This is a genomic window from Streptomyces sp. NPDC054961 (assembly GCF_053609145.1).
In genome coordinates this window covers 295,925-350,146 of sequence record NZ_JBSGWY010000002.1, presented here as the reverse complement: position 1 = coordinate 350,146, position 54,222 = coordinate 295,925, and the positions used below count along the sequence as shown (strand labels likewise).

Annotated in this window: 52 protein-coding genes, 1 tRNA gene, 1 pseudogene and 1 riboswitch; of the genes and pseudogenes, 29 read left to right on the top strand and 25 right to left on the bottom strand. The window is 72.6% G+C overall.

From position 1 onward, the window contains the following. Positions 1 to 317: 317 nt before the first annotated feature. Positions 318 to 1,367, bottom strand: coding sequence for an NlpC/P60 family protein (locus ACWF9Z_RS03805; RefSeq protein WP_453597075.1), 1,050 nt, complete (start codon positions 1,365 to 1,367; stop codon positions 318 to 320). 159 nt (positions 1,368 to 1,526) lie between these two features. Beyond that, the gene (locus tag ACWF9Z_RS03800) at positions 1,527 to 2,336 is read right to left on the bottom strand and encodes a class I SAM-dependent methyltransferase (RefSeq protein ID WP_453597073.1); all 810 of its coding nucleotides are present in this window, start codon (positions 2,334 to 2,336) and stop codon (positions 1,527 to 1,529) included. A 164-nt stretch (positions 2,337 to 2,500) separates the two neighbouring features. Here ACWF9Z_RS03800 and mshA point away from each other — a divergent pair, with 164 nt between their 5' ends. After that, positions 2,501 to 3,892 (top strand): D-inositol-3-phosphate glycosyltransferase, encoded by a 1,392-nt coding sequence (gene mshA, locus ACWF9Z_RS03795; RefSeq protein ID WP_453597071.1) that lies wholly within the window; start codon positions 2,501 to 2,503, stop codon positions 3,890 to 3,892. Next, entirely contained in the window at positions 3,885 to 4,394 is a 510-nt protein-coding gene (locus ACWF9Z_RS03790; protein ID WP_356657674.1) for a type III secretion system chaperone family protein, read from the top strand. The genes mshA and ACWF9Z_RS03790 overlap by 8 nt, the downstream gene beginning before the upstream one ends. A 79-nt stretch (positions 4,395 to 4,473) precedes the next feature. Here ACWF9Z_RS03790 and ACWF9Z_RS03785 read toward each other — a convergent pair whose 3' ends face one another. Beyond that, the gene (locus ACWF9Z_RS03785) at positions 4,474 to 5,841 is read right to left on the bottom strand and encodes an MDR family MFS transporter (RefSeq protein WP_453597069.1); all 1,368 of its coding nucleotides are present in this window, start codon (positions 5,839 to 5,841) and stop codon (positions 4,474 to 4,476) included. A 162-nt stretch (positions 5,842 to 6,003) separates the two neighbouring features. Between ACWF9Z_RS03785 and ACWF9Z_RS03780 the strand changes: the two genes are divergently transcribed. Further along, complete coding sequence (locus ACWF9Z_RS03780) at positions 6,004 to 6,762, top strand: phosphoglyceromutase (RefSeq protein WP_453597067.1); 759 nt, start codon at positions 6,004 to 6,006, stop codon at positions 6,760 to 6,762. A gap of 121 nt (positions 6,763 to 6,883) precedes the next feature. On the opposite strand, the gene ACWF9Z_RS03775 is transcribed toward ACWF9Z_RS03780, so the two are convergent. Next, positions 6,884 to 7,099: a hypothetical protein gene (locus ACWF9Z_RS03775; protein ID WP_453597065.1), complete on the bottom strand. Its 216-nt coding sequence runs from the start codon at positions 7,097 to 7,099 to the stop codon at positions 6,884 to 6,886. Between the two features lie 108 nt (positions 7,100 to 7,207). On the opposite strand from ACWF9Z_RS03775, the gene ACWF9Z_RS03770 reads away from it, so the two are divergent. Then, positions 7,208 to 7,678: a hypothetical protein gene (locus ACWF9Z_RS03770; RefSeq protein ID WP_453597063.1), complete on the top strand. Its 471-nt coding sequence runs from the start codon at positions 7,208 to 7,210 to the stop codon at positions 7,676 to 7,678. 179 nt (positions 7,679 to 7,857) lie between these two features. Here the strand turns inward: ACWF9Z_RS03770 and ACWF9Z_RS03765 are convergent, their stop codons facing one another. Both ACWF9Z_RS03765 and phoU read right to left on the bottom strand, forming a co-directional pair. Then, complete coding sequence (locus ACWF9Z_RS03765) at positions 7,858 to 8,004, bottom strand: hypothetical protein (protein ID WP_356657664.1); 147 nt, start codon at positions 8,002 to 8,004, stop codon at positions 7,858 to 7,860. Between the two features lie 124 nt (positions 8,005 to 8,128). After that, the gene (phoU, locus tag ACWF9Z_RS03760) at positions 8,129 to 8,806 is read right to left on the bottom strand and encodes a phosphate signaling complex protein PhoU (RefSeq protein ID WP_112449136.1); all 678 of its coding nucleotides are present in this window, start codon (positions 8,804 to 8,806) and stop codon (positions 8,129 to 8,131) included. A gap of 240 nt (positions 8,807 to 9,046) precedes the next feature. On the opposite strand from phoU, the gene ACWF9Z_RS03755 reads away from it, so the two are divergent. Both ACWF9Z_RS03755 and ACWF9Z_RS03750 read left to right on the top strand, forming a co-directional pair. After that, the gene (locus tag ACWF9Z_RS03755) at positions 9,047 to 10,303 is read left to right on the top strand and encodes a sensor histidine kinase (protein ID WP_453597060.1); all 1,257 of its coding nucleotides are present in this window, start codon (positions 9,047 to 9,049) and stop codon (positions 10,301 to 10,303) included. Further along, positions 10,300 to 10,980 (top strand): response regulator transcription factor, encoded by a 681-nt coding sequence (locus tag ACWF9Z_RS03750; protein WP_030387286.1) that lies wholly within the window; start codon positions 10,300 to 10,302, stop codon positions 10,978 to 10,980. The genes ACWF9Z_RS03755 and ACWF9Z_RS03750 overlap by 4 nt, the downstream gene beginning before the upstream one ends. 269 nt (positions 10,981 to 11,249) lie before the next feature. On the opposite strand, the gene ACWF9Z_RS03745 is transcribed toward ACWF9Z_RS03750, so the two are convergent. Then, positions 11,250 to 11,918: a DUF461 domain-containing protein gene (locus ACWF9Z_RS03745; RefSeq protein WP_453597058.1), complete on the bottom strand. Its 669-nt coding sequence runs from the start codon at positions 11,916 to 11,918 to the stop codon at positions 11,250 to 11,252. Positions 11,919 to 12,516: 598 nt separating this feature from the next. On the opposite strand from ACWF9Z_RS03745, the gene ACWF9Z_RS03740 reads away from it, so the two are divergent. From ACWF9Z_RS03740 to ACWF9Z_RS03715, 6 genes are all read left to right on the top strand, one after another. Beyond that, the gene (locus ACWF9Z_RS03740) at positions 12,517 to 12,999 is read left to right on the top strand and encodes a CarD family transcriptional regulator (protein ID WP_003953493.1); all 483 of its coding nucleotides are present in this window, start codon (positions 12,517 to 12,519) and stop codon (positions 12,997 to 12,999) included. Between the two features lie 321 nt (positions 13,000 to 13,320). Then, positions 13,321 to 14,076 (top strand): 2-C-methyl-D-erythritol 4-phosphate cytidylyltransferase, encoded by a 756-nt coding sequence (gene ispD / locus ACWF9Z_RS03735; protein WP_453597056.1) that lies wholly within the window; start codon positions 13,321 to 13,323, stop codon positions 14,074 to 14,076. Continuing rightward, positions 14,066 to 14,599, top strand: coding sequence for a 2-C-methyl-D-erythritol 2,4-cyclodiphosphate synthase (gene ispF, locus ACWF9Z_RS03730; protein WP_453597054.1), 534 nt, complete (start codon positions 14,066 to 14,068; stop codon positions 14,597 to 14,599). Before ispD ends, ispF begins: the two co-directional genes overlap by 11 nt. Positions 14,600 to 14,703: 104 nt before the next feature. Beyond that, the gene (gene cysS / locus ACWF9Z_RS03725) at positions 14,704 to 16,104 is read left to right on the top strand and encodes a cysteine--tRNA ligase (protein WP_453597052.1); all 1,401 of its coding nucleotides are present in this window, start codon (positions 14,704 to 14,706) and stop codon (positions 16,102 to 16,104) included. Between the two features lie 95 nt (positions 16,105 to 16,199). Next, positions 16,200 to 17,171 carry a 23S rRNA (guanosine(2251)-2'-O)-methyltransferase RlmB gene (rlmB, locus tag ACWF9Z_RS03720; protein ID WP_453597050.1) on the top strand — a complete coding sequence of 324 codons (972 nt, stop codon included), beginning with the start codon at positions 16,200 to 16,202 and terminating at the stop codon, positions 17,169 to 17,171. Between the two features lie 184 nt (positions 17,172 to 17,355). Next, on the top strand, positions 17,356 to 18,915 hold the full coding sequence (locus ACWF9Z_RS03715) for a DoxX family protein (RefSeq protein ID WP_453597048.1): 1,560 nt from the start codon (positions 17,356 to 17,358) through the stop codon (positions 18,913 to 18,915). Positions 18,916 to 19,071: 156 nt separating this feature from the next. Here the strand turns inward: ACWF9Z_RS03715 and ACWF9Z_RS03710 are convergent, their stop codons facing one another. The 3 genes from ACWF9Z_RS03710 to ACWF9Z_RS03700 all read right to left on the bottom strand — a co-directional run bounded on the left by ACWF9Z_RS03710 (position 19,072) and on the right by ACWF9Z_RS03700 (position 21,606). Continuing rightward, entirely contained in the window at positions 19,072 to 19,833 is a 762-nt protein-coding gene (locus ACWF9Z_RS03710; protein WP_453597046.1) for a nucleotidyltransferase family protein, read from the bottom strand. A gap of 53 nt (positions 19,834 to 19,886) precedes the next feature. Then, positions 19,887 to 20,300 carry a hypothetical protein gene (locus ACWF9Z_RS03705; protein WP_453597044.1) on the bottom strand — a complete coding sequence of 138 codons (414 nt, stop codon included), beginning with the start codon at positions 20,298 to 20,300 and terminating at the stop codon, positions 19,887 to 19,889. A 217-nt stretch (positions 20,301 to 20,517) separates the two neighbouring features. Next, positions 20,518 to 21,606: an ABC transporter ATP-binding protein gene (locus ACWF9Z_RS03700; RefSeq protein ID WP_453597042.1), complete on the bottom strand. Its 1,089-nt coding sequence runs from the start codon at positions 21,604 to 21,606 to the stop codon at positions 20,518 to 20,520. Positions 21,607 to 21,884: 278 nt separating this feature from the next. Between ACWF9Z_RS03700 and ACWF9Z_RS03695 the strand changes: the two genes are divergently transcribed. Beyond that, positions 21,885 to 22,553, top strand: coding sequence for a hypothetical protein (locus tag ACWF9Z_RS03695; protein WP_453597040.1), 669 nt, complete (start codon positions 21,885 to 21,887; stop codon positions 22,551 to 22,553). 230 nt (positions 22,554 to 22,783) lie between these two features. Here ACWF9Z_RS03695 and ACWF9Z_RS03690 read toward each other — a convergent pair whose 3' ends face one another. Further along, the gene (locus ACWF9Z_RS03690) at positions 22,784 to 24,169 is read right to left on the bottom strand and encodes an RNA-guided endonuclease InsQ/TnpB family protein (protein WP_453597038.1); all 1,386 of its coding nucleotides are present in this window, start codon (positions 24,167 to 24,169) and stop codon (positions 22,784 to 22,786) included. A gap of 147 nt (positions 24,170 to 24,316) precedes the next feature. Here ACWF9Z_RS03690 and ACWF9Z_RS03685 point away from each other — a divergent pair. Further along, positions 24,317 to 24,390 (top strand) — tRNA-Thr (locus ACWF9Z_RS03685). An 87-nt stretch (positions 24,391 to 24,477) separates the two neighbouring features. On the opposite strand, the gene ACWF9Z_RS03680 is transcribed toward ACWF9Z_RS03685, so the two are convergent. Further along, on the bottom strand, positions 24,478 to 25,860 hold the full coding sequence (locus tag ACWF9Z_RS03680) for an NAD(P)/FAD-dependent oxidoreductase (RefSeq protein ID WP_453597036.1): 1,383 nt from the start codon (positions 25,858 to 25,860) through the stop codon (positions 24,478 to 24,480). A 158-nt stretch (positions 25,861 to 26,018) separates the two neighbouring features. Here ACWF9Z_RS03680 and ACWF9Z_RS03675 point away from each other — a divergent pair, with 158 nt between their 5' ends. Next, a complete protein-coding gene (locus ACWF9Z_RS03675; RefSeq protein WP_453597034.1) occupies positions 26,019 to 26,783 on the top strand; it encodes a DsbA family protein in 765 nt (254 codons plus the stop codon). 192 nt (positions 26,784 to 26,975) lie between these two features. Here ACWF9Z_RS03675 and ACWF9Z_RS03670 read toward each other — a convergent pair whose 3' ends face one another. Next, a complete protein-coding gene (locus ACWF9Z_RS03670) occupies positions 26,976 to 27,968 on the bottom strand; it encodes a zinc-binding dehydrogenase (protein ID WP_453597236.1) in 993 nt (330 codons plus the stop codon). Between the two features lie 200 nt (positions 27,969 to 28,168). On the opposite strand from ACWF9Z_RS03670, the gene ACWF9Z_RS03665 reads away from it, so the two are divergent. After that, positions 28,169 to 28,843, top strand: a complete 675-nt coding sequence (locus ACWF9Z_RS03665; RefSeq protein WP_453597032.1) for a pentapeptide repeat-containing protein — start codon at positions 28,169 to 28,171, stop codon at positions 28,841 to 28,843. A 225-nt stretch (positions 28,844 to 29,068) separates the two neighbouring features. On the opposite strand, the gene ACWF9Z_RS03660 is transcribed toward ACWF9Z_RS03665, so the two are convergent. Next, positions 29,069 to 29,572: a hypothetical protein gene (locus ACWF9Z_RS03660; protein WP_453597031.1), complete on the bottom strand. Its 504-nt coding sequence runs from the start codon at positions 29,570 to 29,572 to the stop codon at positions 29,069 to 29,071. Between the two features lie 458 nt (positions 29,573 to 30,030). Between ACWF9Z_RS03660 and ACWF9Z_RS03655 the strand changes: the two are divergent. The 3 genes and pseudogenes from ACWF9Z_RS03655 to ACWF9Z_RS03645 form a co-directional block, all read left to right on the top strand. Beyond that, positions 30,031 to 30,468: pseudogene (locus tag ACWF9Z_RS03655) on the top strand (histidine kinase dimerization/phosphoacceptor domain-containing protein); the annotation flags it as partial. A gap of 699 nt (positions 30,469 to 31,167) precedes the next feature. After that, the gene (locus ACWF9Z_RS03650; RefSeq protein WP_453597234.1) at positions 31,168 to 31,440 is read left to right on the top strand and encodes a sensor histidine kinase; all 273 of its coding nucleotides are present in this window, start codon (positions 31,168 to 31,170) and stop codon (positions 31,438 to 31,440) included. Then, on the top strand, positions 31,437 to 32,063 hold the full coding sequence (locus tag ACWF9Z_RS03645; RefSeq protein ID WP_453597029.1) for a response regulator: 627 nt from the start codon (positions 31,437 to 31,439) through the stop codon (positions 32,061 to 32,063). Before ACWF9Z_RS03650 ends, ACWF9Z_RS03645 begins: the two co-directional genes overlap by 4 nt. Positions 32,064 to 32,168: 105 nt before the next feature. Here ACWF9Z_RS03645 and ACWF9Z_RS03640 read toward each other — a convergent pair whose 3' ends face one another. From ACWF9Z_RS03640 to ACWF9Z_RS03630, 3 genes are all read right to left on the bottom strand, one after another. After that, on the bottom strand, positions 32,169 to 32,792 hold the full coding sequence (locus ACWF9Z_RS03640) for a nuclear transport factor 2 family protein (protein ID WP_453597027.1): 624 nt from the start codon (positions 32,790 to 32,792) through the stop codon (positions 32,169 to 32,171). Positions 32,793 to 33,086: 294 nt separating this feature from the next. Then, positions 33,087 to 33,707, bottom strand: a complete 621-nt coding sequence (locus ACWF9Z_RS03635) for a response regulator (protein WP_453597025.1) — start codon at positions 33,705 to 33,707, stop codon at positions 33,087 to 33,089. Continuing rightward, on the bottom strand, positions 33,704 to 35,020 hold the full coding sequence (locus ACWF9Z_RS03630) for a sensor histidine kinase (protein ID WP_453597232.1): 1,317 nt from the start codon (positions 35,018 to 35,020) through the stop codon (positions 33,704 to 33,706). Before ACWF9Z_RS03630 ends, ACWF9Z_RS03635 begins: the two co-directional genes overlap by 4 nt. Positions 35,021 to 35,548: 528 nt before the next feature. On the opposite strand from ACWF9Z_RS03630, the gene ACWF9Z_RS03625 reads away from it, so the two are divergent. Together ACWF9Z_RS03625 and ACWF9Z_RS03620 are read left to right on the top strand one after the other, a co-directional pair. Next, entirely contained in the window at positions 35,549 to 36,112 is a 564-nt protein-coding gene (locus ACWF9Z_RS03625) for a GlcG/HbpS family heme-binding protein (protein ID WP_453597023.1), read from the top strand. A 184-nt stretch (positions 36,113 to 36,296) separates the two neighbouring features. Continuing rightward, positions 36,297 to 37,790, top strand: a complete 1,494-nt coding sequence (locus tag ACWF9Z_RS03620; protein ID WP_453597021.1) for a M1 family metallopeptidase — start codon at positions 36,297 to 36,299, stop codon at positions 37,788 to 37,790. A 168-nt stretch (positions 37,791 to 37,958) separates the two neighbouring features. Here the strand turns inward: ACWF9Z_RS03620 and ACWF9Z_RS03615 are convergent, their stop codons facing one another. Both ACWF9Z_RS03615 and ACWF9Z_RS03610 read right to left on the bottom strand, forming a co-directional pair. Beyond that, entirely contained in the window at positions 37,959 to 38,468 is a 510-nt protein-coding gene (locus ACWF9Z_RS03615; protein ID WP_453597230.1) for an N-acetyltransferase family protein, read from the bottom strand. 115 nt (positions 38,469 to 38,583) lie between these two features. Continuing rightward, the gene (locus tag ACWF9Z_RS03610; RefSeq protein ID WP_356656411.1) at positions 38,584 to 39,159 is read right to left on the bottom strand and encodes a TerD family protein; all 576 of its coding nucleotides are present in this window, start codon (positions 39,157 to 39,159) and stop codon (positions 38,584 to 38,586) included. 165 nt (positions 39,160 to 39,324) lie between these two features. Between ACWF9Z_RS03610 and arfB the strand changes: the two genes are divergently transcribed. Further along, positions 39,325 to 39,750, top strand: coding sequence for an alternative ribosome rescue aminoacyl-tRNA hydrolase ArfB (gene arfB / locus ACWF9Z_RS03605; RefSeq protein WP_453597019.1), 426 nt, complete (start codon positions 39,325 to 39,327; stop codon positions 39,748 to 39,750). A 33-nt stretch (positions 39,751 to 39,783) separates the two neighbouring features. On the opposite strand, the gene ACWF9Z_RS03600 is transcribed toward arfB, so the two are convergent. Beyond that, positions 39,784 to 40,269 carry a flavin reductase family protein gene (locus tag ACWF9Z_RS03600; RefSeq protein WP_453597228.1) on the bottom strand — a complete coding sequence of 162 codons (486 nt, stop codon included), beginning with the start codon at positions 40,267 to 40,269 and terminating at the stop codon, positions 39,784 to 39,786. Positions 40,270 to 40,699: 430 nt separating this feature from the next. Between ACWF9Z_RS03600 and cdgB the strand changes: the two genes are divergently transcribed. After that, on the top strand, positions 40,700 to 42,421 hold the full coding sequence (gene cdgB / locus ACWF9Z_RS03595) for a diguanylate cyclase CdgB (RefSeq protein WP_453597017.1): 1,722 nt from the start codon (positions 40,700 to 40,702) through the stop codon (positions 42,419 to 42,421). Positions 42,422 to 42,489: 68 nt separating this feature from the next. Then, a complete protein-coding gene (locus tag ACWF9Z_RS03590; RefSeq protein WP_453597016.1) occupies positions 42,490 to 43,518 on the top strand; it encodes a CBM35 domain-containing protein in 1,029 nt (342 codons plus the stop codon). A 28-nt stretch (positions 43,519 to 43,546) separates the two neighbouring features. Here ACWF9Z_RS03590 and ACWF9Z_RS03585 read toward each other — a convergent pair whose 3' ends face one another. The 3 genes from ACWF9Z_RS03585 to ACWF9Z_RS03575 all read right to left on the bottom strand — a co-directional run bounded on the left by ACWF9Z_RS03585 (position 43,547) and on the right by ACWF9Z_RS03575 (position 46,676). Further along, positions 43,547 to 44,467 (bottom strand): 1-phosphofructokinase family hexose kinase, encoded by a 921-nt coding sequence (locus ACWF9Z_RS03585; RefSeq protein ID WP_453597014.1) that lies wholly within the window; start codon positions 44,465 to 44,467, stop codon positions 43,547 to 43,549. Between the two features lie 107 nt (positions 44,468 to 44,574). Further along, entirely contained in the window at positions 44,575 to 45,744 is a 1,170-nt protein-coding gene (nagA, locus tag ACWF9Z_RS03580) for an N-acetylglucosamine-6-phosphate deacetylase (protein WP_453597012.1), read from the bottom strand. After that, positions 45,744 to 46,676 carry an ROK family protein gene (locus tag ACWF9Z_RS03575; protein ID WP_453597226.1) on the bottom strand — a complete coding sequence of 311 codons (933 nt, stop codon included), beginning with the start codon at positions 46,674 to 46,676 and terminating at the stop codon, positions 45,744 to 45,746. The genes nagA and ACWF9Z_RS03575 overlap by 1 nt, the downstream gene beginning before the upstream one ends. Positions 46,677 to 46,927: 251 nt before the next feature. Here ACWF9Z_RS03575 and ACWF9Z_RS03570 point away from each other — a divergent pair, with 251 nt between their 5' ends. The 3 genes from ACWF9Z_RS03570 (at position 46,928) to otsB (ending at position 49,534) form a co-directional block, all read left to right on the top strand. After that, complete coding sequence (locus ACWF9Z_RS03570) at positions 46,928 to 48,229, top strand: extracellular solute-binding protein (RefSeq protein WP_453597010.1); 1,302 nt, start codon at positions 46,928 to 46,930, stop codon at positions 48,227 to 48,229. Between the two features lie 151 nt (positions 48,230 to 48,380). Continuing rightward, positions 48,381 to 48,629 carry a DUF3263 domain-containing protein gene (locus ACWF9Z_RS03565; RefSeq protein WP_453597008.1) on the top strand — a complete coding sequence of 83 codons (249 nt, stop codon included), beginning with the start codon at positions 48,381 to 48,383 and terminating at the stop codon, positions 48,627 to 48,629. A gap of 53 nt (positions 48,630 to 48,682) precedes the next feature. Next, on the top strand, positions 48,683 to 49,534 hold the full coding sequence (gene otsB, locus ACWF9Z_RS03560) for a trehalose-phosphatase (RefSeq protein ID WP_453597006.1): 852 nt from the start codon (positions 48,683 to 48,685) through the stop codon (positions 49,532 to 49,534). Positions 49,535 to 49,568: 34 nt separating this feature from the next. Here the strand turns inward: otsB and ACWF9Z_RS03555 are convergent, their stop codons facing one another. Further along, positions 49,569 to 50,918 carry an alpha,alpha-trehalose-phosphate synthase (UDP-forming) gene (locus tag ACWF9Z_RS03555; RefSeq protein WP_453597004.1) on the bottom strand — a complete coding sequence of 450 codons (1,350 nt, stop codon included), beginning with the start codon at positions 50,916 to 50,918 and terminating at the stop codon, positions 49,569 to 49,571. A 130-nt stretch (positions 50,919 to 51,048) separates the two neighbouring features. Further along, positions 51,049 to 52,026, bottom strand: a complete 978-nt coding sequence (locus tag ACWF9Z_RS03550; RefSeq protein WP_453597002.1) for a glucosyl-3-phosphoglycerate synthase — start codon at positions 52,024 to 52,026, stop codon at positions 51,049 to 51,051. Positions 52,027 to 52,223: 197 nt separating this feature from the next. Next, positions 52,224 to 52,381: riboswitch (SAM riboswitch) on the top strand. On the opposite strand from ACWF9Z_RS03550, the gene thrC reads away from it, so the two are divergent. Both thrC and ACWF9Z_RS03540 read left to right on the top strand, forming a co-directional pair. Then, on the top strand, positions 52,375 to 53,700 hold the full coding sequence (gene thrC / locus ACWF9Z_RS03545; protein WP_453597224.1) for a threonine synthase: 1,326 nt from the start codon (positions 52,375 to 52,377) through the stop codon (positions 53,698 to 53,700). Its footprint overlaps the riboswitch before it by 7 nt. 35 nt (positions 53,701 to 53,735) lie before the next feature. Beyond that, on the top strand, positions 53,736 to 54,014 hold the full coding sequence (locus tag ACWF9Z_RS03540) for a MoaD/ThiS family protein (protein ID WP_453597000.1): 279 nt from the start codon (positions 53,736 to 53,738) through the stop codon (positions 54,012 to 54,014). Positions 54,015 to 54,222 lie beyond the last annotated feature (208 nt).

Below are 54,222 nucleotides of genomic sequence, written 5' to 3'. Positions count from 1 at the left end.
AGTCCGCGTCGGCGATGACGAACGTCACGGCGGTGCGGCGCGGTGTCCCGCCCCACGAGATGTCGGCCCGGCCGGGCGGGTCCCACGGGCCGCCGGCAGATCCGGAACGAGCAATTCCGCCCGAATCCGGAGCAAATAATTCCGCCCGGAGCCCGGAGCCCGGAGCCCGGAGCCCGGAGCCCGGAGCCCGGAGCCCGGAGCCCGGAGCCCGGAGCCCGGAGCCCGGAGCCCGGAGCCCGGAGCCGGGCCCGCGCCCCGTCCGCCTCCGCCCCAGTCCGCCGCCGCCCGTCCGCCTCCGCCCCGTCCGCCCCCCCCGCCTACGCGTCCGGCCGGACCACGGCCTTGATGGGCATCGAGCCCGCGCCCGCCAGGGTGACGTTGCGGCCTGGACGCGGGGCGTGGACGATCGCGCCGTCCCCGATGTACAGCCCGACGTGACTCGCGTCGTCGAAGTAGATGATCAGGTCGCCCGGACGCATGTCCTTGATCGCGACCTTCGTCAGCCGCAGCTGCTCCTGGGAGGTGCGCGGGATCGTCCTGCCCGCCGCCCGCCAGGCCTGGGAGGTCAGGCCGGAACAGTCGAAGGTGTCCGGTCCCTCCGCGCCCCACACGTACGCCTTGCCGATCTGCGCCGTCGCGAACTGCACGGCCCTCCTGCCGGCCTCCGAGGACGTCGAGCCCGTGGAGTCCTTCAGCGCGCCCGTCGACAGCCACGCCGTCTGCGCCTTGTACTGCGCTTCCTGCTCCAGCTGCAGCAGCTTGGCCTTCTGCTCGGCCTCCAGCTTGCTCTCCAGCTCCTCCGCGGCCTTGATCTTCTCCTCTACCTGCTTCTTCGCGCCCTCCTGCTTGAGCCGGTTGGCCTCCAGCAGCTCCCACTGCGCGCTCGCGTCCTTCGCGTACTGCTGCAAGTCGCTCTGGGTCCGGTTCAGTTCGGAGAGCAGGTCCGAGGTCGCCTTCTCGCCCTGGCGCAGCCGGTCCGCCCCGTCCAGGAACTGCGACGGGTTGTTGCTCATGGCCAGCTGCGTGCCCGGCGGCAGTCCTCCCGACCGGTACTGGGCGCGGGCGGCCGCGCCCGCGCGGCTCTTGAGGCCCGTGATCCGCTCCTTGCCGGCGACGACCTGGTTGGCGATCTGGACGATCTTCGCGGACTGGGTCCTGGTCTCGCTCTCCGCCAGGTTGTACGCGTCCGTGGCGGTCCCGGCCTCGCGGTAGAGGTCCTCTATCTCCTTGCGGACCTGCTCCAGGGACTTGCCCGCCGAGGGCTCGGGCGCCGCGAACGCGGTGCCGGCCCCGAAGCCGGGCGCGCCCAGCAGTGCCATCGCGCACAGCAGTGTCAGGGCGATCGAACCCCGCCGTCGTGTCCCCATGGTTCCCCCAGGCACCAAATGACTATTCGTCAGTAACTTGTCATTGCCTTCGGGATGGTGCCACGAGTAGGCGAATTCCAACACCCTTGTGGATATTGACCCGAACCGTCCCCGCGGCCCCCAAGGCCCCCACCACCACGGGTTTCCCCGCCGGCGCCCTCATCCCACGGGACTCAACGCGTCCCACCGCACCGTCAGTTCCCCCTGGCGCCACCGCACCGGCCCGTCCGCCAGCGGCCAGTGGGCGGCCAGGGCCCGCGCCGTCCGGATCCAGCGCTGCCGCGCCCCGTACGAGGCGTAGGGCGCCGCGGCCGCCCACGCCCGGTCGAAGTCCCGCAGGAACGCGTGCACCGGCTCGCCCGGGACGTTGCGGTGGATCAGGGCCTTCGGCAGCCGCTCCGCCAGGTCCGAGGGGCGTTCCAGGGATCCCAGCCGGGTCGCGAAGGTCACCGTGCGCGCCCCCTCGGGACCCAGCGCGACCCACACGTGCCGCCGCCCGATCTCGTCGCAGGTCCCCTCCACCAGCAGCCCGTCCGGGGACAGCCGGGAGCACAGCCGCTCCCAGACCTCCGCGACCTGCTCCTCGTCGTACTGGCGCAGCACGTTCGCCGCGCGGATCAGCGTCGGCCGGACCCCGCCCTCCAGCGGCACCTCGAAGCCGCCGTGCCGGAAGCTCAGGCCCTCCCGCTCGTAGGGCTTCGCGCCCGCGACCCGCGCCGGTTCGATCTCGATGCCGACCACCCGTACCGCCGGAGCCGCCTCCCGCAGCCGCGCCAGCAGCTCCACCGCCGTCCAGGGCGCCGCTCCGTAGCCGAGGTCCACCGCCACGGGGGCGTCCGCGTGCCGCAGGGCCGCCCCGTGCGTCGCCGCGATCCAGCGGTCCATCCGGCGCAAGCGGTTCGGGTTCGTCGTCCCGCGGGTCACCGTGCCGACGGGGCGACGTGGGGGAGGGGCGGAGCGGGAGGCCATGTGCAGAGAGTAGGCGGAGGACTCTCCCCCGATAAAAATCCGGCAAACAGCGCAGGAAAGCTCCCGCCCCCGGAATGCGGGACGCGGCCATCCGGGTTGCACTCCTAGAAGAGCGCCGACGTCGCTCCCCGAGCCATGCCGTCCGAGCGAGAGGAACTGCTCCCTTGAGCCAGTACGTGTCCCGCCTCGGCGGCAGCATCGGCGGCCGGATCGCCGCGGCCGCGGGCCGCTCCGCCACCCGCTACGACCCGCCGCGCCTGCGCATGCCCGCCGTCGGGGGCCACCGCAAGCCGCGCCGCGTCGCCATGCTCAGTGTCCACACCTCGCCGCTGCACCAGCCCGGCACCGGCGACGCCGGCGGCATGAACGTGTACATCGTCGAACTCGCCAAGCGCCTCGCCGCGATCAACATCGAGGTCGAGATCTTCACCCGGGCCACCACCGGCGGCCTGCCGCCCGTGGTCGAGCTCGCGCCCGGAGTCCTCGTACGGCACGTGGACGCCGGCCCGTACGAGGGCCTCGCCAAGGAGGAGCTGCCGGCCCAGCTGTGCGCCTTCACCCACGGCGTCATGCAGGCCTGGGCCGGCCACCGCCCCGGGTACTACGACCTCGTCCACTCCCACTACTGGCTCTCCGGCCACGTCGGCTGGCTCGCCGCCGAGCGCTGGGGCGTCCCGCTCGTGCACGCCATGCACACCATGGCCAAGGTCAAGAACGCGGCGCTCGCCGAGGGCGACACCCCCGAGCCCGCCGCCCGCGTCATCGGCGAGACGCAGATCGTCGTCGCCGCCGACCGCCTCATCGCGAACACCGCCGAGGAAGCCGACGAGCTCGTCATCCACTACGAGGCCGACCCCGCCAAGGTCGCCGTCGTCCACCCCGGCGTGAACCTCGACCGCTTCGCCGTCGCCGACGGCCGGGCCGCCGCCCGCGCCCGCCTCGGGCTGCCGCAGGACGCCGTCATCCCCCTCTTCGCGGGCCGCATCCAGCCGCTCAAGGCCCCCGACGTCCTGCTGCGGGCCGTCGCGGAGATGGTGGACCGCGATCCCGCGCTGCGCTCCCGGCTGTTCGTACCCGTCGTCGGCGGGCCCAGCGGCAGCGGGCTCGCGAAGCCGGAGGGGCTGCAGAAGCTGGCCGCGACGCTCGGCATCGCCGACCTCGTGCACTTCCACCCGCCGGTGGCGCAGGACGCGCTCGCGGACTGGTTCCGGGCGGCTTCCGTGCTGGTCATGCCCTCGTACAGCGAGTCCTTCGGGCTCGTCGCCATAGAGGCCCAGGCCACCGGCACCCCGGTGCTGGCGGCCGCCGTCGGCGGGCTGCCGGTCGCCGTCAACGACGGGGTGACGGGCCTCCTCGTACCCGGGCACGATCCCGTGGACTACGCCCGCGAGCTACGGCGCTTCGTGGACGACCCGGCCCTCTCGCAGCGGATGGGCGCGGCGGCCGCCCGGCACGCGCAGTTCTTCGGCTGGGACACCGCGGCGAGCGGCACCGCGGACGTGTACACCGCGGCGATGCACGACCACCGCCGTCGCGTACGCTCCCACCATGGCTGACGCCCAGGGCAGGACCGACGCGAGCACCGCCGAGATCATCGAGGCGGTCCTCACCGGCGCGGAGCTGGGCTGGGAGAGCCCGTCGCCGGGCACGTACGTCGTCCAGCTCCCCGGCACCCGCAAGCTGAGCACCACCTGCTCGCTCAAGGCCGGCAAGCACTCCCTGTCGGTCAACGCCTTCGTGATCCGCCACCCCGACGAGAACGAAGCGGCCGTCCACCGCTGGCTGCTGGAGCGCAACCTCAAGCTCTACGGCATGGCCTACGCGGTCGACGCGCTCGGCGACGTCTACCTGACGGCCCGGCTCCCCCTCGCCGTGATCACCCCGGACGACCTGGACCGCCTGCTCGGCACGGTCCTGGAGGCGGCGGACGGCGCGTTCAACACGCTGCTGGAACTGGGCTTCGCGAGCGCGATCCGGCGGGAGTACGAATGGCGGGTCTCGCGCGGCGAGTCCACCCGGAACCTCGACGCGTTCAAGCACCTGACGCAGCCGTCCTGACGCGGCCCCGCTGACACGGCCGTGCCGACCGGGTCCGCGGGGGACCCGGTCGGCACGATGCACTGCGCCTGCACTGCGCCTACACCTCGGCGGCCGCGGTCTTCACCACGGGGACCGGGACCGGCTCCGCCGTCGCCGCCACGGCCGGGGCCACGGCCAGGTCCGCCGTCGCCGCCACGGCGGGCACGACGTCCGGCACCACGACCGGCACCACGTCCGGCACCACGGCCGTGGCCGCGCCGCCCTCGGAGAGCCCCCGCATCAGCAGCCAGTACCCCAGCGCCGCCACCATGCCCAGCGCCGCCATCGAGGTCCACAGCCACCCCGCGCCGTAGTGCTCGATCACGAAGCCCGCCATCAGCGGAGCGACCAGCGAGGCCACCGCCCACGACAGCGTGTACATGCCCTGGTAGCGGCCGCGCCCGTGCAGCGGGGAGAGCCGTGCGACCAGCCCCATCTGGGTCGGCGAGTTGATGATCTCGGCCAGCGTCCACACGCAGACCGTCAGCGCCAGGCTCCACACCGAGCCGCCGAAGGCCGTCAGCGCGAATCCGTACCCGGCCAGCAGCGCCGAGACGACCAGCAGCTTCTGCGGGTCCCGGCGTTCGATGAGGCGCGTGACCGGGATCTGCAGCAGCACGATCAGCAGTCCGTTGACACCGATGACCAGGCCGAAGTCGGCCGTGGAGAACCCGGCCGCGCTCATCGCGAGCGGCAGGCCGAAGGACCCCTGCATGAAGATCAGCGAGATCAGGAACGACAGCCCGACCACACCCATGAACCGGCCGTCCCGCAGCACCGTCCCCAGCCCGGTCTCGGGCTCGGCGGCCGCCTTCTCCGCCTCCGTCCGCACGGGCCGCGACTCCGGCAGCTTGATGTACACGAGCACCGCGCAGGCCAGCGTCAGGGCCGCCTCGCCGAGGAATCCGGCCAGGTAGCTGTACTCCGCGACGAAGCCCGCCACCGTCGAACTGACGGCGAAGCCGAGGTTGATGGCCCAGTAGTTCAGCGCGAAGGCCCGTACCCGGTCCTCGGGGCGGACGATGTCCGCCATCATCGCCTGCACCGCGGGGCGCGAGGCGTTGGAGGTCATGCCGACCAGCATCGCCACCGCCGCGATCGCCGCCGGGTGCTGCATGAAGCCGAGCAGCGCCACCGAGAACGCGGTCGACACCTGCGCCGCGACCAGCGTGGGCCGCCGGCCCAGCCGGTCCGTCAGCACCCCCGCGACCACCGACGAGATCACACCGCCGAGGCCGTGGAGGGCCACCACAAGTCCTACGAACGAGGCCGAATAGCCCCGCTCCAGCGTCAGGTACAAGGTCATGAACGTGGCGACGAAAGCCCCGAGCCGGTTGACCAGCGTGCTCGTCCAGAGCCACCAGAACTCGCGCGGCAGGCCCGACACGCTCTCTCGAGCGGCCCGCCTCAGACTGGCAACGGACATACGGAATCCCCCCGGCGATGTAAGTACCCCTCTTGTGGTTCGCACCCTACGGATAGCAGGCTCGGGGAGCCACTGGATTGACGGCTGCCGTCAATCGGGGGCCGTCCGCACGTCGTACACGACGCGCGCGAGCGCCCGGGCGCGTCCATTAGGCTCGTACGCATGGCCGACGCACCGTACAAGCTGATCCTCCTCCGCCACGGCGAGAGCGAATGGAACGCGAAGAACCTGTTCACCGGCTGGGTGGACGTCAATCTCAACGAGAAGGGCGAGAAGGAGGCGGTCCGCGGCGGTGAGCTGCTCAAGGACGCCGGCCTGCTCCCCGACGTCGTGCACACCTCGCTCCAGAAGCGCGCGATCCGCACCGCGCAGATGGCGCTCGAGGCCGCCGACCGCCACTGGATCCCGGTCCACCGCTCCTGGCGCCTGAACGAGCGCCACTACGGCGCCCTCCAGGGCAAGGACAAGGCCCAGACCCTCGCCGAGTTCGGCGAGGAGCAGTTCATGCTGTGGCGCCGCTCGTACGACACCCCGCCGCCGGCGCTCGAGGACGGTACGGAGTTCTCGCAGTCCGAGGACCCGCGCTACGCCTCGATCCCGCCGGAGCTGCGCCCGCGCACCGAGTGCCTCAAGGACGTCGTCGTCCGCATGCTGCCGTACTGGTACGACGCGATCGTCCCGGACCTGCTGACCGGCCGCACCGTCCTGGTCGCCGCGCACGGCAACTCCCTGCGCGCCCTGGTCAAGCACCTCGACGGCGTCTCCGACGCCGACATCGCGGGCCTGAACATCCCGACCGGCATCCCGCTCTCCTACGAGCTGGACGCCTCCTTCAAGCCCCTCAACCCCGGCGGCACCTACCTCGACCCGGCCGCCGCGGCTGCCGCCATCGAGGCCGTCAAGAACCAGGGCAAGAAGTAGTCCGGACCCACGAAGGAGCCCCTCACCCGCTGGTCCTCGGCGGGTGAGGGGCTCTTCGCGGTTCGGGGGCCGGCCCCGGGCCGTCGGCTCTCGGGCGGATGCCCGGTGCCGGCGTCCCGCCTCAGGAGGAGAAGCCCTCCCAGTACTCTTCGGGCGCCAAAGTGAAGTCCTCGGGCCGTTCGCGCCGCAGCACTTCGTACCGGGCGTGGAACGCGAGGAAGGCAGCTTGCAGCGAGCAGCCGAGGTGCTCCCGCATGATCTTGATTCCGGGCAGGATCCGACGGGTGAGGATCTCCCCGTCGGCGACGGTCACGGGGGCCGGGGCGTTCTCGTCCATGGTGGCAAGATCGCACGGAGCGGTGGCGCGGCGCAGGTGGGATTCCGGGCGGCGGGTTCGTCGGGCCGTGGCCTTGTGGCCGGGCAGGAGGCGTGGTCTCTTGGCGCGGTGGAAGCAATCATCGCCAGTGCGATAGCGGTCCTGGGGACGCTGCTCGGGTCGGGGGTCACCTTCGCGTTCCAGCAGCGGGTCGCCGAGCGGGGCCACGAGTTCACCCGGTCGGAGAAGCTGCGCCAGGAACGGCTCGACGCCTACACCTCGTACGCCGGGGCGCTCGTGAACCTCCGGCGCACCCTCGTCCACCTGTGGTTCTGCACGTACCAGCAGCCGTACGGGCCGTACGAGGACCCGCTCGCGGTCAAGGCGCGCTCCTACGACCTGCGCTCCCACGCCCAGGAAGCCCTGTTCCGGTTGCAGATGCTCACCGGCGACGAGGCGCTGAGCGCGCGGGCGCAGGCGCTGTTCTCCGAGATCGCTGTCGTGCACAAGACGGAGAGCCGGGAGGAGTTCGAGATCCGCCGCGACTCCACCCGCGAGGGCATCCGCGTCCTCGTCACCGCCGCCAAGCACCAGCTCTGAAGCGGTAGCGGTAGCGGCCTCGGCGCCGGTCCTCGGCGGTGGTCATGCGGTCCGCCGCCCGCCCGCCGCGCCCCGACGGGCGGCACGCCCGTCTCCTCCTGGCCGGACCGATGCGAAGGGCCCCGGCCGACGGTGTGCCGGGCGGGGCCCTTCGGGTGCGTCGAGCCGGGCGGAGGCGGTCAGCCGCCGCACTGGCAGGGGGCGCCGGACTGGCAGCCGCAGCCGCAGCCCGAGCCGCAGCCGCAGGCCGCCAGCAGCGGCAGGCGCAGGCCCTCCGGGGGCTGCGCTTCCTGCTCCGGGGTGATCGGGACGGGGGAATCGGGCATGGATCCTCCTCGTAGGCGTTGTGCCTTCGCCTCATTCATGCCCAGCCGGACCGGCGCGTCAACGGCGCATTGGGGGCTCGTTGCCGATCGCGCCCCGTCGCGCCTCAGACGCCCCCGTCGCGCCTCAGACGCCCTCGACCTGCGTCGGCGGCTGGAGCTCGTCCGCGTGCTCGCCCGTCACGAGGTAGACGACGCGCTTGGCGACCGACACCGCGTGGTCCGCGAAGCGCTCGTAGTAGCGGCCCAGCAGCGTCACGTCGACCGCCGTCTCGATGCCGTGCTTCCAGCGGTCGTCCATCAGGTGCTGGAAGAGCGTGCGGTGCAGCTGGTCCATCTCGTCGTCGTCCTGCTCCAGCTGGAGCGCCAGGTCGACGTCCTTCGTGATGATGACCTCGGCGGCCTTCGCCATCAGGCGCTGTGCCAGCTGCCCCATCTCCAGGATCGTGGCGTGCAGGTCGCGCGGGACCGCGGTGTCCGGGAAGCGCAGCCGGGCGAGCTTCGCCACGTGCTGCGCCAGGTCGCCGGAGCGCTCCAGGTCGGCGCTCATGCGCAGCGAGGTGACGACGATGCGCAGGTCGGTGGCGACCGGCTGCTGGCGGGCGAGCAGCGCGATGGCCCGGGCCTCCAGGTCGTGCTGGAGGTCGTCGACCTTCTGGTCGGCGGCGATGACGCTCTCGGCGAGCTTCAGGTCGGCGTCGAGCATCGAGGTCGTGGCCCGCCCGATGGCGGAACCGACCAGCCGGGCCATCTCGACCAGGCCTTCTCCGATCGAGTCCAGTTCCTCGTGGTACGCGTCACGCATGGGTGTCCCTCTCTGCCTACTGCCTACTACTGCTCGCTGGTGCCCGGGGCCGGGCCGGGGCGGGCTGCTCTTCCGGCCGGCCCCGTGCCCCACACGGTGACAGGTTGACCCGCGAACGCGACCTGCTCCGACATCGCAAGTGAATCAACCCCGTCGCCAGGGTGAACTCTGGGCGACGACTGTTCGAGCTGCCACCCGAACGGCTGTGGAAGTGTCGCTCCGCCTGCTTAACCTGGAGTCATGGACGTGAACGCGGCGGTCGCCGCAGCTGCAGCGATCGCCGGTCTTTGCACCGGTGTGATCGCGATGCTGGCGTTCCGCTGGAGCGAGCGCGACCAAGCCCGCCCCACCCGGAGCTCCATGCGCCCCGACATCAACGCGGTGCTCCCACCGGGCGTCGACACCGTGCTCTCCGTGCTCCGCTCCTCCGCAGTCGTCCTCGACGAGGGCGACGCGGTGGTCAAGGCCAGCTCGGCGGCCTACGCCCTCGGCCTGGTCCGCGGCGGCAAGCTGGCCGTGGAACCCATGCTCCACATGGCCCGCGACACCCGCCGCGACGGGGAGATACGCCAGGTCGAGCTCGATCTGCCCCGGCGCGGCACCGGCCGCGGCGAGGCCCTCGCCGTCTCGGCGCGCGTCGCCCCGCTCGGCTCCCGCCTGGTGCTCCTCCTGGTCGAGGACCTCACCGAGGCCCGCCGCATCGAGGCCGTGCGCCGTGACTTCGTCGCGAACGTGTCACACGAGCTCAAGACCCCGGTCGGCGCGATCTCCCTGCTCTCCGAGGCCGTCATGGACGCCTCCGACGACCCCGAGGCGGTCCAGCGCTTCGCCGGCCGCATGCAGATCGAGGCCACCCGCCTGATCAACCTCGTGCAGGAGCTCATCGACCTCTCCCGGGTGCAGAACGACGACCCCCTGGAGGACGCGGAGCCCATGCGCGTCGACACCCTCGTCGCCGAGGCCATCGACCGCTGCCGCCACACCGCGACCGCGAAGCAGATCACCATGGCCGCGGGCGGCACCGCCGACCTGCGGGTATGGGGAAACCGGGGGCAGCTCGCGGCCGCCCTCGGAAACCTGGTCGAGAACGCGGTCAACTACAGCCCCGCCCGGACCCGCGTCGGCATCGCCGCACGCAGGGTCACCGCGCCGGGTGGAGACTTGATCGAGATAGCCGTGACCGACCAGGGCATCGGCATCCCGGAAAAGGACCGCGAGCGCATCTTCGAACGTTTCTACCGCGTGGACCCGGCCCGCTCCCGCGCCACGGGAGGAACCGGCCTCGGCCTCGCGATCGTGAAGCACGTGGCGGCCTCGCACGGCGGGGAGGTGTCGGTATGGAGCTCGGAGGGACAGGGCTCCACCTTCACCCTGCGACTCCCCGAAGCGGCCGCGCCGGCACCGGCGACCGCCCCCGCGACCGCCGCCTCACCCGTCCGCCCCCTGCTCGAACCTCATACCGCACCAGCCATCCCTGCCCCGGAGGTCCTTCCGTGACCCGAGTGCTCGTCGTCGAGGATGAGGAATCCTTCAGCGACGCCCTGTCCTACATGCTCCGCAAGGAGGGCTTCGAAGTGGCGATCGCCGCGACCGGGCCCGACGGGCTCGACGAGTTCGAGCGCAACGGCGCCGACCTCGTCCTCCTCGACCTGATGCTCCCCGGCCTGCCCGGTACGGAGGTCTGCCGCCAGCTGCGCGGCCGCTCCAACGTCCCCGTGATCATGGTGACCGCCAAGGACAGCGAGATCGACAAGGTCGTCGGGCTGGAGATAGGAGCCGACGACTACGTCACGAAGCCCTTCTCCTCGCGGGAGCTGGTCGCCCGCATCCGCGCGGTCCTGCGCCGCCGCGGCGAGCCGGAAGAGGTCACCCCGGCCGCGCTGGAGGCCGGACCCGTACGGATGGACGTCGACCGCCACGTGGTCACCGTCGCGGGCGGGAAGGTGGACCTCCCGCTGAAGGAGTTCGACCTGCTGGAGATGCTGCTGCGCAACGCGGGCCGCGTGCTGACCCGCATGCAGCTCATCGACCGGGTGTGGGGCGCCGACTACGTCGGCGACACCAAGACCCTCGACGTCCACGTCAAGCGCCTGCGCGCCAAGATCGAGCCGGACCCGGGCGCGCCGCGCTACCTGGTCACGGTCCGCGGCCTCGGCTACAAGTTCGAGCCGTAAGCCGCCCGCCCGTGCGGCGAACGCACGGAGTGGAGACGGGGCCGGGCCCCCGCCCCCCAAGCCGGCCGGGGGGGGGGCCCGGGCCAGCGCCCCCCGCCCACGCGCACGCCGCCCCCCGCCCCCCCCGCGGCGGGGGGGCCGTTCCCGTGCAAGGCGCAAGGCGCAAGGCGCAAGGCGCAAGGCGCAAGGCGCAAGGCGCAAGGCGCAAGGCGCGGGCCCGGGGCTCAAGGCCCGGGGCCCGCGAAGTGGTGCGTACGGTGCTCCGCGCCTCAGTGGCCGGCGCTGGGGGACGGCGACCCGGCCACGGCGCCCGCGGGGGAGCCGGACGCGCTGCCCGCGGGGGTGGACGCCGGGCTGCCCGAGGCGGCGGCGGCCGGGGAACCCGAGGCGCTGCCCGACGGGGTGACGCCCGTGGCCGGAGCCGCGGCGGGGGCCGCGGTCGGGCCGAAGCCCGCGTAGTTGCCCGTGGCCGGGAAGACGAAGGCCTCGAGCTCCACGTCGCCCGTGTTGCTCAGCTGGAAGACGACCTTCTGCACGTTGCCGTCCTCGACCCCGCCACCCGCGACGACCGCGGAGGCGTTGCCCTTGCCGCCCAGGACGACGGAGCCGCCGGCCGGCACGATGACCTTGCCCGCGCCGCCGGCGGGCTTGAGGGCGACGGTCGCCTTTCCACCCGGGAGGGTGATGGCGTCGAGGGTCTGGTCCTTGGTACCCGCGTTGAACAGCGTCGCGGAGACGGCGGCCGGGCCCTTCTTGTCCTTCTCCTGGGTGATCACCAGGGCGTTCTGGACCTTGATGTCGCCCTTGGTCACGGCGGCGTTGTCCGGCTTGACCTGGAGAGTCTGCGCGTCGTGGCCCGCACCGCACGCGGCCAGCGAGACGATCGAGAACACGACGGCGGTGGCGGCGAGGGCGCCGCGTCGAAGGCTGCGGCTCACGGCGGAGGCATCTCCTTGGACGTACGAAAACGGAAGGGTGGACGCTCGGAGCGGCCGAGTGAAGCCGCTCTAAGGGTGTGTCAGCGCGCTTAGGTTACCGAGCCGCCGCCCCGCCCCCGCACCCGACCCTCCGCACGGGCGGCGCGGCCCTGTCCGGGCGCCGATCACCGGAACGATCAGGAGGCCGGTGACGCGCCGATCGGCTCGGTGATCTTCCATTCGCAAAAGCGCCGCCACCGGTCCGGTGATCAATTGCGGGATTCCCTCGAAGACCGCTCGGTGATCGAATTGGGGATTGGGCCGGAACCGTACCGGGCGGGCGCCGCCAGTCGTACGGAGTAGTTCGGTTTCAGCCCTTGGAAACCGGCAAAACAGGACGTACATCGCCCCGGCCGGGTCCGCGGGCGGGTGTAACGTAGCCGTTTCGCCCGGTCCGCACAACGCCTCCGACCTGCGAATACCCCCTTCCGCAAGCCTGTCGCAGCACGTTCCTGTCGGTGTTGTCAAGCCCCGAGATGTGCCCTGACCTGCGAAAACGCCATTCATAACGGTCAGTTCTCGTGTTACCCTGGATAGCCACGGAAGGGGTACCTGTCACATGACGTTCAAGGTTGGCGACACCGTGGTCTATCCCCATCACGGGGCCGCGCTGATCGAGGCCATTGAGACTCGTCAGATCAAAGGCGTGGACAAGACCTACTTGGTGCTCAAGGTCGCTCAGGGCGACCTGACGGTACGTGTGCCTGCGGACAATGCGGAGTTCGTCGGTGTTCGCGACGTAGTCGGCCAAGACGGGCTGGACCGGGTCTTCGAGGTGCTTCGCGCACCGTACGCAGAAGAGCCGACGAACTGGTCCCGACGCTACAAGGCAAATCTGGAAAAGCTCGCTTCTGGCGATGTCATCAAGGTCGCCGAAGTTGTGCGTGACCTGTGGCGTCGTGAGCGCGAGCGCGGGCTCTCCGCGGGTGAGAAGCGCATGCTCGCGAAGGCACGTCAGATTCTGGTGAGCGAGCTCGCGCTCGCCGAGAACACCAACGAGGACAAGGCCGAGGCCCTCCTCGACGAGGTGCTCGCGTCCTGACGCGATCATCCGTACGCCTGGTCACGCACAGTCACCTGGTCGTACACAGTTGTGCCGCGGTGCCCGATGACAAGGTGACTTGTTGCCGGGCGCTGCGGCATGTCTGGACCCGTTTTCACGCCTGACGCTCACGCCTCACGCCTGACGCTATACGCCGGGTGCCGCCACCCGCACCCGAAAATTACCGGTGTTCCCCACTGGTGTGCCGGGCCCGGGCAGCCGCTCGACCGGTCGTCACGGAAGGGGCGAGGGCGTCGCACCCGGCACCCTTCAGGCCATACCCATGTCGGCCGAAGTCACAAACCTGGCTCGGAGCTACTGATGTCTGACGAATCGCGCCCCCGCCGCACCGCCGCGGTGATCCCGGCCGCCGGCCGCGGGGTCCGTCTCGGTCCCGGAGCCCCCAAGGCCCTGCGGACCCTGGGCGGCATTCCCATGCTCATCCACGCGGTCCGCGCCATGGCGCGCTCCCGTGCCGTCTCCCTCGTCGTCGTCGTGGCCCCGCCCTCCGACACCGCGGACGTGCGCAGGCTCCTGGACGAGCACGCGCTGCCCGACCGCACCGAGGTCCTCGTCGTCCCCGGCGGCGAGACCCGGCAGGAGTCGGTGCGCGCCGGCCTGGAGGCGCTCCCCGCCGACGTCACCGCCGTCCTCATCCACGACGCGGCCCGCCCGCTCGTGCCCGTGGACACCGTCGACTCCGTCGTCGAGGCCGTCCGCGACGGCGCGCCCGCCGTCGTCCCCGCCCTGCCGCTGGCCGACACCGTCAAGGAGGTCGAACCCGGCAGGCCGGGCGAGCCCGAGCCGGTCGTCGCCACCCCCGTACGGGCCCGGCTGCGCGCCGTGCAGACCCCGCAGGGCTTCGACCTCGCCACCCTCCTGCGCGCGCACGAGAAGCTCGCCGCGGGCACCGCTGACGGCGAGGGCGCCACGGACGACGCCGGGATGGTGGAGCAGCTCGGCGTCACCGTCTTCGCCGTCCCCGGCCACGAAGAGGCCTTCAAGGTCACCCGCCCGCTCGACCTGGTCCTCGCCGAGGCCGTACTCGCCCGCAGGAGGGCCACCGATGCCTACTGATCCCGCCGCTCCCGCCGCCACGGCCGGGGAGCCGCCGCGCCCCCTGCTCCCGCAGGTCGGCATCGGCACCGACGTCCACGCCTTCGAGACCGGCCGCGAGCTGTGGTGCGCCGGCCTGCTCTGGGAGGGCGAGGACGGCCTCGCCGGCCACTCCGACGGGGACGTCGCCGCGCACGCCGCCTGCGACGCGCTCTTCTCCGCCGCCGGCGTCGGGGACCTCGGCGCGCACTTCGGCACCTCCCGCCCCGAGTGGTCGGGCGCCGCCGGCGTCACCCTTCTGGCGGAAGCCGCCCGGATCGTACGGGCCGAGGGCTTCGAGATCGGCAACATCGCCGTCCAGGTGATCGGCGTCCGGCCGAAGATCGGCAAGCGGCGCGAAGAGGCGCAGAAGGCGCTCGCCGCCGCCGCGGGCGCCCCCGTGTCCATTTCGGGCACCACCACCGACGGACTGGGCCTCACCGGCCGCGCCGAAGGCCTCGCCGCCATCGCCACGGCTCTCGTCTACCGGACGAACCGGGCCTAATACCCGTACGGTCACACCGTTCCCGCACTTCTTCGACAACAAAGCGGGCCCCGCGTACCGAAAGGGTCGCGGGGCACTGCTACAGGCGCACTACCCTGGATGCCGTGACTATTCGCCTGTACGACACCAGCGCCCGGCAGATCCGTGACTTCGTCCCGCTCACAGCGGACCGCGTCTCGATCTACCTCTGTGGCGCCACCGTGCAGGCGGCCCCGCACATCGGGCACGTCCGGTCGTACCTGAACTTCGACATCATGCGCCGCTGGTTCACCTACCGCGGCCTCGACGTCACGTTCATCCGCAACGTCACCGACATCGACGACAAGATCATCACGAAGGCCGAGACCGAGGGACGCCCCTGGTGGTCCATCGGTTACGAGAACGAGCGCGCCTTCAACGACGGCTACAACGCGCTGGGCTGCCTCCCGCCCACCTACGAGCCGCGCGCGACCGGCCACGTGCCGGAGATGATCGAGATGATGCGCGTCCTCATCGAGCGCGGCCACGCCTACGAGGCGGACGGCAGCGTCTACTTCGACGTCCGGTCCTTCCCCGGTTACCTCGAGCTCTCCAACCAGGACATCGACGACCTGCGCCAGCCCGCCGAGTCCGGCATCACCGGCAAGCGCGACCCCCGCGACTTCGCCATGTGGAAGGCCTCCAAGCCCGGCGAGCCCGACTGGGAGACCCCGTGGGGCCGCGGCCGCCCCGGCTGGCACCTCGAGTGCTCCGCCATGGCGCACAAGTACCTCGGCAGCGCCTTCGACATCCACGGCGGCGGGATCGACCTGATCTTCCCGCACCACGAGAACGAGATCGTCCAGGCCAAGGCCTTCGGCGACGAGTTCGCGAAGTACTGGGTGCACAACGCCTGGGTGACCCTGTCCGGCGAGAAGATGTCGAAGTCCCTCGGCAACTCCGTCCTCGTCTCCGAGATGCTCAAGGTCTGGCGCCCGATCGTGCTGCGCTACTACCTCGGCACCCCGCACTACCGCTCGATGATCGAGTACAGCGTGGAGTCGCTGCGCGAGGCCGAGTCCGGCTTCGCGCGCATCGAGGGGTTCATCCAGCGCGTCATCGAGAAGGCCGGCAAGACGGTCGAGCCGGCCGCCGAGGTCCCGCCCGCCTTCGCCGAGGCCATGGACGACGACCTGGGCGTCCCGCAGGCGCTCGCGATCATCCACACCACCGTCCGCCAGGGCAACAGCGCGCTCGCCGCCGACGACAAGGACGCGGCCATCGCCCGTCTGTCCGAGGTGCGGGCGATGCTGGGCGTCCTCGGCCTCGACCCCCTCGACCCCCACTGGGCGGGAGAGGCGGACCGGGGCGAAGACCTCCACGGAGCCGTGGACACCCTCGTACGCCTGGTCCTGGAGCAGCGCGAGTCCGCCCGCGCCCGCAAGGACTGGGCCACCGCCGACGCCATCCGCGACCAGCTCCAGCAGTCCGGCCTGGTCATCGAGGACAGCCCCACCGGACCCCGCTGGACGCTCGGCCCCCGCTGAGCCCACCGGAGCGGTCCCGTCGTGCCGCCCGGCGTTCCGGGCGGCACACTCTTCATACGTACATATCGCAGCACCAACGAAATCAGGTAGAGGTCATGGCCGGGAACAGCCAGCGCAGGAACCGCCGCACGTCCAACAAGAAGGGCGCGACGGTCGGCAGCGGTGGCCAGCGGCGCAAGGGCCTCGAAGGCAAGGGCCCCACGCCCAAGGCCGAGGACCGCAAGAAGCACAAGGCCAACCGCATCAGCAACGCCATGGCCCGCCAGGCCGCCAAGCGCCGCCCGGCCCCCCGCCGCGGCGGTCCCAAGGGCACCAGCGAGATGGTCGTCGGCCGCAACCCGGTCTTCGAGGCGCTGCGCGACGGCGTACCGGCCGTCACCCTCTACGTCCAGCAGTTCATCGACAACGACGAGCGCGTCCGCGAGGCCCTCCAGCTCGCGTCCGAGCGCGGCAACATCAACCTGATGGAAGCCCCGCGCCCCGAGCTCGACCGGCTGACCGGCGGGCTCAACCACCAGGGCCTGGTCCTCCAGGTCCCGCCGTACGAGTACGCGCTCCCCGACGAGCTCACCGCCGCCGCGTACGACAACGGCGAGGACCCGCTCATCGTCGCCCTCGACGGCATCACCGACCCGCGCAACCTCGGCGCGATCGTCCGCTCCGTCTCCGCCTTCGGCGGCCACGGCGTGGTCGTCCCCGAGCGCCGCGCCGCCAGCATGACCGCCGGCGCCTGGAAGTCCTCCGCGGGCACCGCCGCCCGTACCCCGGTCTCGCGCGTCACCAACCTGACCCGCGCGATCCAGGACTACAAGAAGGAAGGCATGACCATCGTCGGCCTCGCCGCCGAGGGCACGCACGAGGTCCACGAGCTCGAGGCGCTGGGCGGCCCCGTCGTCATCGTCGTCGGCTCCGAGGGCAAGGGCCTCGGCCGCCTCGTCGGCGAGAACTGCGACTACCTCGTGCGCATCCCGATGCCGGGCGGCGCCGAGTCCCTCAACGCCGGCGTCGCCGCGGGCGTCGTCCTCTACGAGGCGGCCCGCCGCCGCGCCACCCGCGGCCGCGCGTAACCCGTTCTCCCCGGATCGGTTCCGGCCGCGGGTCCCACCCGCCGCCGCTTGATCCAATTGGCTCACCGGGCGTGACCCGTGAGCGTGCCACCCCGCCCCTTCCGGGCGGGGTGGCTTGATTTGACGGGTCTCGGACACATCCCTGATGTCAAGGCAGTGTCCTAAAGACTCGTCACTCGGTTAGATGAGTGTGGACACCAGAACGCCAGGGTTCGATGATCAGCCCGCGCTGAGCATGGTCAAGGTGCCGTGCGACCCCGCGCAGGTCATCGTCAACCACGCCAGCTTCCGCGTGCGGCTCGCACCGAGCCCCAGCGCGCGTCCCCACCCGGCGGGCGCCTCCGGGCTCGTTCCCGCGCTCGGCGGGGCCCTCGCGGCCGCCGGCGCCGGCGCCGCCCGACGCCGCCCCGTCGTCTGGAGCGGCAAGTCCGCCCCCGGCGACGACGCCGCCGGCGCCGCCATGGGAGGACTCCTCCAGGCCGTACGCGAGCACGGGCGCGGCCACGGGGACTACGACGGCGGAGCCACCCAGGTCATCCCGCGCCTCGACCTCGCGCACGACCTCGCCGACGACACCCTCGCCACCCCGACCGTCATCGGGCAGCGCACCTACGGCGACACCGACGACACCCGCGCCCAGCCCGCCGTGCGCGAGCTCTCCCCCGAGGCCTACGAAGCGTACGGAGCCGCCTACGCCGAAAGCTCCGGCGGGGCGACGGACTCCCGCCGGGCGCCGGGCGACGCGCGCGCGCAGGCCTCGTACTACCCCGGCCGCCGGATGAACCTCGGCGTCGTGCTGCTCCCGCTGCGCGTCTTCCTCGGCTTCATCTCCATCTACGCCGGCATGGGCAAGCTGTGCGACCCCGTCTACTTCGACGGCGGCGAGCGCGGCTCCATGGTCACCTGGCTGCACACCCTGCACCCGTGGGCCCTCGCCGAACCGCTCCGCGACTTCGCGCTCGCCCACCCCGTCGGCGCCGGACTCAGCGTCGCCTTCCTCCAGGTCGCCGTCGGCGTACTGACCGTCTTCGGGCTCTGGCAGCGCTTCGCCGCCTGCTTCGGCGCGCTGCTCTCCGCCGCACTGCTGATGACGGTCAGCTGGAAGACCGTCCCCGCCTACGACGCGCCCGACATCATCTACCTCGCCGCCTGGAGCCCGCTGATCATCGCGGGCGCCCCGGTCTACTCGCTGGACGGACGCCTCGCCGGCGAGGCCTGGCGCACGCTGGGACCGCGTACCGAACTGTGGCGGCTGCGGCGGCGCGTGCTGCGGCGCGGAGCCGTGATGGCCGCCGTGGTCTGCGGACTCACCCTCCTCATCGGCTCGCTCCTCGGCGGCGCCGTCCGCTCCACCACCGTCGTCACCGTCCCCGGGCCCGGAGAGGCCCCGAGCAACTACCTTCCCGGCCGCCCGCTGCCGAGCACCCCGCAGCAGCAGCAGCCCACCCGGCCCGCCCCCACGAAGCCCACCGCGCAGCCCTCGGCGGCGGCCTCCTCGCCGGCTCCCAAGTCCGGCCGGAGCGCCACCGGTTCGGCCACCCCGGGCAGCGGCGGCAGCGGCTCCGGAGCGCCCACCGCCACGCGCGGCACCAGCGGCAGCCAGAGCCCCCGCAGCGCGCCGCGCCAGTCCACCCCGCAGAAGCCCCCGGCCTCCTCGTCGGGGACGGGCAGCGGAGGAACCTCGGGCGGGACCGGGGACACGGCGCCGAAGAAGCCCGGCCTGGTCGGCGGACTCCTCGGGTGACGCCCCCGGGCTGAGGCCCACCGGCCGCGAAGGGCCCCACGGGGCCGAGGGCCCGGCACGCGCGAGCGTGCCGGGCCCTTTCGTGTCCCACGGCGGTGGGGCGGAGCGGAGCGGGAGGGGACGGGAGGCGGGAGCGGCAGGGCCCCTCAGGAGGCGCTAGGCGCCGCTCTGCGCGGCCAACTCCCTGGCGGCCTCGGTCAGGTCCTTGGCGGTGTCGATCGCCCGCCAGTAGGCCCCCTGGGGCAGCGGGAAGCCCGCGAGCCGGCGCTCACGGGCCAGGCGCGGGAACGTCGTCCGCTCGTGGTCGCCCAAGTCCGGGAGCAGTTCCGCGAATTCGGGCCCGAAGACGTACACGCCGGCATTGACCGGGTACGGGGACTGCGGCGCCTCGATGAAGTCCAGGACGTGCCCGTACTCGTTGATCTCCACCACCCCCCACGGAATGCGGGGCCGGGCCAGGGCGAGCGTGGCCGTCGCGCCCCGCTCGGTGTGGAAGGCCGCCATCTCCCGCAGCGAGAAGCGGGTCCACACGTCGCCGTTGGTGGCGAACCAGGCCCGGTCGGGGTGCGGGAGGTGCCGGGCGGCGTACTTGAGTCCGCCGCCCCGGCCCAGCGGTTCGTTCTCCACGACGGTGGTCACGCGGAGCGGCAGCGAAGCCTCGGCCAGCCACTTCTGGAGCACCTCGGCGAGGTGCCCGCACGAGACGACGGCGTCCGTCACCCCTTCGGAGGCCAGCCAGGCGAGTTGGTGCCCGATGATCGGCATCCCGGTGCCCGGGATCTCCACCATCGGCTTCGGACGGTCGTCCGTGTACGGCCGCAGCCGCGAACCCTGGCCGCCCGCCAGGACGACGGCCTGGGTCGGGGAAGCCGGGAACGCGGCTGCGTGGGGTCGGGCGGGAAGCCCTGAGTCGGTCATGTCCGGTGGTCCGGGATCCGGGAGCGCGGTGCGGCGGCGGCCGTCGGCTGCCGTCAGCCCATGGAGGCGACGCCGGACGCGTACGCGGTGTCGCACACCGGCCGCGCGAACGACTGGGCCTTCGTGGGCCCGTAGGCGTCCACGGCGGCCCGCCCGAGCGCCCGCGCGATGCCCACGCAGTGCTCGGCGAGCGAGGGCCGCCGGTCAACTTCCCGCTGGAGGTGGGTGAGCACGTCACCCGGCTGCTCACCCTGCTGGATCTCGGTGAGCAGCTTTTCGCGCAGGACGTCCTGAGCGGCACGCGGCTTCGCGGGGACGGAGACGTCCTCGGCGGACGCGGTCAGGATCTGGGAGGGAGTGTTGTCCGCCCAGGGGACCATGGTGACCGCGAGGGTCCCGGACAGGACCAGGACGACGGGCAGGACCAGGGCGAGGGATCGGCCGATACGGCGGGCAGTGTGGGTCACGACGCCGAGAGTAGCGCTCGGTGAAGATATGGCGACATTTAGTCACCCGGTCGGGGGATGGTTCGACGTGGGTTTTCGAATTAAGGGTTGACGGTGGGGGCCGAATGGCCCGATCTGCCGGAACTCGCGCCGAAGGGGCGCCTCTTGACGGAGACGCCCCTTCGGCGGGCAGCGCGGTGGATCCGGTGGATCCGGTGGATCCGGTGGATCCGGTGGATCAGCCGGAGAGGCGGGCCCCGGACGAGGTCGAGAACACGTGGATCTCGCCCGCGCGCGGAATGACGTGCAGCGTCGAGCCCTTCTCGGGCACGTTGCGGCCGCCCACGCGCACCACGATGTCCTGCGAACCCTCGGAGTGCGAGGTCGAGCCGTAGACGTACCCGTCGGCGCCCAGTTCCTCGACGACGTTCACGGTGATCGTCAGACCGCCCGTGTCACCGATGTCGAAGTGCTCCGGACGCACGCCGACCGTGACGGTGCGGTCGCCCGCGTCGGCGGCCGCGGTCAGCGCCTCGCGCGACACCGGGACCACGCTGTCGCCGAACTTCACGCCGCCGTCGGCGATCGGGACCTCGACCAGGTTCATGGCCGGGGAACCGATGAAGCCGGCGACGAAGAGGTTCGCCGGGCGGTCGTACATGTTGCGCGGGGTGTCGACCTGCTGCAGCAGACCGTCCTTGAGGACCGCGACGCGGTCGCCCATCGTCATGGCCTCGACCTGGTCGTGGGTGACGTACACGGTGGTGATGCCGAGGTCGCGCTGGAGCGCCGCGATCTGCGTACGGGTGGACACGCGGAGCTTGGCGTCGAGGTTCGACAGCGGCTCGTCCATGAGGAACACCTGCGGCTTGCGCACGATCGCGCGGCCCATCGCCACGCGCTGGCGCTGACCACCGGAGAGCGCCTTCGGCTTGCGGTCGAGGTACTGGGTCAGGTCCAGCATCTTCGCCGCGTCCTCCACCTTCTTGCGGATGGTGGCCTTGTCCTCGCCGGCGATCTTCAGGGCGAAGCCCATGTTGTCGGCGACGGACATGTGCGGGTAGAGCGCGTAGTTCTGGAACACCATCGCGATGTCCCGGTCCTTGGGCGGCAGGTGCGTGACGTCGCGGTCACCGATGCGGATCGCACCGCCGTTCACGTCCTCCAGGCCGGCGAGCATGCGCAGCGAGGTGGACTTGCCGCAGCCGGAGGGGCCGACGAGGACGAGGAACTCGCCGTCCTCGATCTCCAGCTCCAGCTGGTCGACGGCGGGCTTTTCGCCGCCGGGGTACAGACGGGTCGCCTTGTCGAAAGTGACAGAAGCCATGGTGATGAATCCCTTCTACCGGCAGGAACGTGCCGGACGATCCGAGTGGAAGGTCTAGTCCAGTAAGCGGACTCCGGCCCGACGCTACCGGCCGACGGGGCTCCTGTCAGCACCTGGAGGGGAGTGACTTCGCCGACTTCTCCCGGTGGCGGAGGCCGAGGCCCGGGCGGCTGTGAGGGGTGACGGTCGGAGGCGGGTGCCAGGGGCGGCCGTTGGGGGCGGCGGGCAGGGGCGGTCGTCAGGGGCGGCTGTCAGAGGCAGCTGCTTTGATCCTCTCCATGACCATCTACGACCTCACGCGCGTCCTGCCCGACATCGAGACGCTGCGCGACCGCTGCCGGGCGATGGCGGCGCTGGAGCTGGTGATCAGCGGCGACGAGGACGGCGCCTTCTTCTCGTACGACCCGGCATGGGGCGAGGGGGAGGAAGCGGCCTTCATGGACGACGGATCGGGCGGCGAGTACACGATCGTCTTCACGGCGGACGGGGTCTTCGGGCGCGGTTTCGACCACGAGTCGCACATGAGCCCGTGGGGCGAGGGGGACGGGGAGCTGTGGCCCGGCCTGACCGACGGCATACCGGAGGCCTTCCGGCCCTTCCTGACCGAGCCCGCCTTCTGCTCGGAGGACGGCACGCTCCACGCGACCGTCGTCTTCTGGCGCGAGACCGCGGACACCGACTGGCGGGCGGGCACGGTGGAGTTCCCGCCGGGCCGCGGCGACGCGGACGGCGCCGACTTCCTCTTCGAGGTCCTCGCCGCGGGCACGGCGCAGGCCTACCACGCGTTCGCCGAGGACTACTACGAGAGCGACCTCCCCCTGGACGCGATCCGGCACGTCTGGTCGCTGCGCCCGGTCACCCAGGACGTCGTCGACGCCCTCAATCCGGGCCTTCCGCTGGAGGCGGTCGGCCCGCGGCTGGCCCGCGCGGGGTACCCGGGGGCGTGACGGGGTAGAACACAGGCTTTCTGGCCTGGTAAGAGGCCAGAGCAACACTCTTTTGACCTGGGTCGGGCCAAAGCGCTCCACTTTGACCCAAGTGTCGCCCTCACGAGCGGCGCTTCCTGCTTCACCGTCCGTTGCCTCCCGGCGCTCCTCGAAGGATGCGCCGGGAGGTCTTACACAGACTCCACAGGCGGGAAGACCGACGGCCCATCGGCTTTTTGCTCATCCACGGCCTATGCGTCCGTGACACATTCGGGTAGTTCTGACGCGCGGATGAGCGGGGGCGGGGTTCTGCCGGGTGGCAGTGCCATCGTCACCAGCCAGTACAACCGCATCCCTTCGTCGCGGAGATTCACTGCGGCGTTCCCGTCTCGGTCGTGGTCGGCTCCGCAAGCGCCGCAGGTCCACGACCGGACGGACAGGTCGAGCTGCTCGCCCTTGGTGTGGCAGGCGGAGCAGCGCCGGGTCGAGGGGAAGAGCCGGTCGACGACGACCAGAGTGCGCCCGTACCAGGCAGCTTTGTACCGGAGCATGTCGAGGAAAATGCCCCACGAGGCGTCCGTGATGGAGTTCCTCAGCTTGGTCGTGCGCATGAGGTTCGCGACGGCCAGGTCTTCCACCACGAGCACTTGGTTCTCGCGCACGAGGCGGGTAGTGAGCTGGTCGAGGCCGTCCTTCCGGACATCAGTGATCAAGGCGTACAGTTTGGCGATCTTGGCGCGGGCCTTTCCGCGATTGCTCGATCCCCTCTGCTTGCGGTGTAGCTCCTTTTGCAGCCGGGTCAGCTTCTTCCCGTGCTTTTTCAACAGTCGTGGGTGGACTGCGGTGCTGCCGTCGTCGAGGGTGGCCAGGGAGGCTAGTCCTAGATCGATCCCGATGGCCTTCGGAGTGTTGGTGCCGGGGGCGAATGCGGTGGGCAGCTGCGCGATCCGCTCCTCCACGAGGACGTGGAGGAAGAAGCGCTTGGCGCGGTCACGGGTCACGGTCAGTTTCACCGGTGCGACCCTGGCGGGCAGCGGGCGGGACCAGCGCACGTTCAGGGGTTCTGTCTGTTTTGCCAAGGCGATGAGTCCGGTGCCGGGTCGCTCGGGGTCCTCGTGCCAGCGGAAGCCGGCGCGGACGTAGGTTGCCGAGTCCCGTGAGCGGTGCTTGCGCTTCGGATTCGGGTACTTCGCGGAGCCCTTGAAGAAGCGGGTGAACGCGGAGTCGAGGTGGCGGAGCGACTGCTGGAGCACGGTCGACGAGATCTCCTGGAGCCACGAGGATTTCCGGGCGTGGCGCCAACCGGTCAACGACCGGGAGGTCTCGGCGAAGCCGAGGGAAACACGCTGTTCCTCCCAGGCCTTCACCCGGAGCGCCAGGCCCTCGTTGTAGACCCACCGGCAGGCGCCGAACGTCTGCAACAACTGCTCGGCCTGCGATTCGGTGGGGTAGAAGCGATAGCGGTACACCCGCTGTTGCGTGCCCGGTTGCTTCGTACGGCTCTTGAGGGGCTTGGCGGCACGCTGTTGGTGCTTGCGCTGGTCCGGGACGCCCAGGACCTCGCGCTTGAGGCGCTTCGCCTCGGCGCCTACGACGCGTTTGTCCTGCTCCGCGGCGTCGGCCACGAACCCTCCCACCCCTACGGTCCGATAGTCGGACGTGCACTTCAGTACGTAGAACGAACTGGCGGGCGAGGGGTTACGGGGTCGGGAACGTTCCTCGCTGCGGCGGCGTGCGGCTGTGTAGAGTGAAGGCGATTCTGCGCACTGTGCAGTGTCGTGTGTGCCTCCTTAGCTCAGCTGGCTAGAGTCCCGCTCTTGTAAAGCGGTGGTCGTCGGTTCGAATCCGACAGGGGGCTCCGTCCCAGGTCAGAGTCCGTGTGATCAAGGGAATTTGAACGAAAGCGGAAGGCCCCGGGTCGTCACCCGGGGCCTTTCGCGTGCCGTCAGCCGCGGCCCGAGATGCGGTCCGCCAGGCGGGCCAGCGGGGTGGTGGTCGGCGTGTGGGTGGTGGTTTCGCGGCGGTCGGCCTCGCGGTAGGCGGCGTAGAGGGCCTGGACGCCCAGCCAGCGGAAGGGTTCCGGCTCCCAGCGGCGCACGCGGTGGTTGACCCACGGGAGGGTCGTGAGGTCGGTGCTCTCGCCGAGGACCAGGTCGCGCAGGGTGCGGGCCGCGAGGTTGGAGGTGGCCACGCCGGAGCCCACGTAGCCGCCGGCCCAGCCGAGGCCGGTCGTGGCGTCCAGGGTGACCGTGGCGCACCAGTCGCGGGGGACGCCGAGGACGCCGGACCAGGCGTGGGTGATCTCGACGCCGGTGAGGGCCGGGAAGAAGCCCTCCAGGAGCCGGGTCAGGGCGGCGACGGTGGCGGGCTGGGTGCGGCCGTCGTGGTCGGTGCGGGAGCCGTAGCGGTACGGGACGCCGCGGCCGCCGATGGCGATGCGGTCGTCGGCCGTGCGCTGGGCGTACATGTAGGCGTGGGCCATGTCGCCGAGGGTCTCGGCGCCGGACCAGCCGAGCTGGGCCCAGACGTCGGGCGGGAGCGGGGCCGTCGCGATCATCGAGGAGTTCATCGGGAGCCAGGAGCGCTTCTGGCCCTTGAGGGCGGCGGTGAAGCCCTCGGTGCAGCGCAGTACGTACGGGGCGCGGACGGTGCCGTACGGGGTGCGGGCGCGGCCGGGGGCGATCTCGGTGGCCGGGGTGGATTCGTGGAGGGTGACGCCGAGGCGTTCGCAGGCGGCGGCCAGTCCCTTGACCAGCTTCAGGGGGTGGATGCGCGCTCCGTGCGGCGTCCAGCTGGAGCCGACGGCGTCGGCGACGTCGATGCGGGCGCGGGTGTCGGTGGCGTCGTAGAGCTCGCGGTCGCTTTCGCCGAAGGCGAGTTCCGCGGCGTGGAAGGCCTTGAGGCGGCTCAGTTGGGCGGGGGTGCGGGCGACTTCGAGGACTCCGCCCCGGTGGATGTCGGCGGCGATGCCCTCCTTGGCGGCGGTGTCGATGACCTCGGTGACGGTGTCGTTCATGGCGTGCTGGAGCCGCCGGGCGGCCTGGGCGCCGTGCAGGGCGGCGTAGCGGTCGCGGCCGGCGATGCCGTTGTAGAGCCAGCCGCCGTTGCGGCCGGAGGCCCCGTAGCCGCAGAACTTCTGTTCCAGGACGGTGACGCGCAGGTCGGGGGCGGCGGTCTTGAGGTAGTAGGCGGTCCACAGGCCGGTGTAGCCGCCGCCGACGATGACGACGTCGGCCGTGGAATCGCCGGTGAGGGGGGTGCGCGGTGGGTGGGTGGTGGCGGTGTCGTCGGTCGCGTGCCAGAAGGAGATGCCGCCGTTGATCGTCATGGGGGAGTTGCTACACCTCGTTCCGGAGGGGTGTCCAGGGCCGGGGTGTCGGGTTTCGGGGTCTGCGGGGTGGCCGAATGACTGATGTGGGGAGGTGGATCGCGCCCCTAGGGTGGCGCGGGGGTTTTGTTCTGTTTTGTGTGAGAGGTGCGGTTCGTATGGTGCGGGTTGTTCTGGCGGGACGCCTGGTCGCGGCGGTCGCGTCCGTGGCGCTGCTGGGTGGAGCGGTCGTCGGATGCGGGACCGGGAGCGGCGCCGGGAGCGGGTCGGGGTCCGCGTCCGAGGGTGCCGGGGTGCTGGTGCGGACGAGCCCGATCGCCGATCGGCTCGCGGAACTGCCCGCCAGGGTCGACGGGGCGAAGATCGTGGTGGGACGTTCCGACGCGCCGCACACCGCGCAGGTGTTGGTGGATCCGATGTGCGGCTACTGCGCGAAGTTCGAGGAGGCCGGCGGCGAGACGCTGCTGAAGCTGGCGTCGGCCGGTCAGGTGAAGGTCGAGTACCTGCTGGCGTCGTTCCTCGACGGGGGCGGCGGCGGGGGCGGCGGCGGGCGGAGCGGTTCCGTCAGGGCGGTGAACGCGCTGCGCGCTTCGGTCGACGCGGGGAAGTTCGCGGAGTACCACGCGGCGGTCTTCGCGAGTCAGCCGAAGGGGAAGTTCACCGATGAGCTGCTGCTGAAGGTGGCGGACGCGGTGCCGGGGCTGCGCGGGGCCGCCTTCGACGGGGCCGTGAGGGAGCAGAAGTACGCGGGGTGGGTCGCCGAGGCGGAGAAGGGCTTCGAGGCGACGGGTGCGCAGGGGACGCCGATGGTACGGGTGGAGGGGAAGCCGGTCGGGGCGCGGGACGGGTCGATGTTCGACGCGCGGGCGTTCGCGGAGACGTTGCAGGGCGTCGGGGTCGTGAGCGGGGCCGGGGCTTCTTAGGGGCGGGTGCCGGCGCTGGGCGAGGAGGTCTCACCCCTCGCCGGTCGTACCCCCCTTGCCGGGCGCACCCCTCGCCCGTCACTTCCACTCCCCGGCCCTGCCGTGACCCGTAGGGGGCCGGGCTGGGCCGGGATGGGGCGGGCCGGGCCGGGCCGGGCTGGGTCGGGCCGGGTCTGGTCTCGTCTGGTCGGGTCAGGGTTCCAGGACGACCTTGCCGGTGGTGGCGCGGGTTTCGAGGTCGCGGTGGGCCGTGGCGGCTTCGGCCAGCGGGTAGCGCTGGAGGGCGGGGCGCAGCCGGCCGGCGGCGGCTTCGGCGAGGGCGCGGGTTTCGAGGCTGCGCAGCGGGTCGTCGCCGCCGGCGCGCTGGAGCATGGCGGGGCCGAGGACGCCCTGGGTGGTGACGCGACGGGCGTCGAGGGCCTTGCGGTCGGCGTCGGTGAGCGGGATCGGGCCGCCGGACCAGCCGAAGACGAGGTGGAGGGCGTCGTCGGCGAGGAGGCCGAGGGCGGTGCGGGCGATGGCTCCGCCGACGGAGTCGAAGAAGACGGTGGCACCGGCCGGGTGGTGCGCGCGGACGGTTTCGGCCCAGTCGGGGCGGGTGTAGTCCAGGGCGAGGTCGGCGCCGTTGGCGGCGGCGAGGGCGGCTTTGGCGGGACCGCCGGCGAGGGCGACGACGGTCGCTCCGGCGTGCTTCGCGTACTGGACGAGCAGGGTGCCGATGCCGCCCGCGGCGGCGGGTACGAGAGCTACGGAGCCGGGGCCGAGGTCGGCGAACTGGAGGATCCCGAGGGTGGTGCGGCCGGTGCCGATCATCGCGACGGCGGCGGCGGGATCCAGACCGGGCGGGACGGCGTGCAGGCGGTCGGCGTCGGTGACGGCGTATTCGGCGTAGCCGCCGGGGGCGAATCCGAGGTGGGCGACGACGGAGCGGCCGAGCCAGGCGGGGTCGGTGCCGGGCCCGAGGGCGTCGACGGTGCCGGCGACCTCGCGGCCAGGGACGGTGGGCAGCTCGGGGAGGGGTGCGGGCCCGGCCTGGACGCCGCGGCGGAGGGTGGTGTCGAGGAGGTGGACTCCGGCGGCGGCGACCGCGATGCGGACCTGGCCGGGGGCCGGGACGGGGAGGGGGGTGGGTTCGTAGGAAAGGTTCTCGGCGGGGCCGAAGGCGTGGAGGCGGACGGCGTTCATGGTGGCCCGGTCGGAGGCCGGTGCCGGGGCCGGTGCCGGGGCGGGGATGGTGGCGTGCGGGCGGGGGCCGGTGGTGGTGTTCGAGGAGGCGCTCGGCGTGGTCATCCGGTCAGCCTGTGACCTCAAGCGGGCTTGAGGTCAAGGGTGATGTCCGGGTGATGTCAGTGAGTGATGTCAGTGAGGTGGTTCAGGATGGGGGCATGGCGCGCAAAGGGCATGAACAGGGTGTGAAGGCGGCGCGGCGGCCGGAGGTGCGGCTGCCGGAGCTGACTGCGTGGACCGGCGGTGAGCTGGAGCCGGACGGCGACTACGACGGGGTGGAGCTCGCGGACGCGGACCTGGCGGGCCAGGAGGGGGTCGGGGCCCGGTTCATGGACTGCGCGCTACGGCGCTGCGCGCTCGACGAGACGGGGCTCGCGAAGGCGAGGTTCCTGGACTCGGTCCTGGAAGGGGTCCGGGGCGTGGGGACCGACCTCTCGGGGGCTTCGCTGCGGGACGTGGAGCTGCTGGAGGCGCGGCTCGGCGGGGTGCAGCTGCACGGGTCGGTGCTGGAGCGGGTGCTCGTGCGCGGGGGGAAGATCGACTACCTGAACCTGCGGACGGCGAAGCTGAAGGACGTCGTCTTCGAGGGATGCGTGCTGGTGGAGCCGGACTTCGCGGGGGCGGTGCTGGAGCGGGTGGAGTTCCGGGACTGTGTGCTGCGCGGGGCGGATTTCACGGGGGCCCGGTTGTCGGAGGTGGATCTGCGGGGCGCGGCGGAGCTCGGCATCGCGCGGGGGGTGGAGGCCTTGGCGGGGGCGGTGATCAGCCCGGGGCAGCTGTTCGAGCTGGCGCCGGCGTTGGCGGCGCAGCTGGGGTTGAGGGTGGTGGCGTAGCGGGGGTGGGGCGGGGCGGTCGGGGGTGGGCCTGGGCCGGGGCCCGGGAACGGGCGGGGCTTGGGCCGGGGTGGGGCGGTCGGGGGCCTGGTGGCGGGGCCGCCTGCCGCCGCGCTGGGCTGCCGCTGCTGCCGCACTGCCGCCGCACCGTGCTCGACGGCAAGCCACCCGGCGGCCGTGACGGCGGCCCGTCCCTGGTGGGTCTCCCCCTAGCGGCTCAGGTCGCTAGGCCGGGACTCGGGGGAAGCGGGACTGGAGGGTCCAGATGATGGGGTTGTCGGCCAGGCCGTCGTGCATGTCGATGAGGTCCGCGATCAGGTCGTGGAGGAAGTCGCGGGCCTCGCGGCGCAGCAGCCTGTGGCTGAAGGTCAGCGGGTCTTCCTCCGACGGCATCCAGTCCGCGTCGACGTCGACCCAGCCGAAGCGGCGTTCGAAGAGCATGCGGTCGCTGGACTCGGTGAAGTCGAGTTCGGCGTACTGGCGGTTCGCGGAGCGGCTGCCGCGCGGATCCTGGTCGAGCTGCTCGACGATGTCGCACAGGGCCCAGGCGAAGTCCAGTACCGGCACCCATCCCCAGGCTGTGGATACTTCCCGGTCCGCGTTGGTGTCGGCGAGGTAGACGTCCCCGCAGAACAGGTCGTGGCGCAGCGAGTGGACGTCCGCCGAGCGGTAGTCGGTCTGCGGGGGGTCGGGGAAGCGCCGGGAGAGGGAGTAGCCGATGTCGAGCACGTATCCGATGGTGTCACGCCCCCGTCGGTCCCCTTCACATCCGGTGCCGGTGCCGGTGCCGGGTGCCGGTGGTCGTGGTGGCGGTGCTGGTGCCGTCGCCGCCCTCGGTCGGGTGCGGGCCCTGGCGGCTTCGGGCTCGGGTTCGGTTCGGGTGCGGCCGTCGGCGGGCTTCGTCGGCCCGGCCCTTGCAGGGCTCCCGCCTCGGTGGTGGTCGCCCTCGGGCACACCGGGTGTCCGCCCCCCACCTCGGTGTCCGGGGCCGCTGCCCACCCCGGCGGGCAGCGGCCCCGAGGCGCTGGTGGGGACCGGGTGGGGAGGCATCGGCGCGAATCAGAGTTCCTGATCGTCGGGGGGAACGGCGGCTGCCGCGGGCCGGTCCTCGGCCGTGGTGTGGCGGTCAGTGGGCTGGTGGGGCATGGGATTCTTCGGATCCCGCGCCACCTGCGCAAACGCACGTGATGGCGGTGTGTTCCGGCCGGCCGCCGGGCCGGGTGGACGGGGTGGGGCCGGGGGAGTTCGTACCGGGGCGCGGGCGGCGGGGGCCGGTCCGGGGCGCCGGGAACGCTGGGGGGAGCCGGGGGAGCCGTCTTAAGCTCGGCGCGTCCGGGGGGTCCGGGGTCCGGGGGGTCCGGGGGTTGGGGGAGGGGCTGGTCGGCGTGGCTGGATCGGGGGGACGGCGCGAGGTGCCCGGGGCCGGGGTGCTCCGGGAGCGCAACCGGCTGGCGGCCGAGTTGCACGACACGGTGGCGCAGGGTCTGACCAGCATGCACATGCTGCTCGACGCGGCCGACCGGCAGTGGACCAGGGAGCCGGGACAAGCCCGGGTGCTGGTCCGTCAGGCCGCGGCCGCGGCACGCGAGAACCTCGCGCAGGCCCGCCGGCTCATCCACGACCTGGCCCCGCTCGAACTGGACGGCGCTTCGCTGCCGCAGGCTCTGCGCCGACTGTGCGCGGAGGCCGAGGCCGAGGCGGGGGCCGGGGCCGGGGCCGAGGGTGGGGGTGGGGCCGGGCTCACGACGGAGGGCGGGTCCTGGGCCGAGGTCGCAGCCGGAGTCCGAGCCGTGAGCACGGGGGGAGCCGGAACTGGATCCCGAACTGGATCCGGGGCCGAGGGTGGGAGTGGGGCCGGGGTCGTGACCGAGGTCGTGCCTCGACCCGGGGCCGAGGCCGGAGCTGGAGCCGCGACCGGGGCGCTAGCTGCGGCCGGAGGCCGTCCCGGGGCCGTGTCTCGATCCGAGGCCGGGGCCCTAGTTGCGGCTGGGGGTCGTCCCGGGGCCGTGCCTCGACCCGGGGCCGAGGCCGGAGCTGGAGCCGCGACCGGGGGTCGACCCGTGACCGGGGGCTTTCCCGGGGCCGTGCCTCGGCCTGAGGTCGGGGACCTCGCTGCGGCTGGGGGCCGTCCCGAGGCCGCGCCCCGACCCGGGGCCGGGGCCGGGGGCGGTGTCGGGTTTGGACTCGGGGCCCGGGCCGCGGGTCGGGCTGGGGAGCGGGACCGGGGCCGGGGGGATGTGCGTACCGGGGTGGCCGGCGGGCGGGTTCGGTTTCGGGTGGTGGGGGAGGTGCGGGGGCTCGGGGGGCCGGTGGAGGGGGCTGTGGTGCGGGCGGTGCAGGGGGTGCTCGGCAACGTGCGGCGGCATGCGCGGGCTTCGCAGGCCGTGGTGACGCTGACCTATCAGCCGGACGCGGTCGCGGTGGACGTGTGGGACGACGGCGTCGGGTTCGATCCGCGCGAGCTCCGTGGGGACGGGCTGCGGCTGCTGCGGCGCCGGGTCGAGTACCTGGGGGGTACGGCCGTGGTGGAGAGCACCGTGGGCGGCGGCACGGTGGTGTCGGTGTGTCTTCCGGCTCCGTCCGGGAGCCCGGTATGACGCGGATCCTGCTGGTGGACGACCATCCGGTGGTGCGGGCGGGGCTGCGGGCCCTGCTGTCCGGCTGCCCCGAGTTCGAGGTGTGCGGAGAGGCGCCGGACGGTACGGCCGCGCTCCGGCTGGTCCGCGAACTCTCCCCGGACCTGGTCCTGATGGACATCAGGCTGGGCACGGGGATGTGCGGGCTGGAGACCACGCGGCGGATCGCCCGGCTGCCCGATCCGCCCCGGGTGGTCGTACTGACCAGCTACGAGTCCGACGCGTACGTCGTGCGGGCGGTGGAGGCGGGTGTGGCGGGGTACCTGTTGAAGGGGTCCCCGCCCGACCTGCTGTTCCAGTCGCTGCGGACGGTCGCGGCCGGGGAGTCGGCGTTGTCGCCCTCGGTGGTCTCGCGGCTGATGAACCGGTACCGCGCGCCGCGGACCGTGCTGACGGCCCGGGAGACCGAGATCCTGGAGCTGATCGCGACGGGACGGTCCAACCGGGAGATCGGCTCGGCGCTGTTCATCAGCGGGACGACGGTCAAGACGCACCTGGCGCACGTCTACGAGAAGCTCGGGGTGGAGAACCGTACGGCGGCGGCGCGGGTGGCGGCCGACCGGGGCCTCATCGTCCCCGGATAGCCCGGATAGCCCGGATAGCCCGGATAGCCCGGATAGCCCGGTGGCCCGGTGGCCAGGTGGCTGGGGCGCTGGGGGGCCGGGCCGTCGGGTCGTCGGGTCGGTGGACTAGTTCGGGTAGGCGATCTGCACGGCGGTGCCGTTGTACTGCCACAGCGGGGAGAAGACGCGCTTGCGGATCTTCCAGACGCCCGCGGACTTCACGTACTCGTCGCGGTAGCGGATGCCGCGCACGACGACGGTCTCCGGCGCGGTCGCGGTGGCCGGGTACACGAGCTGCGCGGTGGCGTGGCTGTCGCCGGTCGCCGTCGTCCTGCTGGTGACGCGGACGTAGGCGTTCGCGGTGACGTGGGTGGAGTAGCCCCAGGCCGCGGCGCCGTCGAGGTTGGCGACGACCGCCTCGATGCCGGACTTGACGATGCCGGCGGTGCCGTCGGGGTGGGCCATCACCGTGAGGGTGGCGTCGTCGGTGAAGAGGGTCCGGAAGACCGTCTTGTCCTTGGTGTCGACGGCGAAGAGGTAGGTCTCCAGCAGGCGGTGGATCGCCAGCTCGTCCTCGACGGAGCCGGTGGGCCCGCAGGCGGCGGTGGTGGCGGTGAGGTCCTCGGTGGTGGTGGAGGCGGCGTTGGCGGGCGTCGCGGAGGCGAGCGCGCCGAACCCGGCGGCGGCCGCACCGGCGCCCAGCATGGTGAGCATGCGGCGGCGTTCGGGGGTGAACTCGGTGGACGGCATGGCGGGTTCCTCTCGACACGGCGGGTGGCGCCCTGGGCCGTGCGGGCGGTCCGGGGCACTCACGAGCCTCCCGCGTGGGCGTCGGCGTCGGATCGGCGCGGCGTACGAGTGCGATCTCGTACGGATGGACGATGTGCCGCTGCCGCTGCCGCTGCCGCTGCCGCTGCCGCTGCCGCTGCCGCTGCCGCTGCCGCTGCCGCTGCCGCTGCCGCTGCCGCTGCCGCTGCCGTTGCCGTCCGGCCTCGCCGCGCCTTCCTCCGCCCGCGCCTCCCGCGCCCGCCTCCCCGGCCTCGTTCAGGGCAGGAGGCGCTGTTCCTTGGCCACCGCGACCGCGCCCGCGCGCGTGTCGACGCCGAGCTTGTCGTAGATGCGGCCCAGGTGGGTCTTGACCGTGGCCTCGCTGATGAACAGCGCGCGGGCGATGTCGCGGTTGCCGAGGCCGCGGGCGAGCTGGCCGAGGATGTCGAGCTCACGGTCCGTCAGGGTGGGCCGGGCGCCGCGCATGTGGGCCATCACGCGGCTCGCCACGGGCGCGGAGAGCGTGGTGCGTCCCTGGGCCGCCGAGTGGATCGCCGCGAAGAGTTCCTCCGGGCGTTCGGCCTTGAGGAGGTAGCCGGTGGCGCCCGCACCGATGGCCCGGGTGATGTCGGCGTCCGTGTCGTACGTGGTCAGGACCAGGACGTGCGGGGGGTGCGGGGCGGACGTGATGCGGCGCGTGGCCTCGACCCCGTCGATGCCCTCGCCCAGCTGGAGGTCCATCAGGACTACGTCGGGGCGGAGTTTGGCCGCCAGCGCGACCGCCTCCTCGCCGCTGCCCGCCTCGCCGAGCACCTCGATGTCCGGCTCGCTGCCGAGGAGCGCGAGCAGGCCGGCGCGGACCACCACGTGGTCGTCGCACAGGAGGATCGTCGTCATGGTGTGGGCTCCAGGGGGATCGAGGCCGAGAGGACGGTGCCTTCGCCCGGGGTGGATTCGATGGTCAGGGTGCCGCCGAGCTGGCGGACGCGGGCGCGCATCGCGGGGAGGCCGTGGCCCCGGTTGCCGCTTCCGCTTCCGCCTCCGTCCCCGGACCCCGTCTGGTCTCCGGTCTCGATTCCGGGTGCGGTTCCGCCGGCCGGTCCTGCGGACTGGACGAAGCCGTGGCCGTCGTCCGCGATGTCCAGGACCACCTGGTCGCCCAGGAAGCTGAGCGTGAGGGCGGCGGTACGGGCCCCCGCGTGCTCCCGTACGTTCGCCAGCGCGCCCTGCGCGATGCGCAGCAGTGCCGACTCCGCGCGGTCGGGCAGCGGGACCGGCGTGCCCTCGAGGTGGAAGCGGACCTCGATGTCCGGTCCCGCGCCCAGCGCGCGCAGGGCCTCCGGGAGGCCTGCTCCGCCGGCGAGTTCGGGCGGGGCGAGGTCGTGGACCAGTCGGCGGGCCTCGGCGAGGCCGCGTGCGGTGATGTCGGTGGCGGTACGGACGTGCGCGCGGGCGGTGACCGGGTCCGTGTCCCAGGTGCGGTCGGCGGCCTGCAGCAGCATCTGCTGACTGGACAGGTGCTGGGCCAGGGTGTCGTGGATCTCCATGGACAGCCGCTGCCGTTCGCCGAGGGTGCCTTCGCGGCGTTCGGTGGCGGCGAGTTCACGGCGGGTGCGGATGAGGTCGTCGATCAGCGTGCGCTGGGCGGTGGCCTGGCGCTCCATGTGGATGAAGACGGCGGTCGCGAGCGCGGCGACGGCGGGTGGGGCGAGGAGGAGGTTGGGGTCGAAGGGCTCGCCGCCGCCGGTGGTCTGCGAGAGCTTGAGCTGCGCGGCGACGACGAACACCGTCAGCAGGGCCACGAGGACGACGGCGGCGCGGGGCGGGAGGGTGCGCAGGGCGGTGTAGAAGAGCGGGACGGCGCACCAGGCGAAGCTCGGCGCGAGGACGACGAGGACGACCCAGACGGCGACGACGAGGCCGAGCCAGAGGAGGCGGCGGGGGCGGGCGGGGTCGCCCGTCTTGGTGGGGCGGGCTGGGCCGGTGGGGCCGGCTGACTTGGTGGGACCGGCTGTCGTGGTGGGACCGGCTGCCGTGGTGGGGCGGGGCCCGGTGGGGCCGAAGGTCGCGCCCACGGCGGGGCCGAGGACGTACAGCACGGCCAGGGTGAGGCTGAGGGCGATGATCCACGGGGTACGGGGTTCGCCGGGGTGGCGGAGGAGGAAGCGGGCCACCGAGGCGCCGAGGAGGAGGAAGAACGCGGTGTGCATGACCGTGGCCAGTGCGCGGGTGCCCTGAGGAGGTGGGGTGGGGGTCACGCTGGTCACTTGTGCTCCTGGTCGGCGTGGTTCGTCCGTGGTCACCGGTCACCGGTGGGTGGGGCCGTGCGGGTCGGCTGGGCCGGGGATGGCGGGTGGGTGCCGCTGCGCGGGCCGGTCCCCTCCCCACCCTTCCACCGTTCCCCGGGCTCCGCCCGGACCCGGGCCCTTGGGCCGTGCCCGCCCTTGGGCCGTGCCCGGGCCCTTGGGCTGCGCCCGGGTCCCGGGACAGCGCCCGGGCCCCCGGGCTGCGCCTGCGCGCCCGGGATGGTTTGTGGCACGCACGGCGGTGTCGGCGGTGCCGTGACCAGGTAAGCCGCCGCCGGAACCGTGCCGCATCAACCGATCGGTTGACCCCGGGGTCAACCGGTGGGGTGGGCGGGTGGAGCCGGTACGGGGACGGGTGGGCGGGGGTGGCGGGGAGAGGGTGGGAACACGGCAGGAGAGCCCGCCGCGCCGACGTCCACAGGAGCAGCAGACATGAACACCCGCACCCGCGTCCTCACCGGTACCGCCCTCGTCGTAGCCCTCGGAGCCGGAACCTTCGGCGCCGTCACCGCCAACGCCGCGTCGGCCCCGGCATCGGCCCCGGCGTCCGCCCCGGCGGCGGCCTCCGCCAAGCGGGACGTCGACCGGAACTTCACCACCTCCACCCACCTCACCGTGGACGCCGCCACCCGCGCCGCCCAGGCAGCGCTGGACGCCGCCGCGAAGGAGAACCAGAAGGTGACCGTCGCGGTCGTCGACCGCAACGGCAACACCATCGTCACCCTGCGCGGCGACGGCGCCGGCCCGCAGTCCTACGAGTCGGCGCAGCGCAAGGCCTACACGGCCGTGTCCTGGAACGCCCCGACCTCCGTGCTCGCGGGCCGCCTCGCGCAGACCCCGAACCTCAAGGACATCCCCGGCACCCTCTTCCTCGGCGGCGGCACCCCCGTGCAGGCCAAGGGCGCCCCGGTGGCGGGCATCGGCGTGGCCGGTGCCCCGAGCGGTGACCTGGACGAGAAGTACGCCAAGGCCGGCGTCGACTCCCTCGACAAGTAGCCGGGGGAGGGAAGAGGCGCGCGGCGCGCAGGCACGCGGTCGCGCGAGCGCGCGGGTCCTCGCGAAGCCTTCGAGAGCCGCCGCGAGGACTGCGCCGCGCCGCCTCGCGCCGCCGCGAGACGGCCGCGAGGCGCTCGCGAGGTCGTCCACCGGCGGTGAACGGCGCGGCGCGTAGGCTCGGCGCGTGGATCATCGTGTTCTGCGGCGCCTCGCCGCCCTCGCCGTCGCCGTCCTGTTCGCCCTCACCACGGGCTGTACGGGCGGTTCCGTGCAGGGGCGACCGGGCGCTTCGGGCGTGCGCGATCCGCTCTTCCCGAAGGCCGGGAACGGTGGCTACCAGGTCGACCACTACGCCCTCGACCTGGACTACGACCCCGTCGGCGGGCAGTTGCACGCCACCGCCGTCATCACCGCCCGCGCCGAACACACGCTCAGCTCCTTCAACCTCGACCTCAGCGGCCTCGAGGTCGAGAACGTCACCGTGCAGGGTGCCGATGCGCGGTTCAACCGGACCGGCAACGAGCTGACCGTCCGCCCCGCCGAGGACGTGCGCCGGGGCGAGGTCTTCCGCACGGAGATCGACTACCGCGGCAAGCCCAAGGCCGTGACCGATCCGGACGGCTCCCAGGAGGGCTGGATCCGGTTCGCGGGCGGGCAGGGCGCGGTCGGCGTCGGGGAGCCGATCGGGTCGATGGCCTGGTTCCCGGGCAACCACCACCCGAGCGACAAGGCCACGTACGACATCACGGTCACCGTCCCCAAGGGCTACGAGGCCGTGTCGAACGGCGAACTGCGTGCGCGGACCGACGCTCCGGCCAAGGACAAGGACAAGGACAAGGACAAGGACAAGGACGAGGGCGAAGGACCGGGGAGCGGCGGGCGGACCGTGTTCGCCTGGCACAGCCCCGAGCCGATGGCGAGCTACCTGGCGACCGTCGCCGTCGGGAAGTTGACGGTGACCACCGGCCGCACCCCCTCCGGGATCCCCGTCTACGACGCGGTCGCGCCCACGGAGGCGGTCGCGAGTGCGCCCGTGCTCGGGAGGCTGCCGGAGATGGTGGAGTGGGGCAGCGGCAGGTTCGGCCCGTACCCCTTCTCCTCGACGGGCCTGATCGTGCTGCCCACGGGAACGCTCGGCTACGCGCTGGAGACGCAGACCAGGCCCGTGATCTCCGGGGCCCCCACCGGCGAGGAGGGCACGCTGCTGGTCCTGCACGAGCTGGCCCACCAGTGGTTCGGGGACTCGGTGTCGCCGGAGTCCTGGAAGGACATGTGGCTCAACGAGGGCTTCGCGACGTACGCCGAGTGGCTCTGGTCCGAGGACCATGGCGGGCCCAGCGCACAGCAGCACTTCGACGCCTACCTGGCCGGGGACACCGACGTCGACGCGGCGGCCGGTTCCGACTGGTACGCGTTCCCGCCGGCCGCCCCGCCGGGGCCCGAGGACATCTCCGAGGCCCCGGTGTACGGGCGCGGGGCGATGGTCCTGCAGCGGATCCGGCAGGAGGTCGGCGACGAGAAGTTCTTCGCCCTGCTGCGGGGCTGGGCCGCCGACCACCGGCACGGGAACGCGACCACGGCCGAATTCACCGCCTACGCGCAGGAGAAGACGGGCCACGACCTGAAGAAGGTCTGGGACGTGTGGCTGTACGGCAAGGAGCGGCCCAAGGCCCCCTAGGGGCCTCAGGCCTCAGGCCTCAGGCCGCCGGCCGTGAGCCGTGAGCCGTGAGCCGTGAGGCCGTGACGCCCAGATGGGTGACGCCCCGACGCCCTGACGCCACCGCGCCCGTCGGGTCCACGGCGCCCGTCGGGGTCCACCGCGCCCGGCGCTTCCGCGCCCTCCCGCCTACAGCGCCTTGCGCAGGACCGTGCAGGGGCGGCCGCCCTCGCGGTCGGCGGCCCGGCGCAGGGCCGTGTACCCCTGGGACTGCCAGAAGGCGAGGCCCTTGGGGTTGTTGTCGAGTACGGCGATCCGCAGGCCCGAGCGGCCGGCGGCGCGGAAGCGGTCCTCGACCTGGGTGGCCACGGCGCGCCCGTGTCCCTCGCGGTGCGCGGTGGCGTCGATGAGCAGCAGGCCGATCCACGGGTCCGGGTCTTCGGCGGCCGGGTCCGGGTGGTGCGCGAGGGTGGCGGCCAGGCCTACGAGGCGGCCGGCGGAGAGGGCGAGGAGGATCTCGGCGCCCTCGTGGGCGAGCTCGTCGGCGAGGGCGGCCGCGACCTGTTCGACCGTGATGCGGCCGGGGTCGGGGAAATCGCCGGTGAGCTCGAAGAACGCGTGGTTGGTCGCGTAGAGCGTGGCGATCTCGGTGAGGACCGGGCCCGGTAGGGCGCCGTCCTCGACGGGGGTGAGCGGCATGAGGATCACCCGGCGAACGGTAGCGAAGCCCCCTCCCCGGACGGCCGGGAGGGGGCTCGGCCGCGCTGGCGCCCCGGGCCGGTGAACGTCGGCCCGCCGGGACGTCGGCGCCGGACTAGACGTTGACGCCGAAGTCCTGGGCGATGCCGGTCAGGCCCGAGGCGTAGCCCTGGCCGACGGCGCGGAACTTCCACTCGGCGCCGTTGCGGTAGAGCTCGCCGAAGACCATGGCGGTCTCGGTCGCCGCGTCCTCGGAGAGGTCGTAGCGGGCGATCTCGGCGCCGCCGGCCTGGTTGATCACGCGGATGTACGCGTTGCGGACCTGGCCGAAGTTCTGGCTGCGGGTTCCGGCGTCGTAGATCGAGACCGGGAAGACGATCTTGTCGACGTCGGCCGAGAGGCCGGCGAGGTTGACGTTGATCGACTCGTCGTCGCCCGAGCCCTCGCCGGTGCGGTTGTCACCGGTGTGGACGATGGTCTGGTCCGGGGTGGACTTGTTGTTGAAGAAGACGAAGTGGCCGTCGGAGACGACCTTGCCCATGGGGTTGACCGCGATGGCGGACGCGTCGAGGTCGAAGTCGACACCCGTCGTCGTGCGGACGTCCCAGCCGAGGCCGACCGTGACGGCCGTGAGGCCCGGGGCCTCCTTGCTGAGCGAGACGTTTCCGCCCTTGGAGAGGCTTACTGCCATGGTGACTGGTGTCCCTTCCTAGTCTCACTTGGGCCGTGAGATGCCCAAGCCAAGTTACCGCTGACCTCCATAACGCGGGGAGGGGGCCGGTAGGTTCCTTCGACCTCGGATTCTCCGCCCGAAATGCGGGTGACGGGGCCGTGGCGGGGCGGGATCATAGGGGGCATGCCTGGTCCCCATGTCATCCGCGGTTCCGTCGTGCTCCCAGAGGGCGAGCTCGCCTGGCGCTTCTCGCGGTCCTCCGGGCCGGGCGGGCAGCACGTGAACACCTCCGACTCCCGCGTGGAGCTCCTCTTCGACCTGGCGGCGACGAAGTCGCTGCCGGACGTGTGGAAGGAGCGCGCGCTGGAGCGCCTCGCGTCGCGCCTGGCCGACGGGGTGGTGACGGTACGGGCCTCCGAGCACCGCTCGCAGCTGCGCAACCGGGAGATGGCGCTGGTCCGGCTGACCTCGCTGCTGGCGGAGGCGACGGCGCCGCCGCCGAAGGCGCGGCGGGCGACGAAGATCCCGCGGGGGATCAACGAGCGGCGGCTGCGCGAGAAGAAGGCCCGCGGCGAGACGAAGCGGGGGCGCACCGCGCGGGACTGGTGACCCCCCGGGCCCCGGCGGCTACGGCAACGGCGGCTACGGCGCCAGGTGGCGGTAGCGGCCGCGGAAGTAGGTCAGGGGCGGGGAGTCCGGCGAGGGCTGGGCGGCGCCCAGGACGCGGCCGATGACCAGGGTGTGGTCCCCGGCCTCGACGCGGTTCTCCGTACGGCACTCCAGGGTGGCGAGGGCATCGGTCAGGACCGGGGCTCCGGAGAACTCGCCCCGCGTGTACGGCAGGTCCGCGAAGAGCAGGCGGTCGCTGATGCGGCCCTTCATCGAGAACCGGCTCGCGACCTGGAGATGGTGGTCGGCGAGGACGGACACCGACCACAGCGGCTGTTCCGCCAGCAGGTCGTCCATCCGCGAGCCCTCGCGCAGGCTGACCAGGACCAGGGGCGGGTCCATGGACACGGACATGAAGGCGGTCGCCGTCATGCCGACGTCCTCGCCGGGGCGGCCGCCGGCCCGCAGCGGGGGTTCGGTCGCGGTGATCAGGCAGACGCCCGCCGCCAGTCGGGACATCGCGGCCCGGAACTCGTCGTTGCTCACTCCCTCAGGATGGGGCGTGAGCGGGGGAAGGGTGGTCGCGGGGGTCGTTTTCGGCACAGGAGGGACGCTACTGTCGCCCTCCTGCGCGGCACATCGGGCTCAGGTCCGAGCCGCGTCCCCGCCCGACGACCTAGGCCCGGCGTATCTTTTGCTCCCGGGAACGAACCGGCAGGAGAGGGGAGCGCTCCCAGTCAACGCGGCCGTGGCACGGGCGTGGCGGGGGTGCGGGGCGGGTCACGCGGTACACCTTTTTTCACCTCATGTGACTTGAGTCACAGAGGGCAAGATTTGTTGACCCTGTGTACCTGCCGCACAGCTCACTGTGATTCAGTGGACGGGACACCGCAACGAAACGCCGATGACAAACCTGGAGTTGCTGTCGAGGTCTCGGGGAGAGCGAGCAATGGAGACCGAGTCGGAGCCGTACGTCCGTCTTGCGACCCTGCGGCAGCTGCACCAGGTGGTGGCCGAACTCAATACGGCCAGGAGCCTGGCTGACACCCTGCAGACCGTCGTGGACGGCATCGTCGTGGGACTCGGTTACGAACTCGCCTGTGTCAACCTCGTGCGCCCGGACGGGGATCTCGTCGTCGCCGCCTTCGCCGGCGATCCCGCGGCCGAGGCCCTGATCACCGGCCGCGTCGGCTCGCGCCCCTCCTGGGAGCGCCGCCTGACGATGGGTGAGAACTGGGACGGCCTCCGCTTCATCCCGCACACCGAGGGCTGGGTCCTCATGGAGGACGACGTCCCCCAGTGGCACACCGAGGGCCCCGACCCGCGCTTCGAAGACGAGTGGCACCCCGAGGACCGGCTCTACGCGCCCATGTACGCGTCCGGCGGCGAGCTCCTCGGCGTGATCTCCGTGGACCGGCCGCGCAACGGGCGCCGGCCCGGCGCCTGGGGCCGCGAAGCGCTCCAGATGTACGCCTTCCAGGCTGCGATCGCGATCAGCAACGCCCGGCTCCGCGCGAACATGCAGCGGGCCCTGGTGCGGCTCGAGCGCGAACAGCAGGCGCTGCGCGCCAGCGAGGAGTCGTTCCGCCAGGCCTTCGAGTACGCGCCCAGCGGCATGGCCATCGCCGAGATGGGCGGCGACCAGCACGGCCGCCTGCTGCGCACCAACGACGCGCTGTGCCGGCTGCTGGGGCGGCCCGCCTCCGTGCTGCGCCGGTACTCCTTCTCCGACCTCGTCCACCCCGAGGACATCGGCACCCTGCTGCGCACCTCCGCCGAGGGCGGCCGCGCCGAGCTGCGGCTCGGCCGGCGCGACGGCACGTACGTATGGGTCTCCCTGCGCAACTCCGTCGTCGCGGACGCCGCCGACGGTCCGCGTTTCCTCCTCACCCACGTCGAGGACATCGAGGAGCGCAAGCGGCACGAGCTCCAGCTCGCCCACCGGGCCAGCCACGACTCGCTGACCGGCCTGCCCAACAGCGCCGAGCTGCGCTCCCGGCTCGGCGCCCGGCTCTGCCGGCTGCCGCAGTCCGTGCGGGCCACCGCCGTCGAGGCGCTGGACGCGGCCTTCGAGTCCCGGCCCGCGGTGGACGGGGGCTCCGGCGAGCACGGCTTCAGGCCCGACGGCTTCTCCGACCCCTTCGAGTTCCCCGGCGGACCGGCGGGAGCGGGCGCCACGGGCCCCGGGCCCGGCGGCCCCGGCTCCGCCGCGGTGGGCCCGTACGACCACCACGTGCACACGGTCGCGCCCTCGACCGAGATCGACGACGGGACGAAGGGGCTCGCGGTGCTCTTCTGCGACCTCGACGGCTTCAAGTCGATCAACGACCGGTTCGGGCACCACACCGGGGACGCGGTGCTGATCGAGGTCGCCCGGCGGTTGACGACGGGCGTCAGGGACGGGGACACCGTCGCCCGGCTGGGTGGTGACGAGTTCGTCGTCCTCGCGGACGGACTGGGCGCCGCCGACGCCGCCGACCTCGCGGTCCGGCTGCGCAACGCGATCATCCCGCCGATCCGGGTGGACGGCCGCGCGGTCCGGGTGGGAGCCAGTTTCGGCATCGGATGGGCGAGCTGCGGCATGTCCGCGGACGAGGTCTTGCGCTCCGCCGACCAGCGGATGTACATCGAGAAACGATCCCGCTCGAAGGCCCACCGCCGGGCCGGGTGAGGTTGCCGGACACCCGTGGGTCCACCTGTTCGGGGTAGGCTCGCCGCGGTCGAAAGGAGTGACCTGCGATGACGACGCCCGCGAACAACAGCTCGAACGGTGGGGCGAACAAGCCCGAGGACGAGGATCCGTTCGGTTACCTCTACGAGGACGGCCAGGCCGCGGGAGCCACCCCGCCCGGCCAGGGCGGCGGGTACGGCTACCCCGGGTCGGTCGGCGGTCAGCCGGGCGTGCCCCGGACCTCGTACAACCAGGTCCGCACGGTCGGTGACCGGCCCTACGGCGGCCAGCGCGGCCAGGTCCCGCAGCAGCAGCCTCCGGCCTACCAGGCGCAGTACCAGGCCCCCGAGGCGCTCCAGGCGGGCGGCTACGGCGTTCCGCCGCAGCAGCAGCCCTCGACGTCGTACACCCAGCCGATCGCGCCTGCGGGCGGCGGTCACGGCGGGGGTCACGGCAGCGGTGGCGGGTCGAGTCGCAAGGGCATGCTCATCGCGGCCGTCGCGGTGGTCGTCGCGGTGGCGGTCGGCATCGGCGCGGCGCTGGCCTTCGGCGGCGACGACAAGGACAAGGGCGACAAGAACGAGGCGAAGCCGGGCGCGAGCCAGCCGTCCGTCCCGCAGCCTTCGGCCGGCCAGCCCAGCGGCTCGGCGACGCCGGAGGCCGAGCTGCCCAAGGGCGACGCGGGCGGCCCGGGCATGGTGATCAGCGGCGGCGCGGCGCTGTCGAACGCGGTGCCGGGCGCGAAGAGCGCGAGCGGCCAGTACGTCGGCAACTTCAACCAGCCGGGCGCCGCGGTGACGTGGACGCTGGACCTGCCCAAGGAGGGCACCTACCGCCTCTACGTGCGCTTCGGCATCCCGGGCGAGGACGCGAACGGCACCCTCGCGGTCAACGGCAAGCCCAACGGCTCGCCGCTGAGCATGCGCAACTTCGCCAACTCGCCCAAGGGCGACTGGGAGAAGGGCTGGCAGACCACCTGGGGCCCGGTGACCCTCAACAAGGGCACCAACACGATCAAGCTGTCGTGCGAGGCCGGCAACAAGTGCCAGGTCAACATCGACCAGCTCTGGCTGCAAGAGGGATCTCCCAACCCCTGATCCCCGGTTGCCGGCGCCGCGTCAGGCGCTAGTCCGCCGTGACCTTCACCGACCCCCGTACCTCCTCGTAGGTGCGGGGGTCGAATTCTCCCGCCGCGGGGGCGCGGACCGTGGCCGCCGAGAGGGCCACCGCGCGGACGAGGCGGTCCGGCCAGTCCAGGCCCTCGACGAGGGCGGAGAGCAGGCCCGCGACGGCGGAGTCCCCGGCGCCGGTGGGGTTGCCCGCCAGGGTCCGGGGCGGGGCGGCCTGCCAGGTGCCCCGGTCGGTGGCGGCGAGCAGGCCGGCCGGGCCGAGCGAGGTGACCACCGTGTGGGCGCCGCGCCGGCGGGCGTCGCGGGTGGCGGGCAGCGGGTCCCGGGATCCGGTCAGCTCGGCGAGTTCGGCCGCGTTCGGCTTGATCATCTCGGGGCGGGCGGCGACCCCGCGGCGCAGCGCCTCGCCGCTGGTGTCCAGGAGGACGGGCACGCCGGCCGCGCGGGCCGCCCGTACGAGGGTGGCGTAGGCCCCGACGGGTACGCCCGGGGGCAGGCTGCCGCACAGGGCCACCGCGCGGGCGCCGTCCGCGAGCAGGGCCTCGTAGCGGGAGAGGAACAGCGACCACTCGGCGGAGGTGACGAGCGGGCCGGGCTCGTTGAACTGCGTGGTGTCCCCGGAGGCCTCGTCGACGACGGCGAGGGTGCGGCGGGTGGTGCCCGCGCAGGGCACGAGGGCGTCGCGGACCCCGGTGGAGGCGGCGAGCAGGTCGCGGACGACGGCCCCGGTGGGGCCGCCCGCGAAGCCGGTCGCGGTGACCTCGTGGCCGAGGGCGGCGAGGACGCGGGCGACGTTGAGGCCCTTGCCGCCGGGCCGCTCCGCGACGTCGCCGACGCGGTGGGAGGCGTGCGCCCGCAGGCGCGGAACGCGGTAGGTGACGTCGAGTGCGGTGTTGAGCGTCACGGTAAGGATCATGGCGTGCCCCGGTCTCGGTGTGTGCCGGGATCATGCCAGGGGGCACCTCCCAGCGGTAGCTGGGGGAGGAGAGCGGCCGGCCCGGTACCGGGGGCCGACCGCTTTGCTCAGCCCTGTGCCGCGAGCGGTGCGACGACCCATTCGCCGCGCCGCATGACGCCCTTGACGTCGAAGGCGGCGTCGAGGACGACGAGGTCCGCGTACTTGCCGGGCTCCAGCGAGCCGACCCGGTCGTAGAGGCCGATGAGCTGGGCCGGGTTGGCGGAGATCGCCTGGACCACGGACTCGACGGGGAGCTTGTCGATGGTGACGGACCGTTTGAAGGCGGTGTCCAGGGTGAGGGTGGAGCCCGCGATGGAGCCGCCCTCGACGAGGCGGGCGACGCCCTGCTTGACCTCGACCTCGAGCGGGCCGAGGTGGTAGATCCCGTCGCCGAAGCCCGCCGCGTCCATCGCGTCGGTGATCAGCGCCACCCGGTGCGCGCCCGCGTGGTGGAAGGCCAGCTCCAGCATGGCCGGGTGCAGGTGGGTGCCGTCGTTGATCAGCTCGACGGTGACCCGCTCGTCCTCCAGCAGTGCGGCGATCGGTCCGGGGGCGCGGTGTTCCAGGCCCGGCATCGCGTTGTAGAGGTGGGTGGCCACGGTCGCGCCCGCGTCGATGGCCTCGCGGGTCTGGTCGTACGTGGAATCCGTGTGGCCGATCGCGGCGATGACCCCGTGCTCGGCCAGCAGCCGTACGGAGTCCAGGCCGCCCGGGAGCTCGGTGGCGAGGGTGACCATGCGGGCGGCGCCGTGCGCGGCGTCGATCAGCTTGCGGACCTCGGCCGGGTCGGGGTCGCGCAGGAGGTCTTCCTTGTGCGCGCCCTTGCGGCAGGGGTTGATGAACGGGCCCTCGAAGTGGATGCCCGCGATCTCGCCCTGCTGGGTCAGTTCGGCGAGCAGTGCGGCCCGGCGGGCCAGTTCGTCGAGGTCCCCGGTGACGGTGGAGGCGACCACGGTGGTCGTGCCGTGCTCGCGGTGGGTCCGCACGCCCTTGAGGACTTCCTCGGCGGTGCCGGAGGTGAAGGACGCGCCGCCGCCGCCGTGGTTGTGCATGTCGACGAAGCCGGGGACGATCCAGTGCCCGGAGAGGTCGAGGACGCGGGCGTTCTCGTGGGCGCTGCCGGCGATGCGCTCGCCGTCGACGATGAGGCGTCCGCCCTTCACGGTGCCGGTGGGCAGCACCACATCGGCACCGGAGAGAACGGTACTGCGGCCCACATGTGCGCTTCCGGACATCAGGCAGGTACCTCCGTGGCGAGTAGATCCCAGGCGAGCAGGCCTGCGCCCAGGCATCCGGCGGTGTCCCCGAGGGCCGCCGGAACGATGTGGGGCAGCCGCTGGAACGTGACGCGTTCCTCCACGGCCGTCCGGAGTGGTGTGAACAAGGTTTCCCCGGCCTCCGCCAACCCGCCACCGATGATCAGCGTGCGCGGGTCCAGCAGTGTGATCGCGGTGACCAGGCCGTCGGCGAGCGCGCCGATCGCGGCGAGCCAGATCTCCTCGGCCGCGGCGTCACCGGATTCGACGGCCTTGGCGCAGTCGGCGGCGTCGGCCGCGGGGTCGCCGGAGGCCGCCGCCCAGGCGCGGCTGACGGCGGAGGCGGAGGCGAGGGTCTCCAGGCAGCCGTACTGGCCGCAGCCGCATTCGGGGCCGCCGGGGCGGACCACGATGTGGCCGATCTCGCCGGCGTAGCCGTGCGCGCCGGCCTCGATGCGGCCGGCGATGCCGATGGCTCCGGCGATTCCGGTGCCGAGGGGGACGAACAGGAAGCGGTCGGCGCCGCGGCCCGCGCCGATGCGGCCCTCGGCGAGTCCGCCCGTGCGGACGTCGTGGCCGAGGGCCACCGGGATGCCGCCGAGGCGTCTGCTGAGCAGTGCGCGCAGGGGTACGTCGCGCCAGCCCAGGTTCGCCGCGTAGACGGCGATCCCGTTCTCGGCGTCGACGATGCCGGGGACGGCGACGCCGGCGGCGCAGGCGGCGCGGCCGAAGCGCTCCCGGCCGAGGTCGAGGAGCTCGGCGGCGAAGTCCTGGATCGTCTCGACGACGGCTTCGGGTCCGCGCTCGCGGCCGGTGGCGCGGCGCGCTTCGTGGAGCAGGCTGCCGTCGTCGGCGACGAGGGCGGCCTTCATCCCGGTGCCGCCCACATCGAGGGCGATGACGTGTTTCACGGGTTTCACGGGTGACAGTCTCGCGTGCTCGGAGGGGAAAGGTCTAGTCCACTGGGAGGGATTGTTGAGCAGCCATACAAATTCGGGGCCGAGGCCGGTGCGCGGGCCGGTCCGTGGCCGGTCGGCGGCACCTCGCGTGCGGACCGCGTGCGGGCCGTGTGCACGTTCGGGGCCGGATGTTGACGGGGGGCGGTGGTGGTGTAGACCTTTACGCGAACCGAACGGAAACAACCTGGGGTGGAACGAGAACTGTGAAGGCCCGATACCTGAACCTGGCCGCATCCGGCGTCGCGCTGTGCCTGACCGCCGTGACGCTGAGCGGCTGCGGAGCCGTCTCGGGCATCACCGGGAACAACGAGGTCACCCTGCGGGTCGTGGCGGCCGACTACGGAGACAATGCGGAGAACTCCTCCAAGGGCTACTGGAAGGACCTCGCCGCGTCCTTCGAGAACACCCACCCCGGCATCAAGGTCCAGGTCGAGGTCTACTCCTGGTCCGAGGTGGACGCCAAGGTCGCCGCGATGGTCAAGGACGGCAACGCCCCCGACGTCGCCCAGATCGGCGCCTACGCCGACTACGCCGCCGAGGGCAAGCTCTACTCCGCCGACGAGCTGCTCTCCGTGCAGACCGAGGCCGACTTCCTCGCGCCGCTCGCCGAGGCCGGCAAGGTCAAGCGCGTCCAGTACGGCCTGCCCTTCGTGGCCAGCACGCGGCTGATGTTCTACAACGAGAAGCTGCTCGCCGACGCCGGGGTCATCGGCAAGGACGCCAAGGGCCCCTGGCAGCCCAAGAGCTGGACCGAGCTGGAGGCGGCCGCCAAGAAGCTCAAGGCCGCCGGAGTCCCGACCCCCTTCGCGCTGCCCCTGGGCCGCGAGGAGGCGCAGGCCGAGACGATGCAGTGGATGCTCGCGGGCGGCGGCGGTTACAGCGACAACGAGGAGCAGTACTCGATCGACTCCGCGGACAACGTGAAGACCTTCGAGTTCCTGCGCGACAAGCTCGTCGGCGGGGGCCTGACCGGCCCCGTGGAGCCGGCCAAGCTCGACCGCCAGGCCGCCTTCGACTCCTTCACGCGCGGCGAGGTCGGCATACTCAACGGCCACCCGACGCTGATCAAGCAGGCCGCGGCCAAGGGCGTGAAGTACGGCATGGTCCCCATGCCGACCGCCGACGGCACCGAGCACTCGACGATGGGCGTCGCCGACTGGGTGATGGCCTTCAAGAACGGCCACCCGAAGGAGGCCGGGAAGTTCCTGGACTTCCTGTACGAGCCGAACAACCAGACCGCGTTCACCGAGAAGTACGACCTGCTCCCCGTCACCACCAGCGGCTACCGGCAGACGGAGGCCTCCACCGGCGCCTCGTCGGCGCAGCTGAAGACCTTCCTGCACGCGCTGCCCAACGCCCGGCTGTACCCGGTGGGCAAGAAGTCCTGGGCGGGCGTGAGCGAAGAGATCAAGAAGAACATCGGCACGACCGTGCAGCCGGGCGGACAGCCGGCGAAGGTCCTCGGGGACATCGCGGACGCCGGGCGCAAGGCGGACACGCACTGAGCGGGGGGCGCGCCGCCTGAACGGGGGGCGCACCGCCTGAACGGGGGGCGCGCCCGAGCGGCGCGCGCCCGGATGCGGACCGGTGAGCCGGCACCGGTGGCGGGCGGGCCGTGGCCGGGTGGGTGTCGGTGCGCGGCGTTAATCTGGCCGTATGACGGACGAGGGGCGGCCGGCGGCCGGGCTGACCGCGGAGGAAGCGGCGGTGCTCGCCTACGAAGGCCGGACCTGGCCCGGTCCCGGGGCCAAGGAGCGGGCCATAAGGGAAGGGCTGGGGATGCCCCCGGTCCGGTACTACCAGCTGCTCAACGCGCTGATGGACGATCCGAGGGCGCTGCGGCACGCGCCGGGCACGGTGAACCGCCTGCGGCGCATCCGTGAAGCCCAGCGGGCAAGGCGGTAGCGGCGTTCCACGCGCCGTAGCCGTGGCCCGGTGGGGCCGTTAGGGTCGACGGTATGGGGAGCGATCCGCACGACCTGCCGATGCCCGAAACCGCCGCCGGACGCGAGGGGCTCGAAGCCCTCCTCCGCACACCGCGCCGATCCGTCGTCGCCCTCGATTTCGACGGCACCCTCGCCGAGATCGTTCCCGACCCCGGCCAGGCCCGCGCCCATCCCGGCGCCGTCGCCGCGCTGTCCGCGCTCGCCCCCGAGGTCGGATCGGTGGCGGTCGTCACCGGCCGGCCGGCCGGTGTCGCCGTCCGCTACGGGGGCTTCGCCGGGGTCCCCGGCCTGGAGCACCTGGTGGTCCTCGGCCACTACGGAGCCGAGCGGTGGGACGCCGTGACCGGCATCGTGCGGGCTCCGGCGGAGCATCCGGGGGTGGCGGCGCTCCGGGCGGAGCTGCCGGGGTTCCTGGACACGATCGGCGCGTGGCGGGGGACGTGGATCGAGGAGAAGGGCCAGGCCCTGGCCGTCCACACCCGCCGGGCACAGGACCCGGAGGCCGCCTTCGAGGCGCTGCGCGAGCCCCTGGCGGGGCTGGCGGCGCGGCACGGGCTGATGGTCGAGCCGGGCCGGGCCGTCCTGGAACTGCGGCCGCCGGGGATGGACAAGGGCGTCGCCCTGACGGAGTACCTCGCGGAGGTCGGGGCGCAGTGCGTGGTGTACGCCGGGGACGACCTGGGGGACCTCGCGGCGTTCTCGGCGGTCGAGAAGCTGCGCGCGGGGGGCGTACCGGGGCTGCTCGTGTGCAGCGGATCGGCCGAGGTGCCGGAGCTGTCGGCGCGGGCGGACCTGACGTTGTCGGGGCCGGCGGAGGTCGTGGCGTTCCTGGCCGCCCTGGCCGCGGCCATCGGCGCCTCCTGAGGCAGAGCCCGGCGGGGCCCTGCCTCGGGCGGAGCTACAAGCGGGCCAGCTGGGCGCGGAACCAGGGGGCCGGGGGGAGGGCCGTGGCGGCCGCGGCCAGGCGCTTGGTGCGCTCCGCCCGCTCCGCCTCCGGCATGGACAGCGCCGCGTGCAACGCCTCCGCCGTCTCCGTGACGTCGTACGGGTTCACCGTCAGCGCGTCCCGGCGGAGCTCCTCGTACGCCCCCGCGCCCGTCGACAGCACCAGCACGCATCCCGCGTCCGAGACCACCGGGATCTCCTTCGCCACCAGGTTCATCCCGTCCCGCACCGGGTTCACCAGCGCCACGTCCGCCAGCCGGTAGGCCGCCAGCGAGCGCGCGAAGTCGTCCTGCACCGAGACGAGCACCGGCTGCCAGTCCGGCGTGCCGAACTCCGCGTTGAGCGAGGCCGCGAGCTCCGTCACGTCCTGCGTGTACGCGCGGTACACCGCCAGGTCCTGCCGGGAGGGATAGGCGGAGGCCAGGTGGACCACCCGGCCGCGCCACTCGGGGTGGGCCGTCAGCAGCTCCCGGTACGCCAGCAGGCCGCGCAGGATGTTCTTCGACAGCTCCGTCCGGTCCACCCGGACGATCGTCTTCAGGCCGCCGACCTCCGCCCGCAGCGCCGCCAGCTTGTCGTTGACCTCGGGCCGGTGCGCGAGCGCCCGCAGCTCGTCCCCGTCCACGCCCAGCGGGAACACCGCGACCGGCGCATCCGCCCCCGCCGAGGCGGTGAACTCCCGGGCCCAGGCCTCGGTGTGGAAGCCCACCAGGTCGGCGCCGAGCATGCCGCGCAGCAGCTGCTCGCGGATGTCGGCGGGGAGCAGCCCCAGGTAGTCCGGCGAGGCCCACGGGGTGTGCGTGAAGTGGCCGATCCTCAGGTCCGGCCGGAGCTCGCGCAGCAGTCCGGGGGCGAGCGCCAGGTGGTAGTCCTGGATCAGGACCTTCGCGCCCTCGGCGGCCTCCTCGGCCAGGGCCCGGGCGAAGGCCTCGTTGTAGGTGACGTACGACTGCCAGCGCCGCCGGAACCCGGCGTCGAAGACCGGCTCGCGCGGGACGTCGTACAGGTGGTGGTGCAGGAACCACAGCACCGAGTTCGCGATGCCGTTGTACGCGTCGTCGTACACCGCCGGGTCGATGTCGAGCATCCGCACGCCCGGCTCGGCCACGCCCCGGCGTACCGCCTCCCGGTCCGCGTCCGAGAGCGCGGCGCAGATCCACAGGGCGTCCGGCTGTTCCGCGAGGGCGGTGGAGAGGCCGGAGACGAGGCCGCCTCCGCCGCGGCGGGCACCGAGCGTGCCGTCCGGGGCGAGGGCGTACGAGAGCGGGCCGCGATTCGCGGCGACGAGAACCTGGGAAGCCATGCGGCGAACCTAGCCCGACCCGTGCGCGATCAAACGTCCGTGCCCGCGCGTCCGGCGTACCGAGACGAAGACCACGCCGCCGGGGCGGCCCCGGGCGCCGGTGCGGACGCCGGGACCCCCGGGGACCCGGTCATGCCACGCGACGCCGCGCGTACTCCTCCATGTCCCGCATCGGCGGCCGCTCCTCGGTGTCCACGGCGTAGGTGTGCGGGACGAAGCCGTCCGGTCCGCGCTCGAACTGCGTGAGCTCCGGCCGTACGAGGTGCCCGCGCGAGAGCCGCAGCAGCGCCGTCCGGTAGATCGCCGCGGCCATCCGCCCCAGCGCCTGGCCGTCCTGGTGGCGGTGGAGCCGTACGCCCACGTCCACCTGGCCCAGGGCGTCCAGGCCGACCGTGTGCAGGGCGTCCACCAGCAGGCCCAGCTCGACGCCGTACCCGACGGGGAACGGCAGCCGTTCCAGCAGGTCGCGGCGCACGGCGTACTCGCCGCCCAGCGGCTGGACGAAGCCCGCCAGCTGGGGCCAGTGCAGGTTGAGCAGGGGGCGGGCGACCAGCTCGGTGACCCGGCCGCCCTGTCCGTGGGTCCCGGCCGCCGCGAGTCCGCCGAACTCCGGGCCCAGTGGGCGGTCGTACATGGCCTTGACGAAGCGGACCTCCGGGTCGGTCAGCAGCGGGCCCACGATCCCGGACACGAAGGTGGCCGAGAAGTCCCGCAGGTCGGCGTCCACGAAGCAGACGATGTCCCCGCTGGTGACCAGCAGCGAGCGCCACAGCACCTCGCCCTTCCCGGGCAGGGCCGGCACCCGCGGCAGGATCTCGTCACGGTGCACCACCCGGGCTCCGGCCTTGGCGGCGACCTCGGCCGTACGATCGGTGGAGCCCGAGTCGATCACGACCAGCTCGTCGACCAGCGGCGTGCCCTCCCCGTCCATCAGATCGCGCCGGATCACCTCGACGATGGCCCCGACCGTGGCCTCCTCGTCGAGCGCGGGCAGCACCACGCTGACCGTCGTGCCGGCTGCCCGTTTGGCGGAAAGCAGCTGGTCGAGCGGTCGGTCGGCGGCGGACCAGGAGCGGGCGGCAAGCCAGCGCTCCACCTCTTCCAGCACCTTCGGGACTCCTCTGTCGGTCGGTGGAGCACCGGCGTTTTCCGCCGGATTGTGATCCATCTCGCGGTTCGGACGGCTGTCTCAACCATCCGGGCCTTCGGTTACAGTCTTGAACAACGCGAAGGCCCACCGCATGCCGGGGGGCCTCGCGCACAAACGCCCAGGCGCGCCGCAGAGCGTGTCGCCTGGTGCCATACCGCTCATCCAGAGGGGCAGAGGGACACGGCCCGTTGAAGCCCCGGCAACCCTCCAGTCGGTTCTCGCGATCGCCTACGCGGCAGATCGGTCGAGGTCCCCGGCTAGGGAAGGTGCCAATTCCGTCTCATGGCGACGTTCGTCATGGGGAAGATGAGGAGAAAGGGCCTCGCCATCATGGCTGCACAGACTGCCGAAACCTCTGCTGGAACCTCCGCTCCCGGCGCCACCGTCGATCTCGGTCCCGCCAACGGCCTTTCCTGTCGCGAGTGCGGCACCCGCTTCGCGCTCGGCCCGATCTTCGCCTGCGCCGAGTGCTTCGGCCCGCTGGAAGTCGCGTACGACCTGCCCCTCGGTGATCCCGAGGCGCTGCGCGCCGCGATCGAGGCCGGCCCGAACAACATCTGGCGCTACGCCCCGCTGCTGCCCGTCCCGGCGGACGTGGCCTCCAAGCCGAGCCTGAACCCGGGCTTCACCAAGCTCGTGGACGCGCGGAACCTGGCCAAGGAGCTGGGCGTCACCGGCGAGCTCTACGTCAAGGACGACTCCGGCAACCCGACGCACTCCTTCAAGGACCGCGTCGTGGCCATCGCCGTCGAGGCCGCCCGCGCGTTCGGCTTCACCACGCTCTCCTGCTCCTCCACCGGCAACCTGGCCGGCGCCGTCGGCGCCGCGGCCGCCCGCGCCGGTTTCCGCTCCTGCGTCTTCATCCCGCACGACCTGGAGCAGGGCAAGGTCGTCATGGCCGGTGTCTACGGTGGCGAACTGGTCGGCATCGAGGGCAACTACGACGACGTCAACCGCTTCTGCTCGGAGCTCATCGGCGACCCGCTGGGCGAGGGCTGGGGCTTCGTCAACGTCAACCTGCGCCCGTACTACGGCGAGGGCTCCAAGACCCTGGCCTACGAGATCTGCGAGCAGCTCGGCTGGCGGCTCCCCGACCAGATCGTCATCCCGATCGCGTCCGGCTCGCAGCTCACGAAGATCGACAAGGGGCTGCAGGAGCTGATCAAGCTCGGCCTCGTCGAGGACAAGCCGTACAAGATCTTCGGTGCCCAGGCCGAGGGCTGCTCGCCCGTCTCGACGGCCTTCAAGGCCGGTCACGAGGTGGTCCGCCCGCAGAAGCCGAACACCATCGCCAAGTCGCTGGCCATCGGCAACCCGGCGGACGGCCCGTACGTCCTGGACATCGCGCGCCGCACCGGAGGTTTCGTCGAGGACGTCAACGACGAGCAGGTCGTCGAGGCCATCAAGATCCTCGCGCAGACCGAGGGCATCTTCGCCGAGACCGCGGGCGGCGTGACCGTCGGCGTGACGAAGAAGCTCATCGAGAACGGTCAGCTCGACCCGACGCTGACCACGGTGGTCCTGAACACCGGCGACGGACTCAAGACCCTGGAGGCGGTGGCCGACGACAGCGGCCAGACCGCCACCATCCGTCCGAGCCTGGACGCGTTCCGCGCCGCCAACCTGGCCTGATCTCCCTCCCTGCACACCGGAAAGGCAGTAGCGCCATGAGCGTCAACGTCCGCATCCCCACCATCCTGCGCACCTACACCGGCGGCAAGGCCGAGGTCCCCGCCGAGGGCACGACCCTCGCCGAGGTCATCGAGTCCCTGGAGAAGAGCCACCCGGGCATCGCCGCCCGCGTCCTGGACGACCAGGGCAAGCTGCGCCGCTTCGTGAACGTCTACGTCAACGACGACGACGTGCGCTTCGAGGGCGGGCTGCAGGCGTCCACGCCGGACGGCGCGGGCGTCTCGATCATCCCGGCCGTCGCGGGCGGCTGCTGACCTCTCGGGCCTTCCGGCCGGCCCGGCCGGCGCGCGCTCGGTGCGCACGACCCTGAATTGCCCCCCCCCGTAAAAAAAGGCGGGGGGCAATAAGGGTGGTTTTGCCGGGGGGGGGGGGGGGGATACCCACCCGCCCCGGAGTCCGAGTGCGGGGGCCGGTGTTTCACCCGGCCCCGGGCGGGCCCGCGCCGCAAGATGTACTACGCTG

Excerpts from the sequence above, each read along its gene's own strand:
- nagA (WP_453597012.1), bottom strand. The coding sequence starts at position 45,744 with ATGTCCGGAAGCGCACATGTGGGCCGCAGTACCGTTCTCTCCGGTGCC.
- ispF (WP_453597054.1), top strand. The coding sequence starts at position 14,066 with ATGCCTACTGATCCCGCCGCTCCCGCCGCCACGGCCGGGGAGCCGCCG.
- ispD (WP_453597056.1), top strand. The coding sequence starts at position 13,321 with ATGTCTGACGAATCGCGCCCCCGCCGCACCGCCGCGGTGATCCCGGCC.
- ACWF9Z_RS03680 (WP_453597036.1), bottom strand. The coding sequence starts at position 25,860 with ATGACGATCAACGGCGGCATCTCCTTCTGGCACGCGACCGACGACACC.
- ACWF9Z_RS03790 (WP_356657674.1), top strand. The coding sequence starts at position 3,885 with ATGGCTGACGCCCAGGGCAGGACCGACGCGAGCACCGCCGAGATCATC.
- ACWF9Z_RS03700 (WP_453597042.1), bottom strand. The coding sequence starts at position 21,606 with ATGGCTTCTGTCACTTTCGACAAGGCGACCCGTCTGTACCCCGGCGGC.
- ACWF9Z_RS03665 (WP_453597032.1), top strand. The coding sequence starts at position 28,169 with ATGGCGCGCAAAGGGCATGAACAGGGTGTGAAGGCGGCGCGGCGGCCG.
- ACWF9Z_RS03600 (WP_453597228.1), bottom strand. The coding sequence starts at position 40,269 with ATGTCCCGACTGGCGGCGGGCGTCTGCCTGATCACCGCGACCGAACCC.
- cdgB (WP_453597017.1), top strand. The coding sequence starts at position 40,700 with ATGGAGACCGAGTCGGAGCCGTACGTCCGTCTTGCGACCCTGCGGCAG.
- ACWF9Z_RS03630 (WP_453597232.1), bottom strand. The coding sequence starts at position 35,020 with ATGCACACCGCGTTCTTCCTCCTCCTCGGCGCCTCGGTGGCCCGCTTC.
- ACWF9Z_RS03585 (WP_453597014.1), bottom strand. The coding sequence starts at position 44,467 with ATGATCCTTACCGTGACGCTCAACACCGCACTCGACGTCACCTACCGC.
- ACWF9Z_RS03675 (WP_453597034.1), top strand. The coding sequence starts at position 26,019 with ATGGTGCGGGTTGTTCTGGCGGGACGCCTGGTCGCGGCGGTCGCGTCC.
- ACWF9Z_RS03775 (WP_453597065.1), bottom strand. The coding sequence starts at position 7,099 with ATGGACGAGAACGCCCCGGCCCCCGTGACCGTCGCCGACGGGGAGATC.
- ACWF9Z_RS03540 (WP_453597000.1), top strand. The coding sequence starts at position 53,736 with ATGAGCGTCAACGTCCGCATCCCCACCATCCTGCGCACCTACACCGGC.
- ACWF9Z_RS03565 (WP_453597008.1), top strand. The coding sequence starts at position 48,381 with ATGACGGACGAGGGGCGGCCGGCGGCCGGGCTGACCGCGGAGGAAGCG.
- ACWF9Z_RS03695 (WP_453597040.1), top strand. The coding sequence starts at position 21,885 with ATGACCATCTACGACCTCACGCGCGTCCTGCCCGACATCGAGACGCTG.
- ACWF9Z_RS03765 (WP_356657664.1), bottom strand. The coding sequence starts at position 8,004 with ATGCCCGATTCCCCCGTCCCGATCACCCCGGAGCAGGAAGCGCAGCCC.
- ACWF9Z_RS03645 (WP_453597029.1), top strand. The coding sequence starts at position 31,437 with ATGACGCGGATCCTGCTGGTGGACGACCATCCGGTGGTGCGGGCGGGG.
- ACWF9Z_RS03740 (WP_003953493.1), top strand. The coding sequence starts at position 12,517 with ATGACGTTCAAGGTTGGCGACACCGTGGTCTATCCCCATCACGGGGCC.
- ACWF9Z_RS03635 (WP_453597025.1), bottom strand. The coding sequence starts at position 33,707 with ATGACGACGATCCTCCTGTGCGACGACCACGTGGTGGTCCGCGCCGGC.
- ACWF9Z_RS03780 (WP_453597067.1), top strand. The coding sequence starts at position 6,004 with ATGGCCGACGCACCGTACAAGCTGATCCTCCTCCGCCACGGCGAGAGC.
- arfB (WP_453597019.1), top strand. The coding sequence starts at position 39,325 with ATGCCTGGTCCCCATGTCATCCGCGGTTCCGTCGTGCTCCCAGAGGGC.
- ACWF9Z_RS03625 (WP_453597023.1), top strand. The coding sequence starts at position 35,549 with ATGAACACCCGCACCCGCGTCCTCACCGGTACCGCCCTCGTCGTAGCC.
- ACWF9Z_RS03800 (WP_453597073.1), bottom strand. The coding sequence starts at position 2,336 with ATGGCCTCCCGCTCCGCCCCTCCCCCACGTCGCCCCGTCGGCACGGTG.
- otsB (WP_453597006.1), top strand. The coding sequence starts at position 48,683 with ATGGGGAGCGATCCGCACGACCTGCCGATGCCCGAAACCGCCGCCGGA.
- ACWF9Z_RS03555 (WP_453597004.1), bottom strand. The coding sequence starts at position 50,918 with ATGGCTTCCCAGGTTCTCGTCGCCGCGAATCGCGGCCCGCTCTCGTAC.
- ACWF9Z_RS03670 (WP_453597236.1), bottom strand. The coding sequence starts at position 27,968 with ATGAACGCCGTCCGCCTCCACGCCTTCGGCCCCGCCGAGAACCTTTCC.
- ACWF9Z_RS03610 (WP_356656411.1), bottom strand. The coding sequence starts at position 39,159 with ATGGCAGTAAGCCTCTCCAAGGGCGGAAACGTCTCGCTCAGCAAGGAG.
- phoU (WP_112449136.1), bottom strand. The coding sequence starts at position 8,806 with ATGCGTGACGCGTACCACGAGGAACTGGACTCGATCGGAGAAGGCCTG.
- rlmB (WP_453597050.1), top strand. The coding sequence starts at position 16,200 with ATGGCCGGGAACAGCCAGCGCAGGAACCGCCGCACGTCCAACAAGAAG.
- ACWF9Z_RS03785 (WP_453597069.1), bottom strand. The coding sequence starts at position 5,841 with ATGTCCGTTGCCAGTCTGAGGCGGGCCGCTCGAGAGAGCGTGTCGGGC.
- ACWF9Z_RS03590 (WP_453597016.1), top strand. The coding sequence starts at position 42,490 with ATGACGACGCCCGCGAACAACAGCTCGAACGGTGGGGCGAACAAGCCC.
- thrC (WP_453597224.1), top strand. The coding sequence starts at position 52,375 with ATGAGGAGAAAGGGCCTCGCCATCATGGCTGCACAGACTGCCGAAACC.
- ACWF9Z_RS03805 (WP_453597075.1), bottom strand. The coding sequence starts at position 1,367 with ATGGGGACACGACGGCGGGGTTCGATCGCCCTGACACTGCTGTGCGCG.
- ACWF9Z_RS03640 (WP_453597027.1), bottom strand. The coding sequence starts at position 32,792 with ATGCCGTCCACCGAGTTCACCCCCGAACGCCGCCGCATGCTCACCATG.
- ACWF9Z_RS03755 (WP_453597060.1), top strand. The coding sequence starts at position 9,047 with ATGGACGTGAACGCGGCGGTCGCCGCAGCTGCAGCGATCGCCGGTCTT.
- ACWF9Z_RS03715 (WP_453597048.1), top strand. The coding sequence starts at position 17,356 with ATGAGTGTGGACACCAGAACGCCAGGGTTCGATGATCAGCCCGCGCTG.
- ACWF9Z_RS03710 (WP_453597046.1), bottom strand. The coding sequence starts at position 19,833 with ATGACCGACTCAGGGCTTCCCGCCCGACCCCACGCAGCCGCGTTCCCG.
- ACWF9Z_RS03615 (WP_453597230.1), bottom strand. The coding sequence starts at position 38,468 with ATGCCGCTCACCCCCGTCGAGGACGGCGCCCTACCGGGCCCGGTCCTC.